Here is a 54,878-nt window from a genome sequence, read left to right on the forward strand (position 1 = left end):
TTAGCGACGCAGACCCAGACGCTCGATCAGGCTGGTGTAACGTGCTACATCTTTACGCTTCAGGTAGTCCAGCAGCTTACGACGCTGAGAAACCATACGCAGCAGACCACGACGGCTGTGGTGATCTTTTTTGTGCTCGGAGAAGTGGCCTTGCAGATGGTTGATCTGCGCAGTCAGCAGGGCAACCTGAACTTCGGTAGAACCGCTGTCGTTAGTACCACGACCGAAATCAGCTACGATTTGAGCTTTAGCTTCAACACTTAGAGACATTGTAATACTCCAGATTATAGATAATAAAAACAGGCGCCGATCTCTAATTCAGCAACCCAGTGCATAAGCTGCGCCATTCTACTCTTAGCGCAGTGCGATCGCAAGGCGACGCAGTGCCCCGCCGTCAGTCGAAATGCTCGACCACCAGGCGGCGCGGCGCCACGCGACCATCCTCGGCGATGTCGCCAACGCCGATGAATTTTCGCTCTTCACCCTCGGTGATGCGCACCAGACCGGAAGCCGGCGCGCCGGCCACTTGCACCGGTTGCCCCTGCTTGACGTAACCCGCCACCACCGGCAGCAAATTCACTTCCGGATAGTTCTCAACCGGGCTGTCCATCGGCATCAGCAGCGGATCGAGCAGCTCGCCGGGCGCGATCGCTTGTTCCTGCGCCTGCGCCAGCAAAGCATTCAGCTGTTCCAGCGTCACCATGCGCGCGATCGGATAAGTCGCCACCTGCAGGCGGCGCAGATAGATCACGTGCGCTCCGCAGCCCAGCAACTCGCCGAGATCGTCGGTGATGGTGCGGATGTAGGTGCCTTTCGAGCAGTGGATCTCCAGCTCCAGCTCATCCCCTTCCCAGCGGATAAACTGCAGCTCGTACACCGTGATGCTGCGCGCTTCTCGCGGCACTTCAATCCCCTGGCGCGCATACTCGTAGAGTTTCTTGCCCTGGTATTTCAGCGCCGAATACATCGACGGCACCTGCTGGATGTCGCCGCGGAAGGTGTCCAGCGCCGCGTCGAGCTGCGCCTGGGTGAAGCTCACCGGGCGTTCCTGCACGATCTGACCGTCGGCGTCGGAAGTATCGGTACGCTGCCCCAGCTTGGCGATCACCCGATAGCGCTTGTCGGAATCGAGCAGGTATTGCGAAAACTTGGTCGCTTCGCCCAGGCAGATAGGCAGCATGCCGGTCGCCAACGGATCGAGCGCGCCGGTATGGCCCGCTCGGTTGGCGTTGTACAGGCGTTTTACTTTTTGCAGCGCATCGTTGGACGACAACCCTTGCGGCTTGTCCAGCAACAGCACGCCGTGGATATCACGGCCGCGGCGACGAGGGCGACTCATTAATCCTCCTTGTCATCGCCTGAGGCGGAACGGCGCTCGGCGTCGTTCTTCACCACGTTGGTCACCAGGTTGGACATGCGCATGCCTTCCACCAGGGAGTTGTCGTAGGCGAAGGTCAGCTCCGGCACCACGCGCAGGCGCATCGCTTTGCCCAGCAGGGTGCGGATATAGCCGGAAGCGTCCTGCAACGCTTTGATGCCGTTGGTGACCAGATCCGGATCGTGGTTCTCGGTCAGCACGTTCAGGAAGGTGACGTAAACCTTGGCATACGCCAGGTCACGGGAGACTTCCACGCCGGAAACGGTCGCCATGCCGACGCGCGGATCTTTCACTTCACGCTGCAGAATGATCGCAATCTCTTTCTGCATCTCTTGCGCCACGCGTTGACCGCGGCTGAATTCTTTTGCCATTTTGGATTCTCCAGACAAATCGGGGGGCACAAAGGCCCCCCGTAAACAGATATAAGCAGATGTGCAATCGTTAAGCGATGGTGCGTTGGATCTCAATGATTTCGAACACTTCGATCATGTCGCCGACGCGCACGTCGTTATAGTTCTTAACGCCGATACCACATTCCATGCCGTTACGGACTTCGTTAACGTCATCTTTGAAGCGACGCAGGGATTCCAGCTCGCCTTCATAGATAACCACGTTGTCGCGCAGTACGCGGATTGGGTTGTGACGCTTGATGGTCCCTTCGGTAACCATACAGCCGGCGATAGCGCCGAACTTAGGCGATTTGAACACGTCGCGCACTTCGGCCAGGCCGATGATCTGCTGCTTGTATTCCGGCGCCAGCATGCCGCTCATCGCCTGCTTCACTTCGTCGATCAGGTTATAGATCACGGAGTAGTAACGCAGATCCAGGCTTTCCGCTTCGATCACGCGGCGCGCAGAAGCGTCGGCACGCACGTTGAAGCCCAGGATGATGGCGTTGGAAGCCGCTGCCAGCGTCGCGTCGGTTTCGGTGATACCACCTACGCCGGAGCCGACAATCTTCACCTTCACTTCGTCGGTGGAGAGTTTCAGCAGCGAGTCGCTGATCGCTTCGCAAGAACCCTGTACGTCGGATTTCAGTACGATGTTCAGCTCGGACACTTCGCCGTCGGTCATGTTGGCGAACATGTTTTCCAGCTTGGACTTCTGCTGACGCGCCAGTTTGACTTCGCGGAACTTGCCCTGACGATACAGCGCCACTTCACGCGCTTTCTTCTCGTCGCGCACCACGGTGGCTTCGTCACCCGCTGCAGGCACGCTGGACAGACCCAGGATTTCCACAGGGATAGACGGACCGGCGGAGGTCACTTCACGGCCCAGCTCGTCGCGCATCGCACGCACACGGCCGTATTCGAAGCCACACAGGACGATGTCGCCCTTGTTCAGCGTACCTTCCTGAACCAGCACGGTGGCAACCGGGCCACGGCCTTTATCCAGGAAGGACTCGATCACCACGCCGCTCGCCATGCCGCTGCGTACCGCTTTCAGTTCCAGAACTTCGGCCTGCAGCAGGATAGCCTGCAGCAGCTCGTCGATACCGGTACCGGCTTTCGCGGACACGTGGACGAACTGCGCTTCGCCGCCCCACTCTTCCGGCATCACGCCGTACTGAGACAGTTCTTGCTTAACGCGGTCCGGATCGGCTTCCGGCTTGTCGATTTTGTTCACCGCAACCACCAACGGCACCTGCGCCGCTTTCGCGTGCTGGATAGCTTCAATGGTCTGTGGCATCACGCCGTCATCAGCCGCCACCACCAGAACCACGATGTCAGTCGCCTGAGCACCGCGAGCACGCATCGAGGTAAACGCGGCGTGGCCCGGGGTATCCAGGAAGGTGATCATGCCGTTCTCGGTTTCTACGTGGTAGGCACCGATGTGCTGGGTAATGCCGCCGGCTTCGCCCGCCGCCACTTTGGTGGAGCGAATGTAGTCCAGCAGAGAGGTTTTACCGTGGTCAACGTGGCCCATGATGGTCACGACCGGCGCGCGCGGCTCGGCCGCAGCGCCCGTATCACGGTCGCTCATCAGCGCTTCTTCCAGCTCGTTTTCACGACGCAGGATAACTTTGTGGCCCATCTCTTCGGCAACCAGCTGCGCGGTTTCCTGGTCGATAACCTGGTTGATGGTGGCCATGGCGCCCAGCTTCATCATCACTTTGATGACCTGAGAACCTTTTACCGCCATCTTGTTGGCCAACTCGGCCACGGTGATGGTTTCGCCGATCACCACGTCGCGGTTAACCACCTGCGCCGGCTTGTTGAAGCCCTGCTGCAGAGCGCTAGGTTTGCGTTTGCCTTTACCGCCACGGGTAACGGCGCGCGCTTCTTCGCGATCCGCTTTGGATTCGGACAGCTTGTTGCCTTTCTTCTGCTTGGTCGCTTTGCCGCCGCGGGTGCGGCTGCGACGATCGCCTTCAACTTTGGCGTCGTTTTCATCTTCTGCGGCACGGGCGTGCTGAGAGGTGGTCACGTGATAGTCGGCGCTTTCAACCGCGGCGCTTGCCGCGTCTGCCTGGGCCCACTTCTCGCCGTTCTCTTCGGCCATGCGACGGGCTTCTTCCGCCACGCGCTTGGCTTCCTCTTCAACCTTGCGGCGCACTTCCTCTTCCGCTTTGCGTTTCAGTTCAGCGGCTTCGGCTTCACGGCGTGCTTTTTCCGCCTGAGCTGGCTTGGTCATTTCGTCGGTATGTTGATTGGTCACTTTTTCTTTTTCCGCTGAATTACGCTTAGCAATCTCCGCGGCCTCACGTTTGGCTTGCTCTTCGGCTGCGCGCTTCGCTTCCGCTTCGCGTTTTGCGAGCTCTTCCGCTTCGCGCCGTGCCTGCTCTTCCGCTTCACGCTGTGCCTGCTCTGCCGCTTCAGCCAACTGGGCTTCCTGCGTATCGCGATTTACATAAGTGCGTTTCTTGCGGACCTCAATTTGCACCGATTTACTTTTACCGCCGGTGCTCGGGATATTCAAGGTGCTGCGCGTTTTGCGCTGCAAAGTGAGTTTACCCGGCGCGCTGCCGTGTTCACGGTTCAGGTGCGCCAGCAATGTTTCTTTTTCTTGCTGGGTAACAGAGTCCGACTCGGACTTGTTGATCCCTGCATCAGCAAACTGCTGTACCAGGCGATCAACCGGAGTCTGAATCTCTGCTGCCAGCGATTTTACGGTTACATCTGTCGTCATGCTGTTCCTTCCTGCTACAGTTATTACGCGTTGTCGCCAAACCAACAGATATTGCGCGCAGCCATGATCAGCTCGCCGGCTTGCTCGTCGCTAAGCCCTTCAATATCAGCCAGATCGTCAACACCCTGCTCGGCAAGATCTTCCAGCGTACAAACCCCACGCGCGGCCAGTTTAAAGGCCATGCTGCGCTCAAGACCCGGCAGGTTGAGCAAATCGTCGGCCGGTTTGTTGTCGCCCAGGCTTTCTTCTTGTGCCAGGGCCAGCGTGGTCAATGCAGCTTTGGCGCGTTCGCGCAATGCTTCAACCGTATCTTCATCCAGACCGTCGATTTCCAACAGCTCTTTGATCGGCACGTAGGCCAGCTCTTCCAGCGTGGAGAAGCCTTCTTCAACCAGTACGGTGGCGAAATCTTCGTCGATATCAAGATACTTGGTGAAGGTATCAATAGCGGCATGAGCCTCGGCCTGGTGCTTGGCCTGCAGGTCGTCCGCCGTCATCACGTTCAGTTCCCAACGATCGTCGCCGCGGTGTTGTTTCAGCAGCTGGGAAGCCAAACGCACGTTTTGGCCGTTACGGCCGATCGCCTGTGCCAGGTTGCTGGCTTCAACGGCGATATCCATGGTGCAGTTATCTTCATCTACCACGATCGACGCGACGTCGGCCGGCGCCATGGCGTTGATGACGAATTGCGCTGGATTATCATCCCACAGGATGATGTCGATGCGTTCGCCGCCGAGCTCGCTCGACACGGCCTGAACGCGCGCACCGCGCATACCTACGCAGGCGCCGACCGGGTCGATGCGCTTGTCGTTGGTTTTCACTGCAATTTTCGCACGGGAGCCAGGATCGCGGGCTGCCGCTTTGATTTCAATCACTTCTTCGCCGATTTCCGGCACTTCGATGCGGAACAGTTCTTTCAGCATTTCCGGGCTGGAACGGCTGACGAACAGCTGCGCGCCGCGGGCCTCAGGACGCACGGCGTACAGTACGCCACGAATGCGGTCGCCCGGACGGAAGTTTTCGCGCGGCAGCATGTCTTCACGGCCAATCACCGCTTCGGCGTTGTTGCCCAGATCCAGCGCGATGCTGTCACGGTTCACTTTCTTCACCACGCCGGTGACGATCTCACCTTCGTGTTCACGGAAAGCGTCGACCACCATCGCGCGCTCGGCCTCGCGCACTTTCTGCACGATAACCTGCTTGGCGGTTTGGGTGGTGATGCGGTCGAAGGTCACGGATTCGATCTGATCTTCGACGTAGCCGCCGAGCTCGATGCTCGGATCTTCAAACTGAGCGGCTTCCAGCGTGATTTCACGCGTTGGCTGCGTCACTTCGTCTACGGCGACCCAACGGCGGAAGGTATCGAAATCGCCGGTTCTGCGGTCAATGCTGACGCGCACGTCGATTTCCTGCTCGTATTTTTTCTTGGTTGCGGTGGCTAATGCAGTTTCCAGCGCTTCGAAAATCTTCTCGCGCGGAAGGGATTTTTCATTGGAAACTGCTTCAACAACAGCCAGAATCTCTTTGTTCATCCTAGTTGCCTCTTCCAAACTTTAAAAGTGGGGTACCAGGTTCGCTTTCTGGATGTTGCTCAGCGCGAACACTTCATCTTTCCCTTCCACAGTAACCGTGATCATCTCGCCTTCGACAGACTTGATAATACCCTGCCACTTGCGACGGTTCTGTACCGCCATGCGCAGGACCAGGCTGACTTCTTCACCGAGGAAACGCGTATAGTGCTCTGCGGTGAACATCGGGCGATCAAGGCCAGGAGAGGAGACTTCCAAGTTGTAAGCGACCGTGATTGGATCTTCGACGTCCAATACAGCGCTGACCTGGTGGCTGACATCAGCGCAATCATCAACATTGATGCCGTTATCACTATCAATATAGATGCGGAGCGTCGATTGGCGCGCACGAATGAATTCGATGCCTACAAGCTCAAAGCCCAACGCTTCTACCGGTGCCGAAAGCATCTCTGTTAACTGTTGCTCTAATGTGGACAAGCCCACCCCCAAGACATAAAAAAAGGGCTAAATAGCCCAGTGATTCTGTTGCCAAATAACAAAAAACCCCGAAAAATCGGGGCTTTATGCAACTGGACCCTGTTTGCCGCTAGGCGGCCTCGGTACAACTTTCGAGCAAGTGTCATTTTCAAATGATGATCGAGAAAAGCGGATTTCAATCGAAAAGTGTATTTGAAAATAAACACTTAAAGGAAAGTGGTTGCGGGGGCCGGATTTGAACCGACGACCTTCGGGTTATGAGCCCGACGAGCTACCAGGCTGCTCCACCCCGCGTCCGAAAACGTGGCAAATACTACGCCGATAATCGCAAAATTGCAAGTTATCTCTGGGATTTGGTACCGAGGATGGGACTCGAACCCACAAGCCCGTTAGGGCACTACCACCTCAAGGTAGCGTGTCTACCAATTCCACCACCTCGGTACTGATTCTTACTGCTAACGGCCGTTGTTCTTTCGAGTTCACAACCACCGTTTACAAACTTTTACGGCTTACTGCGGGATATCGCTGCTCGGCTTGGCAGGTGCTGCCGGCGCGGTTGTCTGCTCAGTTTTCACCGGCTGACCCAGATTTTCCCACTCGCTGCCTTTCTTGCTTTGGTTGCTGCTGAGGTTGCCCAAAATCAGGCTGATGACGAAGAACAGCGTCGCCAATACAGCAGTCATGCGGGTCATAAAGTTACCGGAACCACTCGAACCGAACAACGTGCCTGATGCACCTGCTCCGAAAGAGGCTCCCATATCAGCGCCTTTACCTTGCTGCAACATAATCAGAGCAACCAGCCCGATTGAAATCAGCAGGAAAATTACCAGAAGAGCTTCGTACATAGTAGTACCCGTATCCTTGCGGCCTCACCGCATGCCAAATGCTTCACACTCATCAAGCAGGCGTGTTTATAAACTGCCTACTGAAGCGGGTGTGAATACTAACCAAAGCCGCCAACCCGCGCAAGGGCAATTTGCAGCCGCCGGCGCGTTTGCGGAAAAAAACGCCAACAATCGTCTATTCGGGCTCAGCGATGCCAAGCCCGGTGGCTAACTGTCTGTTTTAACCTGCGGATTTCACCGCGTCGGCGATGCGATGTGCCAGCGCGGTCACCTGCTGCTCGTCCTCGCCCTCCACCATCACGCGGATCAGCGGCTCGGTGCCCGATTTACGCAGCAGCACCCGGCCGCGGCCGGCCAGCTCGGCTTCCACCTGTTCGGTGACCTTGCGCACCGCTTCAGATTCCAGCGGATTGTGATCGCCGGCGAAACGCACGTTGACCAGGATCTGCGGCAACAGCTTCATGCCGCTGCACAGGTCATGCAGGCTCATGTGGTTGCGCACCATGGCGGTCAGCACCTGCAACCCGGCCACGATGCCATCGCCGGTGGTGGTTTTGTCCAGCAGGATCACATGGCCGGAGTTTTCCGCACCGATGCGCCAGCCCAACTCCTGCAACTTCTCCAGCACGTAACGGTCGCCCACTTTGGCGCGAGCGAACGGAATGCCCAGCTGTTTCAGCGCCAGTTCCAGCCCCATATTGCTCATCAGGGTGCCGACCGCGCCACCGCGCAGCTGCCCCTGACGCAGGCCTTCGCGGGCGATGATGTACAAGATCTGATCGCCGTCCACCTTGTTGCCCAGGTGATCCACCATCATCACGCGGTCGCCGTCGCCGTCGAACGCCAGGCCAACGTGCGCTTTTTCCTGCAGCACGCGCTCCTGCAGCTGACGTACATCGGTAGCGCCGCATTTCTCGTTGATGTTCATGCCGTCCGGCTCAACGCCGATGGCGATCACCGTGGCGCCCAGCTCGCGCAGCACGCTCGGCGCGATGTGGTAAGTCGCGCCGTTGGCGCAGTCGACCACGATTTTCAGCCCTTTCAGACTCAGCTCGCTCGGGAAGGTGCCTTTGCAGAATTCGATATAGCGACCGGCGGCGTCGATGATGCGGCTGGCTTTACCCAGCTCCGCGGACTCCACGCAGGTCAGCGGTTTTTCCATTTCGGCCTCGATCGCTTCTTCGACATTGTCCGGCAGCTTGGCGCCGTCGATCGAGAAAAACTTGATGCCGTTGTCATAGAACGGGTTATGCGAAGCGGAAATGACAATGCCCGCTTCAGCCCGGAAGGTACGCGTCAAATAAGCCACCGCCGGCGTGGGCATCGGCCCGGTGAAGGACGCGGACAATCCGGCGGCCGCCAGGCCGGCTTCCAGCGCGGACTCCAGCATATAGCCGGAGATGCGCGTATCCTTTCCGATGATGATCTTGCGGGAACCGTGACGCGCCAGCACCTTACCGGCCGCCCAGCCCAGCTTCAGCACGAAGTCCGGCGTGATGGGGCTGTCCCCGACCTTGCCACGGATGCCGTCGGTGCCAAAATATTTGCGCTCGCTCATGTTTCTACTGTCCCTTAGCTGAAAGTGTTGCCTCGACGACACGCATCGCCTCGACGGTTTCTTTAACGTCATGCACTCTGACAATCTGCGCACCCTGCATCGCCGCGATCACCGCGCAGGCCACGCTGCCGATAACCCGTTGATCCGGCGGTACGTTCAACAGTTGTCCAATCATCGATTTGCGCGACATGCCGACCAACAGCGGCAAACCAAAACGATGAAACTCCGACAACCGGGCCAGAAGCTGATAGTTGTGCGCCAAATTTTTACCGAAACCGAAGCCTGGGTCGAGCAGCAATTTCTGATTTGTTATCCCTGCCTCGTTACAGCGCTGGATATGGTGTTCGAAAAACGCCTGAACGTCGGCGATCAGATCGTCGTAGTGCGGTGCCTGTTGCATGGTACGCGGCTGCCCCTGCATGTGCATCAGGCAGACCGGCAGGCCGCTTTCCGCCGCCGCCGCCAGGGCACCCGGCTCCTGCAGCGAACGAATGTCGTTGATCAGATGCGCGCCGGCGTGCGCCGATTCGCGGATCACGCCCGCTTTCGAGGTATCGACCGAGATGAAGACTTCGAAACGCTGCGCCAGCGCTTCCACCACCGGCACGACCCGTTCCAATTCTTCCTCTTCACTCACCTCCGCCGCCCCCGGCCTTGTCGACTCGCCGCCGATATCAATCATCGTAGCGCCGGCCGAAATCAGCGCATGCGCGTGCAGCAACGCCTGATTCAGCGTGTTGTGGCGACCGCCGTCGGAAAACGAATCCGGCGTCACGTTGAGGATGCCCATCACCTGTGGATGAGAGAGGTTGAGCGTCATGTCGCGCACGGTTAACTGCATGTTGTTTCACCTTACTGTTGCCTGGTTCACTGCCCGCCGGGCAAAAAAAACCCCGGCGTACCGGGGTTTGATGTTATTACACAGCCGTTCTTACTTGTCGAGCTGTTCGGACATGGTGTTGCCCGGCGTTGGGGTGCGCGGCTCATCTACCGGCGTCGGGGCTTTCGGGGTGCCGCCGTTGTCGGAGCTGTTGCCTTTGTTCGCATCGTCCCAGCCCGCCGGCGGACGCACGTCTTTGCGGTTCATCAGATCGTCGATCTGCGGCGCATCGATGGTTTCATACTTCATCAGCGCATCCTTCATCGAGTGCAGGATGTCCATGTTTTCCATCAGCAGCGAGCGAGCACGCGTGTAGTTACGTTCGATCAGCGACTTCACTTCCTGGTCGATGATACGCGCGGTTTCATCCGACATGTGCTTCGCCTTGGCCACGGAGCGGCCCAGGAACACTTCACCCTCTTCTTCCGCATACAGCAGTGGCCCCAGCTTCTCGGAGAAGCCCCATTGGGTCACCATGTTGCGGGCGATGGAGGTCGCCACTTTGATGTCGTTCGACGCACCGGTAGAGACTTTTTCCGGCCCGTAGATGATCTCTTCCGCCAGACGGCCGCCGTACAGGGTGGAGATTTGGCTCTCCAGCTTCTGACGGCTGGCGCTGATCGCATCCCCTTCCGGCAGGAAGAAGGTCACGCCAAGCGCACGGCCACGAGGAATGATGGTCACTTTGTGTACCGGATCGTGTTCAGGAACCAGGCGGCCGATGATGGCGTGGCCCGCTTCGTGATACGCGGTCGACTCTTTCTGCGCTTCGGTCATCACCATGGAGCGACGTTCCGCACCCATCATGATCTTGTCTTTGGCTTTCTCGAACTCCACCATCGACACCACGCGCTTGTTGCCGCGGGCGGCGAACAGCGCCGCTTCGTTGACCAGGTTGGCCAGGTCGGCACCGGAGAAGCCCGGCGTACCGCGCGCAATGACGGAGGCGTCGATGTCGGCAGCCAACGGCACGCGGCGCATGTGCACCTTCAGGATCTGCTCACGGCCACGCACATCCGGCAGCCCGACCACGACCTGACGGTCGAAACGGCCCGGGCGCAGCAGCGCGGGGTCAAGCACGTCCGGACGGTTGGTCGCCGCGATGACGATGATGCCCTCGTTGCCTTCGAAACCGTCCATCTCAACCAGCATCTGGTTCAGGGTCTGCTCGCGCTCATCGTGACCGCCACCCAGGCCGGCGCCACGCTGGCGGCCGACGGCGTCGATTTCATCGATGAAGATGATGCACGGCGCGGCTTTCTTCGCTTGTTCGAACATGTCACGCACGCGGGATGCGCCCACGCCGACGAACATTTCGACGAAGTCGGAACCGGAAATGGTGAAGAACGGCACCTTCGCTTCGCCGGCGATCGCTTTCGCCAACAGCGTTTTACCGGTCCCCGGCGGGCCAACCATCAGCACGCCTTTCGGGATCTTGCCGCCCAGCTTCTGGAAACGGCTCGGTTCGCGCAGGTATTCCACCAGTTCGCTCACCTCTTCTTTCGCTTCGTCACACCCGGCGACATCGGCGAAAGTGGTCTTGATCTGGTCTTCCGTCAGCATGCGGGCCTTGCTCTTGCCGAAGGACATCGCGCCCTTGCCGCCGCCGCCCTGCATTTGCCGCATAAAGAAGATCCAGACCCCGATCAGCAACAGCATCGGGAACCAGGAGATAAAGATAGAAGCCAGCAGGCTCGGCTCTTCAGGCGGCTCGCCGACCACTTTCACATTCTTCGTTAACAACGTATCCAGCAACTTAGGATCGTTGACAGGGATGTAGGTCGTGTATTTGTTACTGTCTTTCTTGGTAACGTTAATTTCACGTCCGTTGATTCGCGCTTCGCGAACCTGGTCCTGGGTCAGTTCGGACATGAAGGTAGAGTAATCCACCCTACGGCCATTCGACTCGCTGGGCCCAAAGCTCTGGAATACAGACATCAACACTACCGCGATGACTAACCAGAGAATTAGGTTTTTCGCCATGTCACTCAAGGGATTAACCTCATCTTACAACTGTGTTAACAAACAGCGTTAGGGTACTACAGTTTGCGCCCTGTCGCTACAATGTACACTTCGCGCGAACGGGCGCGGGAAGCGTCTGGCTTACGAATCTTAACCTTCGTAAACAGGGAGCGAATTTCCCGTAGGTACTCGTCAAAGCCATCTCCCTGGAACACCTTCACCAGGAAACTTCCGCCTGGTGCGAGGACATCACGACACATATCCAGCGCCAACTCCACCAGATACATCGACCTTGGAATATCGACCGCCGGGGTGCCACTCATATTCGGGGCCATATCGGACATGACCACCTGAACCTTACTCTCGCCTACTCGTTCCAACAGTGCCTTCAGCACCAGTTCATCACGGAAATCGCCCTGAAGGAAATCGACGCCAACGATAGGATCCATTGGCAAAATATCACAGGCGATGATGCGCCCGGTACCGCCGATTTGGGTGACCACATACTGCGACCAGCCGCCCGGTGCGGCGCCCAGGTCAACCACGGTCATGCCCGGTTTGAACAGTTTGTCGCTCTGCTGTATTTCATCAAGTTTAAACCAGGCACGGGAACGCAGTCCCTTTTTCTGCGCCTGCTGTACATATTTATCGCTAAAGTGTTCTTGTAACCAGCGACTGGAGCTAGCCGAACGCTTTTTATTAGCCATCTCGTTTTCCAACTATCATAAAAAGAGTCTTATGTCAGGGTCGCTGCTCACGTAGACTCACACCGGTGAAGACCGATTTGGTGATATACATGAGATGGCGGTAGAATGTACCGTTTTCAATCCCAACTTAAGCAAAAAAGACAATGAATCTGAATAATAAACAAAAACAGCACCTGAAAGGCCTGGCGCATCCGTTAAAACCGGTGGTGATGCTGGGCAATAACGGTCTTACCGAAGGGGTGCTGGCTGAAATTGAACAGGCTCTGGAGCATCATGAGCTGATCAAGGTAAAAATCGCCGCTGAAGATCGCGAAACCAAGACCCTGATCGCCGACGCTATCGTGCGTGAAACGGGCGCCTGCAATGTGCAAGTTATCGGCAGTACACTTATTCTTTACCGCCCGTCGAAAGAGCGCAAGATCAGTCTACCGCGTTAATAACCATCAGGTTAACGAAAAGGTGCCATGCGCCTGACCAAGATAAAAGGCCGCTTGCGGCCTTTTTCCTATCTTTACAAAACGCTGGCGCATTAATGACCAACGGTCCCGATCAGAGATACTCGACCTTCAGGATCTCGTATTCCACGTCGCCGCCAGGGGTTTTGATCACCACCACATCGTCTTGCTCTTTGCCGATCAGGCCGCGCGCCATCGGCGAGTTTACCGAAATCAGATTTTTCTTGAAATCGGCCTCATCGTCGCCAACGATGCGGTAAGTCACTTCTTCTTCGCTGTCCAGATTCATCACCGATACGGTGGCACCGAAGATCACCCGACCGGTGTTCGGCATCTTGGTGATATCGATCACCTGCGCATTGGACAGCTTGGCTTCGATCTCCTGAATGCGGCCTTCGCAGAAACCCTGCTGTTCGCGGGCGGCATGGTACTCGGCATTTTCTTTCAAGTCGCCGTGTTCACGCGCTTCAGCGATATCCGCAATGATTTTCGGGCGGCGCACGCTTTTCAGATATTCGAGCTCTTCGCGCAGTTTTTCAGCGCCAAACAAGGTCATCGGAATTTGGTTCATCGTATAAATACCTCTAAATCTTTCCTGTTCAAATAACCGTCATCCTGACGTATTCGTATGAAAACACGGTTGGCATTCCGCCCCCCGCCTCCAGGCGACAAACAAAAGAAACCTGACTCGGAACGGGGCCCAAGCCAAGATCGGTTTTGCATTTTGATACGCATTTTAGCCTAGAGTTCCTTGAGGGTCATCGTTTACTTTTTCCCTGATTGCACCGTAGTATGACGGCACGTTATCCAGCTGTTATCCCGAGATTATGCGTTTTTCACGAATTGTCAGTGCATTGGCTTGCGCATTTGTTCTGAATGCGAATGCGGCCCCGGTTGAAGAGTACACACAATATCTGCCTGATGGGGCCAACCTTGCCCTGGTCGTTCAGAAGATCGGTGCCGGTGCGCCGACGATCGATTATCACTCTCAGCAGATGGCGCTGCCGGCCAGTACCCAAAAAGTGCTGACGGCGCTGGCGGCATTGCTGCAACTCGGGCCCGATTACCGTTTCACCACCACGCTGGAGAGCCAGGGCGATATCCGCGACGGCGTGCTGCGCGGCAACCTGATCGCCCGCTTCAGCGGCGATCCGACCTTCAAACGTCAGAGCCTGCGCAATATGGTGGCCGTCCTGAAGAAGCAGGGCGTGCGCCAAATCAGCGGCGACGTGCTGGTCGATACCTCGGTCTTCGCCAGCCATGACAAGGCGCCTGGTTGGCCGTGGAACGATCTGACGCAGTGCTTCAGCGCGCCGCCGGCCGCCGCCATCGTCGATCGCAACTGTTTCTCGGTCTCGCTGTACAGCGCGCCGAACCCGGGCGACATGGCGTTTATCCGCGTCGCCTCCTATTATCCGGTCAATATGTTTAGCCAGGTGCGCACCCTGGCGCGCGGATCCGCAGACGCGCAATACTGCGAACTGGACGTGGTGCCGGGCGAGCTGAACCGCTTTACCCTGACCGGCTGCCTGACGCAGCGCAGCGAACCGCTGCCGTTGGCCTTCGCCATCCAGGACGGTGCCAGCTATGCGGGCGCCATCCTGAAAGACGAGCTGAAGCAGGCCGACATCCAGATCGACGGGCATTTGAAACGCCAGACGCGCCCCGGCATCACCGGCACGGTGATCGCACAAACCCAGTCGGCGCCGCTGCACGATCTGTTGAAAATCATGCTGAAGAAATCGGACAACATGATCGCCGATACCGTCTTCCGCACCATCGGCCACGAACGCTTCGGCGTGCCGGGCACCTGGCGAGCCGGTTCCGATGCGGTACGGCAGGTGCTGCGCCAGAAGGCCGGCATCGATCTGGGCAACACCATCATCGCCGACGGTTCCGGCCTGTCGCGCCACAACCTGCTGGCCCCGGCGACCATGATGCAGGCGCTGCAGTACATCGCGCAGCACGACAACGAGCTGAACTTTATCTCGATGCTGCCGCTGTCCGGCTATGACGGCACCCTGCGCTACCGCGGCGGCCTGCATGAGGCCGGCGTAGACGGCAAGGTGTCGGCCAAGACCGGCGCGCTGCAGGGCGTCTACAACCTGGCGGGTTTCATCACTACCGCCAGCGGCCAGCGCATGGCCTTCGTGCAGTATCTCTCCGGCTACGCCGTGCCACCGGAAGATCAGAAACAGCGCCGTGCGCCGCTGGTGCGTTTCGAAAGCCGCCTGTATCGGGATATTTACCAAAACAACTGAGGATCGCCATGAAGCTGCTGGTCGTTGAAGATGATGAACTGCTGCAACAAGGGCTGGCGCTGGCGCTGACCGGTGAAGGCTACGTGTGCGACTGCGCCGCCACAGCGGCGGAGGCCAGCAGCCTGCTCATCACCAGCCAATACAGCATGGTGATCCTGGATCTCGGCCTGCCGGACATGGACGGCGCAGCGCTGCTGCGGCAGTGGCGCCGCCAGCAGATCGATCTGCCGGTGCTGATCCTGACCGCCCGCGACGCCCTGGAAGACCGCGTCGATGGGCTGGACGCCGGCGCCGACGACTACCTGGTCAAACCCTTCGCGCTGGTTGAGCTACAGGCGCGCGTGCGCGCTCTCCTGCGGCGCTACCAGGGCCACAGCGACAATCTGATGCAGGTGGATGACCTGCAGTTGAATCTCTCCAGCCAGCAGGTCTATCTGCAACAGCAGCCGGTGGAGGTCACGCCGAAAGAGTTCGCCATTCTGGCGCGCCTGATCATGCGTGCCGGGCAGACGGTCAACCGCGAACTCCTGCAGCAGGATCTCTACACCTGGCAAGATGATTTAGGTTCCAACACCCTGGAAGTGCATATCCACAACCTGCGCCGCAAACTGGGCAAGGATCGCATCCGCACCGTGCGCGGCATCGGCTACCGCCTGGAACCCTCGTCATGATCAGCATGCGCCGCCGCCTGCTGCTGATGCTGGCGCTGATCCTGCTGGTCACGCAACTCATCAGCGCCTTCTGGCTGTGGCACGAAAGCCAGGAGCAGATCAGCTTCCTGGTGGACGAAACCCTGTCCGCCAAAGTGCGTACCGAACGCGTCGATACCGAGATCGCCGAGGCCATCGCGTCGCTGTTGGCGCCTTCGCTGATCATGATGATCGTCACGCTGTTGGCGTCGTTTTGGGCCATCAGTTGGATCATCCGCCCACTCAACCAACTGCAGCAACGGCTGGAAAAACGCTCTGCCGATAACCTGACGCCGCTGCCAATCACCAGCGACAGTCAGGAAATGGTGGCGGTCACCAATGCACTCAATCAGCTGTTTTCACGGCTGGATAACACCATTCAACAGGAACGCCTGTTCACTGCCGACGCCGCCCACGAGCTGCGCACGCCGCTGGCCGGCATCCGCCTGCACCTGGAACTGATGGAAAAGCAGGGCGTCAAGGGCAGCCAGGCGCTGATCGCCCGCATCGATCAGCTGATGCACACCGTCGAGCAGTTGCTGATGCTGTCGCGCGCCGGGCAAGACTTCGCCAGCGGCCATTATCAGCATTTCGATTGGGTGGCTGATGTGATCCAGCCGCTGCGTGAAGAGCTCGACGAAATGACCGCCCAACGCGAGCAGACGCTGGGCTGGCAATTGCCGGCTGCTGCCACCGTGAACGGCGATCCGGTGCTGCTGCGGCTGCTGCTGCGCAACCTGGTCGAAAACGCCCACCGTTACGGCCCGGAAGGCGGCGCGATACAGGTGCGGTTAACGCCGCAAGACAACGGCTATCTGCTGCAGGTCATCGACGATGGCCCGGGAATCAAGGAAGAGATGGTCGGGGAACTGACGCAGGCGTTTCGCCGCATGGATCAACGCTACGGCGGCAGCGGACTGGGCCTGAATATCGTAATCCGCATCGCGCAACTGCACCAGGGGCGTTTGACGCTGGAAAACCGCCGCGATGCGCGCGGCCTGAATGCCCAGTGCTGGCTGCCGGAAAAGGCGCTCAAATAATAAGGGCCCAGCGTTGCTGAGCCCTTTATCACCGAATTACTTCTGGTAAATGATTTCGACGCCTTCGTCGTCGTCTTCGTCCCAGTCGTCATCCCAGTCATCTTCCGCTTCGGCTTCCACTTCCGCGATTTGCTCGCGGTGGTAGTCATCCCACATGAATTCGACTTTTTCCGGTGCGCTTTCTTCGATCGCCATCGCTTTCGGCTGGGTGTTGATGAAGTTCATCACGTCCCAGCACAGCGCATTGACGCCTTCGCGGTTGGCGGCGGAGATCATGTAGTACTTCCCTTCCCAGCCCATGCCTTCCACAATCGCCTTGGCGCGTTCGGCGGCTTCTTCCTCACCAATCACATCAATTTTGTTGAACACCAGCCAGCGCGGCTTCTGCGCCAGATTTTCGCTGTATTGGTTCAACTCGTTGATAATGACTTTGGCGTTTTCCACCGGATCGGATTCGTCGATCGGCGCGATGTCCACCAGGTGCAGCAGCACGCGGCAACGCTCCAGGTGTTTCAGGAAACGAATACCCAGACCGGCGCCTTCCGAAGCGCCCTCGATCAGCCCCGGAATGTCGGCGACCACAAAGCTCTGCTCGTGGTCCATGCGCACCACGCCCAGGCTCGGCACCAGCGTGGTGAACGGATAATCGGCCACCTTCGGCTTGGCGGCGGACACCGCGCGGATGAAGGTCGATTTGCCGGCGTTCGGCAGCCCCAGCATGCCCACATCGGCCAGCAGCAACAGCTCCAGCAACAGGTCACGCGCTTCGCCGGCGGTACCCAGCGTCTTCTGACGCGGCGCGCGGTTGACCGAAGATTTGAAACGGGTGTTGCCCAGACCGTGCCAGCCGCCTTTGGCGACCATCAGCTTCTGCTCGTGGCGGGTCATGTCGCCGAGGATCTCGCCGGTGCCCTGATCCTTCACGCGCGTGCCGACCGGCACCTTGATGATGACGTCTTTACCGCGTTTGCCGGTACAATCGCGGCTCTGGCCATTCTGGCCGCGCTCGGCGCGGAAAGACTTCTCAAAGCGGTAGTCGATCAGGGTGTTAAGGTTCTCGTCCGCCAGCAGGTAGACGTCGCCGCCGTCGCCGCCGTCACCGCCGTCAGGCCCACCGTTCGGGATATATTTTTCGCGGCGGAAGCTGACGCACCCGTTGCCGCCGTCGCCTGCAACGACCAGAATCGCTGCTTCATCTACAAACTTCATTTACCGTCTCCGTAAATCATTCACCGGGCTGCTTCAAAGGAGCAACCAGGGGGGGGTCTGCCCGTCGCGGCCACCACCGGTGACCAATTGCGGAAAACATGGCGCCCGCCACAACCACAAACGCACCGACATAGCCGACGATGTTCAGCGTCGGCATGGCGAATGCCTGGGGCCAAGCCAGCGCCAATAAATCTGAAAACAGCAGGGTAAACAGCGGGGTCAGCGTAACCAACGCGCTCACCTGCGCCGCCTGCCAGCGCGCCATCGCTTCTGCCAGCGCGCCATAGCCGATCAGCGTGTTGGCGCCGCAAAACAGCAGGCACGCCAATTGCCAGCCGCTAAGCTGGAAAATCACCTCGGGTTTGGCCAGAGGGAACAATGCAATCGCACATAAAGTGTACAACATAACCAGGATCTGCGGCGAAGCCAGCCGGCGCAGCAACACCTTCTGCGCCACGCCATAGCTCACCCAGACCATCGCCGCACACACGCCCAGCATGACGCCCAGCGTGTAGTCCGTCAGCCGGGTGAAGATCTCTATCAGACTGACGTTGAAAAACAGCATCAGCCCGCAAATCAGCATCAGGGCACCAATGACCTGGGTGATGCGCATGCGTTCTTTTAAAATCAGCACGCTGGCGAACATCATACCGACTGGCGACAGCTGGCCAATCACCTGCGAAGCCGTCGGGCTCAGGTATTGCAGCGAGGAGCTGAAGAACACAAAGTTGCCCAGCAGCCCCGCCGTCGCGATCGCCAACAGCAGCAGCCAACGCGGCTGGCGGAACATCGTCAGCGGCGGCAGCTTGCCGCGCACCGCAAGGATCACGCCCAAACCGATGGCGGCCATGGTAAAGCGATACCAGACAACGGTAAACGGCTCCATCACCACCAACACTTCTTTCATCGCGATCGGCAACGCGCCCCAGCAAACCGCCGTGGTTAACGCCAGAGAAATGCCAACGCCGACCTGCTGCTTCGTATCCATATCACCTTCGCCAACGCTGACGGGCCTGCCCTCAGGCAACCCATAAATGTAAAAAGCCCCGCAACGAATTGCGGGGCTTACATCTATTTCGTAAGGCTCGAAAAATTATTCAGCTTCGATGCTGATGAATTTACGATTGCTCGGGCCTTTAACTTCGAATTTGACTTTACCGTCTTTCAAAGCAAACAGAGTGTGGTCTTTGCCGCAACCCACGTTGGTACCAGCGTGGAATTTGGTGCCGCGCTGACGAACGATGATGCTGCCTGCCAGTACTGCTTCGCCGCCAAAGCGTTTTACGCCCAGACGTTTAGCTTCTGAATCGCGACCGTTACGAGTCGAGCCGCCAGCCTTTTTGTGTGCCATTAATCCGCTCTCCTAACTTAAGCGCTGATGCCGGTGATTTTAACGTCAGTGAACCACTGACGGTGGCCCTGCTGCTTACGGTGGTGTTTACGACGACGAAACTTAACGATTTTAATTTTCTCGCCACGACCGTGAGCAACGACTTCAGCTTTGATCTTGCCGCCATCGACGAAAGGAACGCCGATTTTGATATCTTCGCCATTAGCGATCATCAGAATCTGGTCAAACTCAACCGCTTCACCAGTTGCGATGTCCAGCTTTTCCAAGCGAACGGTCTGACCTTCGCTTACTCGGTGTTGTTTACCACCACTTTGGAAAACCGCGTACATATAAAACTCCGCTTTCCGCGTGCCCGACTGTGTTAGTTCAGAGCGCGCTATAAATATTCACAATAGGGCGCGAATTCTACGCAAAAAAGCGGCGCATGACAAGAGCAGAATAAGACCAGAAGGAGAAAAAAGAAGAAAAAAAGCGCAGTTTCTTTCGTGGCGTTTATCTGAACCGTTTTTCAAGTACAATCATAGGGACAGTTACCGCCATGTACCGATGTGAGCAGCGATCTCAACGCGGTGAAGAGAAACACAGCTGAAAAAAAACACAATGAACCTAGAGCAAATTACCGAGTTAACCGCGCAAGATATGGCGGCCGTGAACGCAACAATTCTCGAACAGCTGAATTCCGATGTCACGCTCATCAATCAGCTTGGCTATTACATTATCAGCGGTGGCGGTAAGCGCATCCGGCCGATGATCGCCGTCCTGGCGGCGCGGGCGTTGGGCTACGAAGGCAACAAGCACGTCACCGTCGCCGCCCTGATCGAATTCATTCATACCGCCACGCTGCTGCATGACGACGTCGTCGACGAATCGGACATGCGCCGCGGCAAAGCCACCGCCAACGCGGCGTTCGGCAACGCCGCCAGCGTGCTGGTCGGCGACTTTATCTATACCCGCGCCTTCCAGATGATGACCAGCCTGGAATCCCTGCGCGTGCTGGCGCTGATGTCGGAGGCGGTCAACGTCATCGCCGAAGGTGAAGTGCTGCAGTTGATGAACGTGCACGATCCCGACATCAGCGAAGAAAGTTATATGCGGGTGATCTACAGCAAAACCGCCCGTCTGTTTGAAGCGGCGGCGCAATCGTCGGCGATCCTGTCCGGCGCCAGCGCTGAGCAAGAACAGGCGCTGCAAGATTATGGCCGCTACCTCGGCACCGCTTTCCAGCTGATCGACGATCTGCTCGACTACAGCGCCGACGGCAGCACCCTGGGCAAAAACACCGGCGACGATCTGAACGAAGGGAAACCGACCCTGCCGCTGCTGCACGCGATGCACAACGGCGACGACGCCCAGCGTGACATGATCCGCGGCGCGATTGAGCAAGGCAACGGCCGTCACCTGTTGGAGCCGGTGCTGCAGGCGATGCAGCAATGCGGTTCGCTGGAATACACCCGCAAACGCGCCGAGGAAGAAGCCGACAAGGCGATCGCCGCGCTGCAGGTATTGCCGGCATCAGAGCACCGAACAGCGCTGGAGGGCCTGGCCCATTTGGCGGTACAACGCGACTTTTAAGAAATCGTGATTTCTAAATGCATTCATCAGGCCCGCCCACGCGGGCCTGCTTAGGTATTGCTCTCTTCGTCGATACGCGCCAGCAGGCCGCCGATCCCTTCCCGCATCAGGAAAGCCACCATTCTCTCGCGCTCGCTCTCCGTCAAATGGTAGTAATACTCGATCCAGACCGCCAAGGGATCCTGGCGCTCTACGTCATATGCCGCCCCGTCTTCCTTCAGCGCCAGCAGGTTACGCACGCCTGGAGGCAGGCTGTCGATATGGTACTCCAACGCTTTTCCCTGCACGCCTTTACGCCTGCGGCTGATCCAGCCTTCGCGTCGGGCCATCAGATTGATTCCCTGTGGTGAGGAGGGTAATCCTGCGATGCCTGTCAGTTCCTTGGCGGCAAACCACTCGTTTTTCATAGCCATCATCTCTGGGCAATAGTAGGCAATGTCGTTTTTTGGAAATTACCTGGGTATTTTTTAGGAAATTTAATGGTATTCTTATTTCCGAATAAGCGTTTCACGTTGTTCAAACGCTTAACCATGACCCGTTAGTTATACCACTAACGCAACTTTGGCTAATCAGAAAAGGAATGTAAACATGAATTCAAGGAACCCAGATTGGCATCCGGCAGATATCATCGCGGCGCTACGCAAGCAGGGCACCACGCTGGCGGCAGTGTCGCGCAAGGCCGGATTAAGCTCATCGACGCTGGCCAATGCGCTGTCGCGCCCGTGGCCGAAGGGGGAATGGCTGATCGCCGAAGCGATAGGCATCCACCCTTCGGAGATCTGGCCAAGCCGCTATTACGATCCGCACAACGATTGCCTGCTGGATCGCAAAGCACGTATCAAATCGTGAACGCGGAGCAAAAAAAACCGCCGGAACAGCGTCCGGCGGCGTTTATCGGCTGACTATCGGTGTCGATCAGTTATTGATGAACTTCTCGCCCAGTTCGATATCTTTATGCAGCACGTCCAGCATCTCGTTCAGCGCTTTCTGCTCGAAGGCGCTCAGGGTGCCGATATCTTTGCGTTCTTCAACGCCGTTTTTGCCCAGCACCAGCGGCTGCGCGAAGAAGCGAGCGTATTTGCCGTCGCCTTCAACGTAAGCGCATTCCACAACGCCTTTCTCGCCCTGCAGCGCACGCACCAGAGACAGACCGAAACGGGCGGCCGCCTGACCCATGGACAGCGTTGCAGATCCGCCGCCGGCTTTGGCTTCCACCACTTCGGTACCGGCATTCTGAATGCGTTTGGTCAGATCCGCCACTTCCTGCTCGGTGAAGCTCACGCCAGGGATCTGCGACAGCAGAGGCAGGATGGTCACGCCAGAGTGGCCGCCGATCACCGGTACGTTCAACTCTTCCGGCTGCTTGCCTTTCAGCTCGGCCACGAAGGTGTTGGAACGGATGATATCCAGCGAAGTCACGCCGAACAGTTTGTTCTTGTCGTAAACGCCGGCTTTTTTCAGCACTTCCGCCGCGATGGCAACCGTGGTGTTAACCGGGTTGGTGATGATGCCGATGCAGGCTTTCGGGCAAGTTTTCGCCACTTGCTCAATCAGATTACGCACGATGCCGGCGTTAACGTTGAACAGGTCAGAGCGATCCATGCCAGGCTTACGGGCCACGCCGGCGGAAATCAGCACCACGTCCGCGCCGTGCAGAGCCGGAGTCGCGTCTTCGCCGCTGAAGCCTTTGATTTTAACTGCGGTTGGGATGTGGCTTAAGTCGACGGCAACGCCTGGGGTAACGGGGGCAATGTCGTAGAGAGAGAGTTCAGAACCTGAAGGAAGCTGGGTTTTGAGTAGAAGGGCGAGGGCCTGGCCGATACCGCCAGCAGCACCGAGAACTGCAACTTTCATCCTATACTCCTTTATTATCTTAAATATATAAAGCGCCGTGAATGTGTTGGTTACGGACCTTAAGTTATTACACCTTTCAAAACAATAAATTAGCCAATTCTTGCCTGCAGGTGTAATAAAACGGCCGCTGTCGCGCCCATTTTAGATTAAATCGCTTACGCATGAAGGGCATAGCGCACACTAATCAAAAATAGTGCGAGGTTATTCACGAGCAAGTTAACCGGCCGTTACATTACACCCTTACGCAACATCAGAACAACATCATTTTAATAACATTTTATTTACCACCGCAGGCCGATTTTCCGTCGTCAAAAGGGCATATTCATCGCGGCCGGATTTTGTTAAAATGCCGCCCTTTCCTCGCCGTCCGGTCATTTTTATTTTCTTTGGGGCGGCCTTTGTTGCATAAAAATTCATCTATATGCATAATCATGACTTCCACTATCAACATTCCACGGTGCAAAATGCGTAATCCCGCAAAACAGGAAGATCTGATCAAGACGTTCAAAGCGTTATTGAAAGAAGAAAAATTCAGTTCTCAAGGCGAGATCGTTTTGGCGCTGCAAGAAGAAGGCTTCGAAAACATTAACCAATCCAAAGTATCGCGCATGCTGACCAAGTTCGGCGCGGTACGTACGCGCAATGCCAAAATGGAAATGGTGTATTGCCTTCCTGCCGAACTCGGCGTGCCGACCACCACCAGCCCGTTGAAGAATCTGGTGCTCGACGTCGACCATAACGATGCCGTCGTGGTGATCCACACCAGCCCGGGCGCCGCGCAGCTGATCGCCCGCCTGCTCGACTCACTGGGTAAATCCCAGGGTATCCTCGGCACAATTGCCGGCGACGACACGATTTTCGTCACCCCGTCCAACGGCTTTACCGCTCAGAAGCTGCATGAAGCGATCTTGAGCGTGTTCGAACAAGAGCTGTGAAACCTGGCGCTAACAAAGTGCGGCTGTAAACCGCATTTTGTTAGCGCTTCTTTAACCCTCGCGTTACCTTTCCAGCCTTCAACCGCGTTTAACACTGCTTTTTTATCCCGCAACAACACATTTCCATGACATCTCCATGTAACCAGCAGTACCCACTGTGAGCTTCCGCACTTTTGGTCAAAATCACTTACCTTATTGAAATTACATAAATTTAACATCAAAAGATCGTTTTATGAGCGTTTTTTATTCCTTACGGTTATAAAAAATAAGGATCATGAGGTTAAAGTTTCACTAGCAACTGTTAGCGAACTATTAATTTTTCGCGTTACTAGCTGTATACTCATTTTCGTGAACTGAATCACAGTTCGTTGGAACTGATAAAAGAATACGATGAGGTGAGATGATGAAAATTAAAGCTACCGTTGCAACCCTGAGCGTTCTGTCCATGCTTTCCTTTGGTGCATTCGCAGCACAATCTGTTGATGCAACCCAGGCCGCAAAACTGCAGCCCGCCGGTGTGATCACCGTGAGCGGCGTCGCCGCGGCGCCTTCCGACATTCGCCAGGCGCTGTCCGACAAAGCTGACGCCAAAGGGGCGACCGCTTACCGCGTAATCGAAGCGCGCAACGACGGCAACTTCCACGCGACCGCTGAAATCTACAAATAAGTAACGGCATTACCCGGCAACGGGCAATACCTCTCTGGAATCAAACGCTGTCATAACGGCCTTCAAGAATAAAAATCGCTGCCAAGCCCTTCCAGGCTGTTATGAACAAGGATCGCTATCATGAACATGAAAACTACTCTTGCTGCACTCGGTTTGCTGTCCGTCATCTCCTTCGGCGCATCTGCCGCCCAGTTGGTGACTAACGATCAGACCGCCAATCTGCAATCTATCGGCACCATTACCGTCAGCGGTATCGACGGCGCACCGACCGACATTCGCCAGGCGTTGTCGGAGAAAGCCGACGCGAAAGGCGCGACCGCCTACCGCGTGATCGAAGCCCGTAACGAAGGCAACTACCACGCCACCGCCGAGATTTACAAATAACAACTCTGGGAACGGCTTTGCAGAGCTGATTACCCTCGTCACTGCCACTGCCGAGTTCTGACGCAAACGCCGATTTCCCAGAGACCCTCTCGTCGTCCTATCCGACGAACCCCGTTGCCCTCGCTCGCGAGGGCTTTTTTATGGGCGTAAAAAAGGCCGCGAATGCGGCCCTTAGGTTGGCTTATGCGGCTAAGCGATCAGTAGGTCACCTTCGGTTCCTGCTTTTTCGCCAGCGCGTCCAGCAAGCGATCGTGAATACCGCCGAAACCGCCGTTGCTCATCACCAGAATGTGGTCGCCCGGCTGCGCAGTTTTCACCACCATCTCCACCAGCGTATCGAGATCCGCGCTCCAATGCGCCGGCTGCACGCAGGCATCCGCCACTTCCGCGACCTGCCACGGAATGTGGTGCGGCTGGAACAGGAACACTTCGTCGGCGCGGCCGAGCGAAGGCGCCAGATCGTTTTTGCTGATGCCCATTTTCATGGTGTTGGATCGCGGCTCCAGCACCGCCAGAATGCGCGCCGTGCCGCCGACCTTGCCGCGCAGCGCGGCCAGAGTGGCCAGGATCGCCGTCGGGTGGTGCGCGAAATCGTCGTAAACCGTGACGCCGTTGGCTTCGCCACGCAGCTCCAGGCGGCGGCGGGCGTTGATGAAATCGCCCAACGCGCGGCAGGCGTCCGCCGGCTGCACGCCGACGTGACGGGTCGCGGCGATGGCCATCAGGCCGTTATGCATGTTGTGCTCGCCCACCAGCGCCCAGTTCACTTCGCCGACCTGCTCGCCGTCGAGGAACACCGCGTAATGGCTGGCGTCCGGCGTCAGCTTCTGCGCGCGCCAGGCGCCCTCTTCGCCCACCAGCTCCTGTTCGCTCCAGCAGCCCATCGCCATCACCTGCTTCAGGTGGCTGTCGTTGTCCGGCAGGATGATCTTGCCTTTGCCCGGCACCAGGCGCACCAGGTGGTGGAACTGTTTCTGGATGGCTTTCAGATCGTCGAAGATATCGGCGTGGTCGAACTCCAGGTTGTTCATGATCAGCGTGCGCGGGCTGTAGTGCACGAACTTGGAGCGTTTGTCGAAGAACGCGCAGTCATACTCGTCGGCCTCGATCACGAAGAACGGGCTGCCGCCGAGGCGGGCCGAGACGTCGAAGTTGCCCGGCACGCCGCCGATGACGAAGCCGGGCTGGTAGCCGCAGGCTTCGAGGATCCAGGTCGCCATGCCGGCGGTGGTGGTTTTGCCGTGGGTGCCGGCGACCGCCAGTACCCAGCGATCGCGCAACACGGCATCGTGCAGCCACTGCGGGCCGGAAACGTAAGGGATACCGCGCTCCAGCACCGCCTCCACGCACGGGTTACCGCGCGTCATGGCGTTGCCGATGATCACCAGATCCGGCGCCGGATCCAGCTGGGCGGGATCATAACCCTGAATCAGATCGATCCCCTGGTTCTCCAGCAGCGTGCTCATCGGCGGATAGACGTTGGCGTCCGAACCGGTGACGTCATGCCCCAGTGAGCGCGCCAGCATCGCCAGCCCGCCCATAAAGGTGCCACAGATCCCAAGAATGTGAATGCGCATAGGTTTCTCATGTGAGTGCATCGAATGTCGGCATATTCTAACGCTCAGAATCGTCCAGAAGAAATGGATTTGCCTATGAATGGCGCGCATCTTTGGGCTACACTGCTCGCGAAAACGTTGGCGGTTTGTTAACAGGCCGCTATCCATCCGTAGATTCAGGGATTGTGTCATGAAAACGTTAGGCGAATTTATCGTCGAGAAACAGCACGACTTCTCGCACGCCACCGGCGAGCTGACTGCGTTACTTTCTGCCATTAAACTGGGCGCCAAAATCATCCACCGCGACATCAACAAGGCCGGCCTGGTTGATATTCTGGGGACCAGCGGGGTGTCCAACGTACAGGGCGAAGTTCAGATGAAACTGGACCTGTACGCGAACGAAAAACTGAAAGCGGCGTTGAAAGCGCGTGGTGAAGTTGCGGGTATCGCTTCCGAAGAAGAAGATGAAATCGTGATATTCGACGGCGAGCGAGCTGAAAATGCCAAGTATGTCGTATTGATGGATCCGTTGGACGGTTCGTCCAACATCGATGTCAACGTCTCGGTCGGTACGATTTTCTCTATCTATCGTCGCATCACGCCGGTCGGCACGCCTGTGACCGAAGAAGACTTCCTGCAGCCGGGCAGCGCCCAGGTCGCAGCGGGTTACGTGGTTTACGGCTCGTCCACCATGCTGGTGTACACCACCGGTTACGGCGTCCACGCCTTCACGTACGATCCGTCTCTGGGCGTGTTCTGTCTCTCTCACGAGAAAGTGCGCTTCCCGGCGAGCGGCAACATGTATTCCATCAACGAAGGCAACTACATCAAGTTCCCTCTCGGCGTGAAGAAATACATCAAATACTGCCAGGAGCAGGATGAAGCGACGCAGCGCCCTTACACCTCGCGCTACATCGGTTCTCTGGTGGCGGACTTCCACCGCAACCTGCTGAAAGGCGGCATCTACATCTACCCAAGCACCGCCAGCCACCCGCAAGGCAAGCTGCGCCTGCTGTACGAATGCAACCCGATGGCGTTCCTGGCCGAACAGGCCGGCGGCAAGGCCAGCGACGGCAAAAATCGCATTCTGGACATCACGCCGGTGAAACTGCACCAGCGCGCGCCATTCTTCGTCGGCACCAAGTCGATGGTAGAAGACGCAGAACGCTTCATCGCCGAAAACCCGGACGAGTAACGCGTTTCTGGCAAGGGTTCGGCGCCACGCCGAACCCTTATCGCCTTACAGCTTGAACGCCGCCATGCTCTGCGCCAGCAGCTGAGCCTGATCTTCCAGCGAGCGCGTCGCCGCCGCAGACTCCTCCACCAGCGCCGCATTCTGTTGCGCCACCTGATCCATCTGCGCCACCGCCAGGTTCACCTGTTCGATACCGCTGCTTTGTTCGCGCGTCGCCGCCGAGATCTCACGCATCAACGCCGTCACCCGGCCCACTTCACCGGTGATGCCGCTCATGGTCTGCGCCGCCGACTCCACCATCTGCTCGCCTTCCTGCACCCGGTTCTGCGACGCTTCGATCAACCCTTTGATCTCTTTCGCCGACTGGGCGCTGCGCTGCGCCAGATTGCGCACTTCGCCGGCCACCACCGCGAAACCGCGGCCCTGTTCACCGGCGCGCGCCGCTTCCACCGCTGCGTTCAACGCCAGGATATTGGTCTGGAAGGCGATGCCGTCCATCACGCTGATGATGTCGGCGATGCGGCGCGAGCTGTCGGTGATCGCCTGCATCTTGCTCATGACCTGACTGACCACGTCGCTGCCCTGGTTGGCGATATCGGACACGCTCAGCGCCAGCTGATTGGCCTGCTCGCAGTTCTCGGCGTTCATTTTCACCGTCGAAGTCAGCTGTTCCATGCTGGCGGCGGTCTCTTCCAGCGACGCGGCCGACTCTTCGGTACGCTGCGCCAGATGCAGGTTGCCGGCCGCCAGTTCGCGCGAGCCGGTGTCGATCTGGCTGCTGGCGTCACGCACTTTACTGACCGAACTGGCCAACGCCTGCTGCATGCGCTGCATCGCCCGCACCAGGCGGCCCATCTCGGTATCGCCCTCACCACGGATCTCATGGGTCAGATCGCCGCCGGCGATGTGTTCCAACTGCGCGATGGACTCGTCCAACGGGCGCAAAATGATCACGCGCAGCGCGAACCAGGCCAGCACCGCCAGCAGCACGCTGAGCAGGCCCGCCACCACGATCAGCGAGATCTTGGTGCTGGCGTTGTTTTCCGCGTCATACACCTGCTTTTCGCCGAGCTTCATGGCGAAGCTGCGGAAATCGCTGAGATCCTTTTCAAACGCGATGCTCAACGCAGAGATGCGGGTCTCCTGAATATGGTAATACTCATCGATTTTACCGGCCTTGATGGCGGCGGCCATCGGCTTCACGCCCTGCTCGAGGTAGGCGCGATAGCTGTTTTGCAGACGATTGGAGAGTTCACGGCCGCGCTCGGTCACGGTGCCGACGCCGACAAAGCGCGCCATTTCCTTGTTCGACTGCTCGAGGTAGCCGTAAATGCGGCCCACGGTGGCGTCAGCGACATCGATCTGGCCGATCTCCCGTTGGCGCACCGCCAGCGAGGCGGCGGTGCGAGCGCGCAGCGTCAGGTTGGAGCTGTTGGCCAGCGAGCCCAGCTCTTCGCCGAGGATCTGGTTTAAGGTATGGATCGAGCGCGATCCTTCGTTAATCGCGTTGACGCCAATAACGCTGACCATGATCAGCAGCATGGTCATCAGGCTCAGCAGGGCGATCAGCCCAGCCTTCACCGTAATCTTTTTTAGCATGAGTTCTTCCCGGCTTCAGAATAGTGAGATCAGACGTAGTAGGGGTGGCAAAACGCGGAGCCAGCTTTGCTGGCTCATTATTGTTTGTTGAAGTTATCGGCAGGCGGAGACAAAACTTCATGCCGTGGCGGGATTTATCTGGAAATTATCCCTGCGCCGGCACGCGGGGTTTTCGACGATGAAAAGGGCAGGAAATCGCAAAAGAGTCCGCTATAATAGCCGCCACTCCATTTCTGGTTTGATGATTAAAGGAAACCGACATGAGCTTGAATCTGGTCCCTGCTGGCAAAGACCTGCCGGAAGACATCTACGTAGTAATCGAAATCCCGGCCAACGCCGATCCAATCAAATACGAAATCGACAAAGAAACCGGCGCGCTGTTCGTTGACCGTTTCATGTCCACCGCGATGTTCTACCCGTGCAACTACGGCTACATCAACCACACTCTGTCTCTGGATGGTGATCCGGTTGACGTGCTGGTCCCAACCCCATATCCGCTGCAGCCGGGCTCCGTGATCCGCTGCCGTCCGGTTGGCGTGCTGAAGATGACCGACGAAGCCGGTGAAGACGCCAAGCTGGTTGCGGTACCGCACAGCAAGCTGACCAAAGAGTACGATCACGTGAAAGACGTGAACGACCTGCCGGAACTGCTGAAAGCCCAGATCGCTCACTTCTTCGAGCACTACAAAGATCTGGAAAAAGGCAAATGGGTGAAAGTGGAAGGCTGGGCAGACGCTGCTGCGGCTAAAGCGGAAATCATCGCCTCCTTCGAACGCGCTGCCAAGAAGTAATTTTCGCCGCCGTCCGATGAAAAAACACCGCTCATTGAGCGGTGTTTTTTTCTTACTGTTCTTCGAGACGCTTCAGCCAGTCACCGCTGGTAATTCGCGGGTAACCGTCCACGCTGTGTTTATACAGGTAGATCCACGCACTCCCATAAGGCGTCTGAATCAGCTCGCGCTTATAGTCCTTGGTGTTGCTTTTCAGTTCGTCCAGCTCTGCCAGAATCGATGAGTTAATACGATACACTTCGCAATGTATCGTGCCCTCTCCAGGGATCGCCGCCGGGTAATGGCCCAGATTATAAATCTGATAGCCTTCGAGCTCGTGCTCGCCGAGCCATTGGGCGTTGGTCATCCAATGGCTGTTTCCCTGTTTGCGCCGTAAACTGCCGTAGACAATTATTCGCATCGCTAAAACTCAAACTGATAGAGCAAATCTAATGCCTGGTCGAGACCAGACACCGCTTCAAGATACAACTTAGGCATCAGGCGATAACGCAACGTCAGCGTGGCCAGCGAGTCGAAAATGCCCACCCCATATTTTACTTGTAAGCCTGGGAGGACATAGCCGCTCACGACAACCTGGGAATTGTCGCCAACCCCTTGGGTGTCCAGAGCCAAATTACTCACGCCGAATGCCTCGCCGATTTTACCCACAAGTTGACCACTTTGTGCAACCCCCATGCCGATTAACATCGACGTCATGGCGTTGCCGTCGGCGCCGGAACTGCTTAAGCCCTGACCGCGCAGCAGATAAGACAGGGCTTCCTGTTGCGATTTGGCCGGATCGGAGAACACTTCCAGCTTCGGCGCATCCGCCAGGCCGGTCACGCGCACGCCGGCGGTCACGTCGTCCTCGGTGGATTCCGGGTTGCGGATCGCCTCGATATTGAGCAGCGGCTGATCCGGCGGACCAGAGAACATCAGCTGCCCTTTACGCACGATCAAATCCTGACCATAAGCATGGAAGCGACCGGAAGGGATGTCAATCTGGCCATTGAGGCCCAGCCCTTTCTTGTCCTGCACCACTTTCAAATCACCCTTCAGGCGGGCTTTCAGGCCGAAGGCGTCCAGCCGCACGTCGTTGCCGACGTGGATCATCAGGTTACTGTTGATCGGGATCGAGGCGGTCTTCGGTTGAATCGGCTTCAGCTGATCGTCCAGCATGACTTCGTCGGAAGAGACGCCCACCGCGCTTTCCGGCAGCTCCTGCACCGTGATGCGCGCCCAGGGAATGTCGACCTTGCCGTTGAGCGAGAACAGCTGCGGCGTGGCTTCGAACACCAGATCCGGCGAGACGTCGATGCGGATCATCGGCGGCACCGTCACCCGCAGCTTGTCACCCTTGGCGGCAATGCGCGCGCGCCAGGCGTTGATGTCACGCCAGTCGGCATCGCCCGCCAGATTCAGCTGGCCGCGCGTGGTGCTGAGCAGCCCTTCCAGCGTCGAGGTCATGCCGTTGAAATTCACCGCCAGCCGCGCGTCGGTCATATCGAACGGCATCCAGTGCCCCTGCACCTTCGCCCGATCCAACGCCAGACGCCCGAACACCAGCGGCTTCTGCGCGCTGCCGCCCAGACGCAGGTTGGCGTTCAGCATGCCCGCCGCGCTTTCACCCTTCATCAGCGCCGGGTTGATCAGCGCCAGCGAGATGTTGGTGATATTGACGTTGCCGCTGATGGTGCGCCGCACCTGCGGATCCGCCACCTGGATATTGCCGTCGAACTGGCCGTTGTTGGTCAGTTTGATCCGCCAGTCGGCCTGCGCGCGGCCGTTGTTCAGGCCGGCGTTGAGGGTCAGCGCATCGAAGGCGATCGGCAACGCGTTGCCCTGCACCTGCTGCACCACCTTGACGCCGTTGCCGGCGAGCGTGACTTTCGCCTCCGGCAGCGCGCCGCCCGGCTTCCAGCTGACGTCGGCCCGGCCGGTGAACACGCCGCTCAGGGCGGTTTCCGGGCCAAGGAACGGCTTGATCATCGCCAGATCGAACCGGTTGAGCACCACGCTGGCCTGGCCGCTCTGGCCGGCTTCAATGGTCTTTGGCACGCACAGCTCGGCGTTCGGGTTCTGCCAACAGTGCGGCCCGACGCTGATTTTCTGCTCGGCGTTCAGGTAGTCCAGCGCGATGGCGCGCGTCAGGCGCCACTCCCCTACCGGCGTATCGAAGCGGGTATTGTTCAAATTGCCGCGCCAGCGCTGCTGCTGACGATCGAAGCTGCCCTGCAGCGCCAGCTGGCCGGAGACCGGTTTGCCGTCGATCTTCAACTGCAGTTGGTGCTGCTTCTCGCTGCCCTTGGCGTCGAGGGTCAGCAGGCTGACCTCCAGCGCGTCCTGCTTCAGCTGCTCGACACGTACCGCCAACTGCCCCTGAATCTGATCCGTCGAGCGCACGTCGCCGTCGATCTTCACGCGGTTGATGCGCAGCGCCTGCCACTGCAAGCCGGAAGCGGTCAAATCCGCCAGCAGCTGCGGCGCCTGCAGATTGCCGCGCAGCTTCAGCAGCCCTTTGGCGGTGCCGCCCAGGCCCGGCAGCGCGCCGTCCAGACGCGGCGCGTCGATGTTGGCGTCCAGGTTCCAGCTCTTCTCGTCCAGCTGCCCTTTGACGTTCAGCTGGTTGCGCCCCAGCGTCAGATCGATGCCGGGGATTTTCCACTGCCCGGCGGCGTTGCCGCTCAGCGTGCCGCGCGCCGTGACCTTGTTCTGCTTCACGTTGCCGTCCAGCTGCAGCACCGGCACCTGCAGTTGCCAGCTGCCGCCGTGCAGGCTGCCGCGCGTGGTGATCTTGCCGTCGAGTTTCGCCGGCCATTCCGGCCACTGCTTGGCGGTATTGATGCCGCTCAGCGTCAATTGCGAGTTCCAGCTGATGGCCTTGCTCCAGTCCACCAGCGCGGTGAGATCGGTATTGCCCTGCAGCGCCGCCAGGCGCAGGCGCTCCAGCTTGAACTGCTCGACGTTGCCTTTGCCGTCCAGCGTCAGCACCGCCGGCGGCAGATCCTGGCCTTTCAGATTGGCGCGCGTCGACAGCGCATAGTCGGTCGCCTTGCCGTTAAAGCGCAGGCGGAAATCGTTAACCTGGTACTGCGCCTCGCCGCTCAGCGGCCATTTCAGCTGTTTGCTCTGCAGCGTCAGCGCCAACGGCAGGCCAGCTTCGGCCAGCCGGGTTTGCACATCGAGCTGGGCGCCGACCGGGCCGGACAGGTTCAGCGCCACCTTCAGCTCATCGCGCAGCCCACCGCCGATGTTCAGCTTCACCTTCTCGCCCTTCAGCGGCTCGATGTTCAACGCGCTGTTGGCGGTCAGCGCCACCGGCCAGTCGCCGGTCAGGGTCGCCTGCCCCTGCACCGACAGCGTGCCCTGCGGCGACTTCACGTCGAAGTTGTCCAACTGGATATGCTGATCCTGCGTGCTGGCCTGCAGCAACAGACTCGTGATCAGCATGTCGGTATCGCCGGTCAAGCGCAGCTGTTCGCCGCTGATCTCTTTCACGGTGATATCCAGCGGCAGGCGGATGTCCGGCAGATCCGGCAACAGCGGTTTGGCGAACAGTTCCTTCAGCGTTTCGCCGAGCGGCTTCTCCTCCGGCTGCGGCGCCGGTTTCGCCGCGTCGGTAACCTGCTCACCGACCTTTTTCGCCACCTCGACCGCCGGTTGCACCGCTTCCGGCAACGGATTTTGCGGCGTTTTCGGCAAGGCGATCAGCAACGAGCCGATCTTGGTCGGCATCAGCGTCAGCGCGCGCTCTTGCCACTGCGCGCCGGTGCGGAACTCGGCCAGAGAAATGGCGGTGTCGTCGACGGTGACCTTGACGTTGTTCAGCGCCAGCAGGCGCAGGGTGATCGGATAAGGCGTACTGAGATTGGTGGTCGGCTCACTGCTCTCCTCCACCGGCGCGGAGGGCGCCATCTCTTTGGTGTTCACCGCCACGTCCACGTCCTGAGCGGTCAAGGCGTTAACGCACAGCGAGCTGCGTTTAAAGCAGGAGAGATCGAGAGAGAGATGGAACTGCCCGGCGTTGACCGTCACGCCCGGCATCTGATACTTCACGCCCTTCAGCGTCAGATCGCGCCAGCCGCCGCTGACGCCGGCGATCTCCAGCCCCGGCACCCAGCGCGCCGCGCCGTTGATGACCATATGCAAACCGGTGGTGGTCCCCACCAGGAAGGCCAGGCCGCCGATCAGCAACAGCAGGACGACCAGAAATCCAAGGCAAATCTTTTTAATCAGGCTCATAGTTCAGGCCCCAAACCGATGTAGAACTGCATCCCGTGGGTGTCCTTGTCCCCCACGGGCGCGGCGATATCCAGCTTCACCGGCCCCACCGGCGACTGCCAGCGCACGCCTACGCCGGCGCCGGTCTTGAAGTTGCTCTGCTTGATATCGTTCACCGCTTCACCGGAATCGACGAACATCGCCCCCCACCATTTGCCGGTCACGTTGTATTGGTACTCCAGCGAGCCGGTCAGCATCTTGGAGGCGCCGGTCAGCTTGCCGTCGTCGCCGCGCGGCGAAATGTCTTTGTACTTGTAGCCGCGAATGCTGCGGTCACCGCCGGCGAAGAAACGCAGATCCGGCGGCACCTTGTCGAAGTCGTTGGTTTCGATCCAGCCCACCTGCCCGCGCGCCACAAAACGGTGCTTGTCGGCCAGAGTGCGGATCCAGACGTTCTGCGCCTGCATCAGCGCGAAGTCCACGCCGGAGCCCCAGGAGGTGTCGGACACGTCGATGGAATAGCGCTGGCTGTCGCCCCAGGTCGGCATCAGCCCGCCGCGCGAACGGGTGCGGTTGAAGCTGACGCCGGGGTACAGCAGCATAGTGGTATTGCTGACGTTGCCCTGGGTAAAGTTATCCCAGCGCCAGGTCAGGTTGATCGCCCGCTGCCAGCCGCTGGAGAGATCCCAGTTGCGCGAGGCCACCACTTTGGAGGTCACGGATTTGGTGTCGTTAAGATCGACGTTCTTGAGCCCGCCCTGCAGCAGGTAATACTGCTCCAGCGGATTCTTCAGCAACGGGATCTTATAGGTCAGATCCAGCTGCTGCTCCGGCGCCGACACGCTGGCGCTGGTTTCCAGGCTATGCCCGCGATCGTTGAGCCAGGGCTTTTTCCAGGTGCCTTTCACCCGCGGGCCGACGTCGGTGGAATAACCGATACCGGTTTCGACGGTGTTGCGTGTGCGCGGCGTCACCAGCGCGTCCAACGGCAAAATCTTGTTCTCTTTGGCATCGTTGAAATCAGGGGACACCACCACCGAGTTAAACCAGTTGGTGGCGGACAAACGGCGATTCAGCTCGGCCAAATCCTCCGAACTGTAGTAATCCCCCTGATGAAAGGGCACCAGATTTTGCAGATAGTCTTCGCGAATTTGCGAACCGGTGAATTTCACCTTGCCGAAGCGGTAACGTTCGCCGCTGTTGAAATCGATATCCCAAAACGCCTTGTGCAGATCTTCGGCCACGCCGAGCTGGCTTTTGGTCATATCGGCGTCGAAGTAGCCTTTGCGCAGCGCCAGGCCGGTCAGCGAGCCTTTGAAACTGTCATACTTGCCGTGGTTGAGGATCTCGCCGATGGTCGGCCGCCCCTTCTTTACCAGCGTCAGGTAGTCCTCATCGGTCTTTGCGCCGCCCTCCAGCACGATGTTGGCGCCGGCGATGCGCACCGGCTCGCCCGGATTGACCTTGGCGTGCAGCACCGGGCGCGACATCCCCGGCCGATCGTCCAGCGTAAACTCGATGGTCGGCTGGTAATAGCCGAGCGCGCGCAGCCCCTGGCGCACCGCCTCATCCACCCGCGCGCGGAAGCGGCCGTCGGTGCCAACCTCTTCAGGCGTGATCGACGACAGCCGCACCCGGACGTTTTTTTCCAACTCTCCGCTTAACCCCTCCACCTGCAGCCGCACGTTGGCCGCATAGGCTGCAGGTGCCGCAAGCAACACAGATATCAAGCACATGACCGGGTACTTTGGCACGTGTTCTCCTTATTGATTTTACTGTCCTGTTATGGTGTTCGCTCCGGGGCCAGGGCAGACTCCGCGCTATCATGACGGCAGCCCTCTTCAACCTTATTCCGGACGCCGCCCGCCGCGCTTTGCCACCGCCGCGCAACAGGCGAATTCTTCACTTTTGGCGCTCAAAATACTGCGTTAAGCTTATACAAAATCCAACTTGCCGCTTATTGTGGGCAAAGACGCGGTGAGATACAACCGAACCACCGCCATGTAGGGTCAATTCTTACTGTGACAACAGGAGTCAACCGTGGTGCCATTTTTTGATAAATCACAAACCGTCGATAAGGCAAGCGCGCTGCCTGGCCGCACCACGCCAATGCCTGTCGCAACGCTCAACGTGGTCACCGAGCACTCGATGACCCAGGTGCCGGCAGGCATGGACGTGGCGATCTTCGCCATGGGCTGTTTCTGGGGCGTTGAGCGTCTGTTCTGGCAACAGCCGGGCGTCTACAGCACCGCCGCCGGCTACAGCGGCGGCTATACGCCGAACCCGACCTACCGCGAAGTGTGCAGCGGCCAGACCGGCCACGCCGAAGTGGTGCGCGTGGTGTTCGATCCGCAGATCGTCAGCTACAAACAGCTGCTGCAGCTGTTCTGGGAAAATCACGATCCGGCGCAGGGCATGCGCCAGGGCGGCGACGTCGGCACGCAGTACCGCTCGGCGATTTATACGCTGAGCCCTGAGCAGCAGGCCGAGGCGGAAAGCAGCCTGCAACGCTTCCAGCAGGCGATGGACGCGGCGGGCGACAAGCGCGTCATCACCACCGAGATCGCGCCGGCGCTGCCGTTCTATTACGCGGAAGACGATCACCAACAGTACCTGTACAAGAACCCGGAAGGCTACTGCGGGCTGGGCGGCATCGGCGTTTGCCTGCCGCCGCAGGGCTGATTTGATGCCGGCCGGCGGCACTTTTTTAACCGCTGGCGGCCCCTGTGGGGCAACTGCTATACTATGCGGGCCGCTTCTGCGGCCCGATAGCTTCCCTTCTGGTTGTTATCGCTGCTTTTTTTACTATGTACTACCCTTCCTCAAGAGCGCCGTCATCCCGTCGGCACGTATGGATAGATTATGTTAAACAGTATTTTACTGATTCTTTTTCTGATCGCGGTGAGTGCGTTCTTCTCACTGTCGGAAATCTCTCTGGCCGCCTCGCGCAAGATCAAACTGAAGCTGATGGCTGACGAAGGTAACGTCAACGCCGCCAGAGTGCTCAAGCTGCAAGAAACCCCTGGCATCTTCTTCACCGTGGTGCAGATCGGCCTGAACGCCGTGGCCATCCTCGGCGGTATCGTGGGCGACGCGGCTTTCTCTCCCACCTTCAAGGTGTTGTTCGATCGTTTCCTGTCGCCCGAATTGGCGGAACAGGTCAGCTTCATCTGCTCTTTCGTGCTGGTGACCAGCCTGTTTATCCTGTTCGCCGATTTGACCCCGAAGCGCATCGGTATGATTGCACCAGAGACGGTCGCCGTCCGGATCATCAACCCGATGCGTTTCTCCATCATGATCTTCCGCCCGCTGGTGTGGTTCTTCAACGGCATGGCCAACCTGATCTTCCGCATGTTCAAGCTGCCGATGGTGCGTAAGGACGACATCACCTCCGATGACATCTACGCGGTGGTGGAAGCCGGCGCCCTGGCGGGCGTGCTGCGCAAGCAGGAGCACGAGCTGATTGAAAACGTGTTCGAACTGGAATCGCGCACCGTGCCGTCTTCGATGACCTCGCGCGAAAGCGTGGTGTACTTCGATCTGCGCGAAAGCGAAGAGAGCATCAAGGAGAAGGTCTCGACCCATCCGCACTCCAAGTTCCTGGTGTGCGACGGCCATATCGATCAGGTGGTGGGTTACGTCGATTCCAAAGACCTGCTGAACCGCGTGCTGGGCAACCAGAGCCTGGTGCTGAGCAGCGGCGTGCAGATCCGCTCGGCGCTGATCGTGCCGGATACGCTGACGCTGTCCGAAGCGCTGGAAAGCTTCAAAACCGCCGGCGAAGACTTCGCGGTGATCCTCAATGAATATGCGTTGGTGGTGGGCATCATCACGCTTAACGACGTGATGACCACGCTGATGGGCGATCTGGTCGGCCAGGGCCAGGAAGAGCAGATCGTGGCGCGCGACGAAAGCTCATGGCTGATTGAAGGCGGCACGCCGATCGACGACGTGATGCGCGTGCTGGACATCGATGAGTTCCCTCAGGCGGGCAACTACGAAACCATCGGCGGCTTTATGATGTATATGCTGCGCAAGATCCCGAAACGCACCGACTTCGTCAAATACGCCGGCTACAAGTTCGAAGTGGTGGATATCGACAGCTACAAGATAGACCAGCTGCTGGTCACCCGGCTGAGCGACAAACCGGCGGCGGTGCTGCCGAAAGCGCCGGACGACGCGCCTGCGGCCTGACGGCGGTAAGACAAAAACATCAGCGGCCCCATCGGGGCCGCATTTTTTTACCGCTGTCAGCGAGGTGTTCACCCCATCTCGGTCTGCAACAGCAGCACCTGACGGTTCACTTCAGACATCACGCTGAAATGGCGCTTGTCGCGAATCTTCGGCGGCAGGATTTTCCCCTCGTCGAATTCAAATGCGCCCACGTCCTTGATATACAGCCTTCCGCGAAACAGGGTCTTAACGTACTTTGCCACTTTCAAAGGGTTATAACGCTGGAAGATTCTCATTCTTTTACGCTCCTCCCGTTGATCCATGCGCTCAGCGAGCCGCCAAAGGTGGCAGCCTCGAAATTCAGAACGCAACTTGATTGCATGTAGTAGACCCAGTAAAGACCAGAACGTTCACTTCCGCCCGGATTTCTACGCTGGATTTACACTTTTTGACAGAATTGTATATGATAATTTATAACGTTTTCAGGATATCCCTTCAAAATCTGATGATTAGCGAACCAAGGGAAAATCTGCGATCCGGTTAACAGGACAGACCTCTTATCACATCCTATGCTTTAGGCTGTCGAAGTGCTGTCGCACAAATTCCCCCCATTACAAGGAGAAAGCATGAAAACAAGTCGCATGCTGATGGTATCCCTGCTGCTCGCCCCGCTTTTCGCTTCCGCGCACAACTTCCAGCTCCAGCAGCGCGTGGCGCCGGTCGGCGTCAGCGACAAAGGAGAGCTCAATTACGCTGACGGTAATTTTAGCTACCAAAACTGGAACAGCGCGCAGCTCAGTGGAAAAGTGCGAGTGATACAACATATTGCCGGCCGCAGCTCCGCCAAAGACATGAACGACCCACTGATTGAAGCGATCAAGAAAGCGAAGCTACCACACGATCGTTACCAAACGACGACAATCGTCAACACCGACGATGCCCTGATGGGCACGGCGATGTTCGTGCGCAGCAGCATTGAAGACAGCAAGAAGGAGTTCCCATGGTCGCAGTTTATCGTCGACAGCGACGGTAACGTGCGCAAAGCCTGGGATCTGCAGCCGAAAGGCTCCGCCATCGTGGTGCTGGATAAGCAAGGGCGCATCCAGTTCGCCAAAGACGGCGCGCTGACGCCGGAAGAGGTGCAGCAGGTGATGTCCAAACTGCACCAGTTGTTGGCGAACTAACTCAGAACAGCGACACCCGGAAGCCGGGGTTGAGGAAAGATTCACGCGGGGTATAGAGCAATGGCTTACCCTGCCAATCGTGAATTTGCGCCCCGGCGGCCACCGCCACCGCATGCCCTGCGGCGGTATCCCAAATGTTGGTCGGCCCGAAGCGCGGATAGAGCTGCGCCTTGCCTTCCGCCACCAGACAGAACTTCAGCGAGGAACCGACTGACACGGTCTGGTGCTCGCCCAGCTGCTGCAAATAATCTTTCAGTTCGTCGTCGATATGCGAGCGGCTCACCACCACCAGCGGCGGATGCGCGTTGCTGACGCCGATCGCCTGCCGCACGCCCTTCTCTTCTTTCCAGGCCTTGCCGCGCTCCGCCAGATACAACACGTCGATCGCCGGGGCGTACACCACCCCCATCACCGCCTGCCCGTCTTCAATCAGGGCGATATTGACCGTGAACTCGCCGTTGCGGTGCAAAAACTCTTTGGTGCCGTCCAGCGGATCGACCAGCCAGTAACGCGTCCAGCTGCGACGCTCTTCCCACGCCGGCGGATCCTCTTCCGACAGCAGCGGCACCTCGGGCGTCAGCGCCGCCAGGCCGCGCTTGATGATGTGATGCGCCGCCAGATCGGCCGCCGTCACCGGTGAATCATCTTTTTTCTGTGCGACATCAAGCGGTTGTTCACCGTCGTACACCGCCATGATCGCCGCCCCCGCCTCGCGGGACAGTTGGCAAATTCGCTCTAACATCATGCACCTCAACTCCGCATCTCCGTGGGAAATTTCCCCCTGTCTCTGCTAGCAGACTAGTTTTTTTTACGCCGAATATCCATCTCAACCGCCTAAGCCCCGGGAATTCCTCAGTTCTTGTTGGGCACAACTGTGAACTTCCCCGCGTTACCCGCCGCCGTTTTCTGCCACACTTCACAGTTTGCTGTGGCAAGCAATGTTAATTACATTTCCCTCTGCGATAACACTCGAATAATGGAATGGAGAGAACCCCAAATGATGAAGCATCCACTGACGCTGTCCGCGCTTGCGCTGCTGGTGTGCGCCTCCGCGCAAGCGGCCACCGTCGATCTGCGCGTGCTGGAAACCACCGATCTGCACAGCAATATGATGGACTTCGATTACTACAAGGACACGCCGACCGACAAGTTCGGCCTGGTGCGCACCGCCAGCCTGATCCAACAGGCGCGCCAGCAGGCCGCCAACGCGGTGTTGGTGGACAACGGCGACATCATTCAGGGCAGCCCGCTCGGCGACTACATGGCGGCCAAGGGGCTGAAACCGGGCGACGTGCACCCGGTCTATAAGGCGATGAACACGCTGGACTACGTCGTCGGCAACATCGGCAACCATGAGTTCAACTATGGGCTGGACTACCTGAAGAACGCCATCGCCGGCGCCAAATTCCCGTATATCAACGCCAACGTCATCGACGCCAAAACGCAAAAACCGCTGTTCACGCCGTACATCATCGTCGATACGCCGGTGAAAGACCGCGACGGCAAGGCGCATACGCTGCGCATCGGCTACATCGGCTTCGTGCCGCCGCAGATCCTGGTGTGGGACAAGGCCAACCTGCAGGGCAAAGTGACGGTGGACGACATCACCGCCACCGCCAAGCGCTACGTGCCGCAGATGCGTAAAGAGGGCGCCGATCTGGTGGTGGCGATCCCGCATTCCGGGCTGTCCAGCGAGCCTTACAAGGCGATGGCGGAAAACTCGGTCTATTACCTCAGCCAGGTGCCGGGCATCGACGCCATCATGTTCGGCCACGCTCATGCGGTGTTCCCGAGCAAGGACTTTGCCAACATAAAAGGCGCGGATATCGACAAAGGTCTGCTGAACGGTGTGCCGGCGGTGATGCCGGGACAATGGGGCGATCATCTCGGCGTGGTCGACCTGCAGCTCAACAACGATGGCGGCAGCTGGAAAGTGACCGCCGCCAACGCGGAAGCGCGGCCGATCTACGACAAAGAAAACAAGAAATCGCTGGCGGCGGAAGATGCCGCGCTGGTGAAGGTATTGGCGGACGATCACAAAGGCACGCGCGAGTTCGTCAGCCAGCCGATCGGTAAATCCGACGGCAACATGTACAGCTACCTGGCGCTGGTGCAGGACGATCCGACGGTGCAAATCGTCAACAATGCGCAGAAAGCCTACGTCGAACATTACATCCAGGGCGATCCGGATCTGGCCGATCTGCCGGTGCTGTCGGCGGCGGCGCCGTTCAAGGTCGGCGGCCGCAAGAACGATCCCGCCAGCTTCGTCGAAGTGGAAAAAGGCCAGCTCACCTTCCGCAACGCCGCCGATCTCTATCTCTACCCCAATACGTTGGTGGTGGTGAAGGCGAGCGGCAAAGAGGTGAAAGAGTGGCTGGAGTGCTCCGCCGGCCAGTTCAACCAGATCGACGTCAACAGCGCCAAGCCGCAGGGCTTGATCAACTGGGACGGCTTCCGCACCTATAACTTCGACGTGATCGACGGCGTCAACTACCAGATCGACGTCAGTCAACCGGCGCGCTACGACGGCGAATGCCAACTGATCAACGACAAGGCGGAGCGTATCAAGCAGCTGACCTTCAACGGCAAGCCGATCGATCCGAACGCCACCTTCCTGGTCGCCACCAACAACTACCGCGCCTACGGCGGCAAGTTTGCCGGCACCGGCGACAAACATATCGCCTTCGCTTCGCCGGATGAAAACCGCTCGGTGCTGGCGGCCTACATCAGCGCCGAAACTCAGCGGCATGGCGCGGTGCGCCCGCAGGCGGACAACAACTGGCGTTTGGCGAACTTCAGCAGCCAGCAACCGCTGGATATCCGCTTCGAGACCTCGCCTTCGGACAAAGCGACAAGGTTTGTCAAAGCGCACGCCCAATATCCGATGAGCGCCGCAGGCAGCGACAGCATCGGCTTCGCGGTTTATCGCATCGATTTAAGCGGTAAGTGACGCGGTTTATGGCCGGCGCGCCCGGCCATTCATCGCTCGCCTGCGCGGCGCATAAAATAAGGGCGCCACGAAGGCGCCCAGAACAATCCTCGGTGGGATTACAGGATTTCCAGCAGCTCGACGTCGAACACCAGCGCGCTGAACGGCGGAATGGACGCGCCTGCGCCACGCTCGCCGTAGGCCAGGTTGTGCGGGATATACAGCTGCCATTTGGAACCGACCGGCATCAGGGTCAGCGCTTCGATCCAGCCTGGGATCACGCCGCTGACCGGGAATTCCGCCGGCTGGCCGCGCTCAACCGAGCTGTCGAACACGTCGCCGTTGATCAAGCGACCGGTGTAGTGCACCCGCACGCGGTCCTGACGGGACGGAATTGGGCCGTTGCCCTGCTCCAGCACGGAGAACTGCAGGCCAGACTCGGTCAGCGTCACGTCGTCGCGCTTGGCGTTGTCGTCCAGGAATTTCTGGCCTTCAACCGCCATCGCCTGCTGGCGCTCGCGGCGCACCGCGTCAGCACGCTCGTGAATTTCACGCAGCGCACGGTGCACCACATCTACCGGAACCGCCGGGGCATTCCCTTCCAGCGCGTCACGCAAACCCGCCAGCAAAGCTTCCGGTTGCAAACCTTCCAGCCCGGACTCTTGCAGCTGCTGGCCTACCTGTAAACCAATCCCGTAACTTGCTTGCGCTTCAACGCTGTCAAAAGAAGGGGTTGTCATGGGGTTTTCCTTAAGTCTGTAAAAAGTCGAAAGCGCAGCATAACAGCGCGTCAATGCCGGGTAAAATCTTGTGTGGAGAATGATGACTTTTGTCGTAGAAAAAGAAACAATAACCTTCTGTTAACGCCCGCAGCCGCAAACCCCGGCTCTGCCGCTCAGCCGCCTTTCACTTCAATCAGTTAGCGGACTATACTGAAGGCAGGATATCGGGCAGGCGACGCGTTTAACGCGCCGCACTGATTATTACGCCGTCGAAGAGAGGTCACCATGGGCAGAATCGCGCCCAGGAGAAGGAAAACCACCCGCATCTACCAGCCGCTGCTGCGCACCTGGCTGAACATCAGCCAGCGCCTGAAACCGGGCGCCGCACCCACGGCTGAAGGCGCGGAACCGCCATCGGAGCCGCCGTCGGCCAACGACAAAATGCAGCGGGTCAAAGCGCTGCTGATTAAAGTCTGGCATCTGCCGGACGGTTTCCATTGGATGGAACCGCTGCCCTACTTTCACCGCCGCTGGGTGCTGATCTTCGGCATCATCCTGCTGCTGGCGTTGCTGTGGCCCTACTCGCCCGAAAGACAGCCGTTCCCGGTCTCTCAGCAGGAAACCAGCGTGCCGCTGCAGGCCGAGCTGCAAAACGGCGGAAGCGCCGCCACGCCCGCCAATGAGCCGACGCCGGCGGGCAACTGGCAGCGTTATCAGATCCAGCCCGGCCAGACCCTGGCCCAACTGTTTCGCGACAACAATCTGCCGGTGAATGAAGTGTTCGCCATGGCGCAGGTGGAAGGCGGCGACAAGCCGCTGAGCAACATGAAAGCCGGCCAGGAAGTGCGCATTGAACGCGATGCCAACGGCGTGATTAGCGCGCTGTCGGTCACCACGGCAGACAATAGCCAGGCGCTGTTCCGCCGCCAGGCCGACGGCAGCTACCGCCGGGAACGCTAATCTCTACAGCTGCGCCAGCAGAAACTCGCGCAGCACCACGCCCTGGTTGTGCTCGGTATCTTTACTGCCATACAGCAGCGTCAGCGCTTGCCCCTGCCGTAACAGCGCCACCAGCGGCTGCCAGGCGTCGTTGGCCGCCAGCTGTTGGCGGTATCGCGTCTCAAAGGCTTCCCACTGGTCGGTATGCTGATGGAACCACTTGCGCAGCTCGTCATCCGGCGCCACCTGTTTCAACCACTGCACGCCCGTCAACCGCTCTTTGCTGATGCCGCGCGGCCATAGCCGGTCTATCAGATAACAATGTTCCGGCGCCGGCGCGCTGAAATCGTAAACCCGCTGTAGCGTAATCGTTGCCATCGCACGCTCTCCTTTTCATCCCGTCTTCAAGCGTAGCGCGTTTTGCCAGGCGCAGAAAAGCAAAACGCCAGCGCGAGGCTGGCGTTTTAACCGGGTTAACAGCAGCGTAAATTACGCTTCTGCAACCACAACTACATTCAGCTGTGCGAACACGTCGCTGTGTACCTGGAAGTGCACTTCGTGCTCGCCAGTGGTACGCAGAACGCCGTTCGGCAGACGAACTTCGCTCTTGGCAACTTCAACGCCTGCCGCAGTCACTGCGTCAGCGATGTCGCGGGTGCCGATAGAGCCGAACAGTTTACCTTCGTCGCCAGATTTGGAAGCGATGGTGACTGAACCCAGTTCGTTGATCTTGGTTGCGCGAGCTTCAGCAGCAGCCAGAACGTCAGCCAGTTTGGCTTCCAGTTCAGCACGGCGTGCTTCGAAGAACTCAACGTTTTTCTTGGTAGCAGGAACAGCTTTGCCCTGTGGTACCAGGAAGTTACGAGCGTAGCCCGCTTTAACGTTAACTTGATCACCCAGGCTGCCCAGGTTTGCTACTTTATCAAGCAGAATAACTTGCATTACCTTATCCTCTCAAAGTCGTTAATGGACAGTGGCCGATTACTGATGACGATCAGTGTACGGCAACAAAGACAGGTAGCGCGCGCGCTTGATAGCACGGGCCAGCTGGCGCTGATATTTTGCACGAGTACCGGTGATACGGCTCGGTACAATTTTACCACTTTCGGTGATGTAGTTTTTCAGCGTAGCGATGTCTTTATAGTCAATCTCTTGAACGCCTTCCGCGGTGAAACGGCAGAACTTGCGACGACGGAAATAACGTGCCATTTGGCTAGTCTCCAGAATCTATCAATTCAATCTGCTCGGCATGCAGAACCAATTTGCTCAGCCCGTTGCGCCCTTGATGGCAGCTTACAAAGCCTTGCACGGTAATCTGACTGCCGACCGTTAATCTTTGAGTTAGTGCTTGTGACTGTTGTCCGCTGACAACCACGGGCATTCGGCACCATGCTTGTCTGCTGAATCCGGCTTCCATCTGCTGCGAACGGTGCTCTAGCACAAATTGGCAGTGCGGTATCCCGGAAGGACTCACTTTTCGAACCGGCGCCTTGCACACAGTGCCCGACAAAACCAGACGATTAGCCGTCACGGCGGCAATTACTCTTCAGAATCCCCAGCATCTGCATCATCTGCGGTTTCGTTAGCGAAGTCTTCGCGGCGATCGCCACGACGTTCGTCTTTCGCTTTAACCATCGGAGATGCTTCAGTTACCGCGTGCTTAACGCGCATAACCATGCTGCGGATAACGGCGTCGTTGAAGCGGAAGTTAGTTTCCAGCTCATCGATCGCTTCCTGCGGCGCTTCAACGTTCAGCAGAACGTAGTGAGCTTTGTGCAGTTTGTTGATCGGATAAGCCAGCTGACGGCGGCCCCAGTCTTCCAGACGGTGAATCTGACCTTGCGCGTTAGTGATGGTAGCACTGTAACGCTCGATCATGCCCGGAACCTGTTCGCTTTGGTCAGGATGGACCATAAAAACGATTTCGTAATGACGCATCGAATTGCTCCTTACGGATTATTCAGCCTCCTGTCAGGGTCAACCGCGGCCCATGGAAGCAAGGAACGTGTTTAGTGTGCGGCTGAAAAATGACGCGTAATCATACTGACGCAGGGCGGGAAACTCAAGGACTGCGTGGGTTTTATTCGCGTTAATGCGAGGCGCTATGGGAAATAGCACGATTTGCTCGTGAGTGAACCTATGTACGCCGATCCATCAGTTTCAAAAATCTTTCAATGAAATCAGCGCTGAGTCACAAATCTATTTCATTTTTTTTGAAAGATGCCTTCAAAACACCCCGCTTTTTAATCGCCGGCAACGGACTAAAATTAACCATATCCGCCGCAGACAGCGCGACGAAAAAGATCCCAGGTTATTCAATGCAGATAAATGACTTTTTGCCGCAGCGACACTCGCTGTCAGGCCGTAACGGCAAAAAGTAAGAGAGGCACTATGAAACGCATTATTCTCGCGACGGCGCTGGCCGCCCTGTTCTCCGCCAACGTGATGGCCGCGACGGAGATCACCTCGCACCAGGCCGACCAACGCCAAAGCGTCGGCTTCGTCACCCTGAACCAGAATGTGGTTTCGCCGGACGACGCCAGCAGCCAGGTCAGTAAAATCGCCGATCAACGCGGCGCAAGCTCTTATCGCATCATCGCCCTGCACGAACCGGGCGACAACAGCACGATGCACGTCAGCGCCGAGCTGTACCGCTAAAGAGACGCGCCACGCCAGGGAAATCCCAGGGGTTCATCAGAAAGCCCGTTCAGTCCGCACCGGAGCGCCGCCCGTTGGGCGCTCCGCTTCCCCCGCCAATCAGAGCTTGAGCAACGCCGGCGCGGTGAGCGCCTGGCCCGGATTGTGCAACTGCAACGCCATCCGCAGATAGTGGGTGCGCATTTGCAGCAGATCGGCACTTTCCACCAGGGTCGCCCACTGTTCGAACGAGAGCGCTCCCGGCGCCGCAGTATGAGTGGCCGCCGCTTTCGGCGCGAAAGAGAACAGTGCCGTCATGTTTTGCACCGTATGCGCGGTAATGCGCGACAGCGGATGCACCTTGCCGTCGGCTGCCTCCAGCATCTCGCTGAAGGCCGCTGAGTTAAGCTCGGCGCGCGCTTTCATCGTTCCCATTAAGCCGGCCGCACTGCCGATGCTTTTTATCATGCCCTCTGCTCCTTGCTGCCCTGAAAGAATTCACGCTGATACTTCCCTGCTACCACTACCCCAGTCTAACCTCTCCAGGCATAGTAAAGACGCCCCCACGAGTTCTTTTCGCTTTCAAGCAGAACATAATCCCGAATGACAATAACTTCAATAAATGTCACAATCTAAGAACAATGAACTTGATGTGAAAATCGTGGAACAAACAATGCAAACCGAAGATAAAAACAAAGAAAACCAGTATGTAATACATAAAAACCAAAAACTAACAAAAGAAAAAATAATTAGCGCTATAAAAAATCTTGTTGGCGACAATGGCTATGTAAAAACATATACAGACAGTGAATTCATTCAAGAAATTTATTTTGGTGAAGAGGATGGGTATAGATACAAACTGCTAGTAGATGGTGTTGAGGACAAATACATTAGTTTAACCCTTAGCTTTGGCAGCATGGCTGGTTTTATTAATGAAAAGGGAATGGAATTCCTTAAAAACTCCGTGCCGGAATCAAACAATCGCTATAGATGTGTAAAGGGAGTATTAAAGAAAGAGAGCAAGGATCAAGAAAGTATCTGGATGGATTTTGAAGTCAGATATGAATCACACTCTTTCCCTGGGTTAACAACATCGCAGCTAATGCAACATATAAAACTAGCAATATCAAGCATAGATGAATACATCAGCGATACATTAGATGTTGCAAGAGATATGGGGTAACACGCATGAATAAGTACACAATCCAACGAAACATACTTCTCACTCAAATATTGGCAAGTACGTTAATACTAGGGTTGATAGTATATTTCATTTATCCCTTTATAGAAAAGAACACCTCATTACTCGGTACTTATTATGCTGCAACAACCGCGATTTCATTTGCAATTGGTATATTTGTAGAATATATAATGTACAAAATCTTCAACAAAAGAAAATCGAAAGCAGAAGAGGAAGCAATAAAATCAAATCCAACAGAGGAACACGAGAACTATAAACAACAATTGGAAAATGCCAACCGAAACAAAAAAATAGAAAATTATCGTAAAAACTACGACACAACACTATAATAATAGAAAATATATGATGATTTAGCTTAGTGGTCCATCCACATGAAAAACACTAAGATAAACTGTAAATTTTGAAATGGTCGCTAACAAGCGGCCTTTATTTTGAACAAATGGAAAAACTCTATTACTTTTCAATTTCAAAAATTATTTCATCTCAGACATTTTCAGAGAAAATTTATAAATACGCATACTTCAAACGCCCACCAAAAAAATTTAATTAAGATGTAATGCGAACCCTGTAAAATCAAGAGGAATGCATAAAGGCAAGTGGTTTGAATAGTAAAATGAAGAGTCTGTTCACTCAGATTCCTCTAGATTATCTTATCAAATCAAAATTGCTTAGCCATCCAATAGTCAATATACATCTAAAAATATCACTACTTTATGAGAAATTATATGAAGAATCAAATTTGTTATAAAATATTTTTGCTTTGTATTTTCTAATCAATCTTAATTGAATGAAAGCGGCACTAAAACATGTCAAGAGAAAATTCTCTCCAACTTGAATAGGGGGATTCTATATATCTTCACCTTAAAAACTGATAGCGTCATCTCATCGACAAGATTACAACGGCACTAATTAATTGTATCCGAATAGGAATCAGCATAATTATCGATGTTACCGCTTCGACTTACTGGTGTAAGAACACTATTATGGCAAGAACTATTTCATATTGAACCAAGGGTTATATTCTTTATAAGAAAGCTTATGTCAAATTTAGGAAAATAACGAAGAGCAGCACGATTCCATGCATCGCTCCCAGACGCGCATCACAGCTCGCGGCGGAAAAAGTCGGCCGTGGCGGACAGCGCCAGCGGCGTGATGCGGTGCTTCACCCCCGATTCGATGAGCGATGTCAAACGACCGTCCGCGCCTTGCCGCCGCAGTTCAGCCGCCAAACGCTGGCTGTCAGCCGACGGCACCACGTCGTCCGCCTCGCCGTGCCACAGCAGCAGCGGCCGCCCGGCAATCGTCTCCAAACGCCCCTCCAGCTCATATTCCGCCAACACGGCGGTGCGCGCCGCAAACGCCGCCGGCGAGAGTGCCTCGCCCTCTTCGTCCAACGGCGGATACAGCGTTTGCGCCAGCGAACGGTAATAACCTGAGCCCATCAGGCTGGCGGCCGCCCGGATCCACGGGAAGCGCGCGAAGGCGCCGAGCGCGGTCATGCCGCCCATTGAGGCGCCGGCGACGCCGATGCGTCCGTCGGCTATCAGGCCAAGCCGCTCAAAATGCGCCTTGATCTGCGGCAGTTCGTCGATATTGCTGCGCAGGATCTCCCAGAACGACGCCAGGCGCCGCGTCTCATCGCCGTCGAACCGCTCGCCGTGCCGATCGGCATCCGGCAGCACCGCCCGAAAACCGGCGCGCGCCAGCGCATAGGCGAAGTAGGCGTACACCTCTTTCGATGAGGTATAACCATGGCAGAAGAACACCGTCGGCAGCGGCCGATGATACTGCCCCGCCGGCACCGCATGGATCACCGCAATATCGCCCACCCGCTCGTCATGAATTTCAATCATCCGCTCATCCTCAACTCACCTGTTGGCATTCATCATGACAAACTTGCGCCAGCCAGCGTTAGCTCAATCTGTTCCAGCTTATATTGCGTTACACTGAAGCCATCGCACCGGCTCTTTCGAGGTTCCCATGACATTTGTCCGCACACTCATCGCCCTGACGCTGGCCGCACAGCTTTCCGCCTGCGGCATCATGACCACCACGCCGAAACCGCCGCCGCCGCCCACCGCACAGGCGCAGGAGATCGTCCGCGCGCAGACCGCCAAACTGGTGAAAATCGGCACCGTCACCGCCGTAGTGCGCGGCAGCCCGATGGACGTGGAAGCGGAGATCCAGCGCAAGGCCACCGCCGCCGGCGCCCGTTATTACGTGATCATCATGAACAGCGAAACCGTCGTGCCGGGCCAATGGTATTCCCAGGCGCTCCTGTATCGTTAAGGCGGGGATTGTTTAAGCAGATTTACACTGGCTTTGCACTGGCTGAAGAAGGGTGTTGCACACTGAGGGACAGCATGCCGCATGTTGCGGGTGTCGATTCAGGATCTGACGAAGGGGAACGCCATGAAACGCTCCACCGCACTCACCTCCCTCCTGCTTTCCATGGGATTGCTCAGCACCGGCGCACAGTCCGCCGAGCTGGCGCCCGCCGATCGCGTGACGCCGCTCAGTGAAATCGCCGAGATCACCTTCAGCGATCTGCCCGGCTCGCCGCAGGAAGCAGAACTGGCCATCGCCCGCACCGCCGGCCAACACGGCGCCAGCTATTACCGCATCCTGCGGATGGAAGAGCAGGCGCACCCGCTTGGCTGGCGCGCCTCCGCCATCTTATACCTTTAGTAGCTCATGCAAGCCGCATTCAACACGCCGCCGCTAACGGAGACGCCCCCCAGGAAAATCCCGGCGGCCAGGTGATTCGCTTCGATCTTTTCGCTGATGCGCGGCATGTAGATCTTCACGGCAGCGAACAGCAGCAGTTGCACCACCAGCGCCACTACGCCCCACAGCAGGTAATCCAGCAGGCTGATCGAGTTGATCGCCGCGCTGGCCAGCGGGATCACATACCCCAGGCAGGCGCCGATAAAAGCAAAGGCGGCGGATTGATTATCGGCCTTGATCAACGCCCATTCGTCGTGCGGGGTGATGCGAGTATAGACGAACAGAAACACCAAAATCATGGCGAAACCGCTGAAGAAGTAAGAGGCGAACGCCGCCAACGCGCTGAGAATATCCATGTGCATTTTCCTGTCAGAGTGAGGCTGAATTAAAAAGGTTTTCGCCGCCGCGCGCCACCCTTTTCCCTAACCGCCGATGGCGCGGTTCAGCAGCAGTTCGCACACCTCGGCCGACAGCAGGCTCTCGCCGCGATGATCCAGCGTCAGATGACACCAGGCATCGGCGATCTGCGGGCTGGCGTGCTGCAGCAGCTGTGCGGCGCAGCACAGGTCGAACAGCTGTTGAGTGAGCAGCCGCCCCATCTCCTCACTCGGTTGCCGGGCGCGCTGCTGCCAGTGCCGCCAGGCGCGATCGAACAACCGATTCTGGCCGCGCACCGGCTGCAGCTCGAACTGCAGCATTTCAAGCGCGCCCGGCAATTTGTGCAGGCTGCGCAACACGTCCAGGCACATGATGTTGCCGGAACCTTCCCAGATGCTGTTCACCGGCATCTCGCGATACAGGCGCGGCAGTTCGCTCTCCTCACAGTAACCGATGCCGCCCAGCACCTCCATCGCCTCGGCGATGAACGGCATGCCCTGGCGGCAGATGCTGTATTTGGCCGCCGGGGTCAGCAGGCGGCTGTAGATCAGCTCGCCCTCATTGCTGCGGCTTTCCCAGGCGCGAGCCAGCCGGAACAGCAACGCGGTATGCCCTTCCAGCCGCAGCGCCATGCGCGCCAGAACCTGACGCATCAGCGGTTGTTCGATCAACAGCTTACCGAATGCCTGCCGCTGCAGCGCATGATACAGCGCCACCGACAGCCCGCGGCGCATCAGGCCGTGGCTGCCCAGCGAGCAGTCGAAACGGGTCAGGCCGCCCATTTTCAGGATATGCCGCACGCCGTCGCCCTCATCGCCCAGCAGCCAGGCCGCGGCGTCCTGAAACTCCACCTCGCTGCTGGCGTTGGAGCGGTTGCCCAGTTTGTCTTTCAGCCGCTCCAGGCGAATGGCGTTGCGGCTGCCGTCCGGCAAAATGCGCGGCAGGAAGAAGCAGGACAGCCCGCCTTCGGCCTGCGCCAGTACCAGGTGCGCATCGCTCTGCGGCACCGAGAAGAACCACTTGTGCCCCACCAGCCGGTAGGCTTCGCCCGGCCCACGCGCGCCGAGCGGCGCGGCGGTGGTGGTATTGCTCAAGACATCGGAGCCGCCCTGCTTCTCTGTCATACCCATGCCGATCAGCAGACCGCGCTTTTGCCCGCCAGGCAGCAGGTGAGCGTCATAACGATCCGACAGCAACGGGGTCAGCCAGGAACGGAATTCCGCCGGTAACGCCTGCAGCAACAGCGGCGTGGCGCCGAAGGTCATGGTCACCGGGCACAGCGTGCCGGCCTCGACCTGCGCATGCAGCATAAAGCGCGCGGCGCGCGCCACGAAGGAACCGATGCGCGCATCCTCCTGCCAGGGCAGGTTGTGCACCCGATTGGCGATCAGCCCCTGCATCAGAATATGCCAGGCAGGGTGAAAGCGAACGTCGTCCAACCGCTGGCCGGTGGCGTCATAGCGCAGCAGCTCCGGCGGGTTGGCGTTGGCCAGGCGCCCCAGCTCCAGCGACTCTTGCGTGCCGAGCTGCTGGCCCAGCGAAGCCAATACCTCGGCGTCCCAACCGCCTTGCTCGCGCTGCAACGCTTCGCGCAGCGGCGTATCGGAGAGAAACAGGTTGCTGTTGCCCAGCGGCTTGGGTTGGTTAAAAACGGTGTGCGTAGTCCAGACCATGAGAGTGCTCCCTGAAAAAAGCGTCAGGGATAAGTATGGTCGGCGCAGAGATTTCTGCCGCAGGCGGGATCACAAGAGAGGGAATTAACGGGGGCAGAGCGCCCCCGTCAGGAGAATCAGCCGCGCTGACGCACCGCTTCGAACAGGCAGATGCCGGTGGCGACCGACACGTTCAGCGAAGAGACGGTGCCAGCCATCGGGATGCTGATCAGCTCGTCGCAGTGTTCGCGGGTCAGGCGACGCATGCCTTCGCCTTCCGCGCCCATCACCAGCGCCATCGGGCCGGTCATTTTGCTTTGATACAGCGTATGATCGGCTTCGCCGGCGGTGCCCACCACCCAGACGTTCATCTCTTGCAGCAGACGCAGCGTGCGCGCCAGGTTGGTCACGCGGATCAACGGCACGTTTTCGGCGGCGCCGCAGGCCACTTTCTTGGCGGTGGCGTTCAACTGGGCGGAACGGTCACGGGGCACGATCACCGCGTGCACGCCGGCCGCGTCGGCGCTGCGCAGGCAGGCGCCGAGGTTGTGCGGGTCGGTCACGCCGTCCAGCACCAGCAGGAACGGCGTCTCCACGCTTTCCAGCAGGCCCGGCAGATCGTTCTCCTGATACTGGCGCCCTTCGCGCACCCGGGCGATGATCCCCTGGTGCACCGCGCCTTCAACCTTGTCATCCAGCCATTGACGGTTCGCCACCTGGATCACGATGCCGGTCGCTTCCAGCTCGGCGATCAGCGGTTGCAGACGGCGATCTTCGCGGCCTTTCAGAATAAACACTTCCAGGAAGCGTTGCGGGTCGCGCTCTAACAGGGCTTTGACGGCATGGATGCCGTAAATAATTTCGCTCATGATGCTCTTTTAAATTCGTGCGGCCGGCGATAACCGGCCGATGATAACGATGTGCGGCAGGTTAGGCCTGCTCGGCACCTTTCTTCTTGGCTGCGCGCTTGGCTTTGGTCGCCGCCGCGATTTTCCGCGTTTTGTCGGACGCTTTCTTGGCTTTCTTCTTCGCCTTCTTCACGTTGTCCGCGGGCTTGGCGTCATCCTGCTTGCGGAAGGCGCTGTCCGGCTCGAAGTTGGCCGGCGGTTTGCCGCCGCGGCGCTTGCCGCGCCCCGCGCTACCGTTGTCGCGCAGCGTGCGCTGGCCGCCCTTCTTGGCGCGATCGCGTTCGGTTTTGCCTTCACCGCGCGCTTTGCGGGTGCTGGATACCAGTGCGAAATCGATCTTGCGCTCGTCCATGTGTACCGCGTCCACGCGGATCTCCACCGTATCCCCCAGGCGATAGACCGTGCCGGAAGATTCTCCGATCAGGCGCTGGCCGATATTATCGTAGCGATAGTAATCATTATCCAGCGTTGATACGTGCACCAGCCCGTCGATGAACAGATCGTTCAGGCGCACGAAGAAGCCGAAGCCGGTCACGCTGGAGATGATGCCGCTGAACACTTCACCGACGTGATCCTGCATGAAGTCGCACTTCAGCCAGTCGGCGACGTTGCGCGTCGCTTCGTCCGCGCGGCGCTCGGTCATCGAGCAGTGTTCGCCCAGCTGCAGCATCTCTTCGAATTCGCTGTGCCAGCCGCCGGTCGGCGTCCAGCGCTCTTTCTGCTCGCCGTGTTCTTTGGCCAACTGATATTTGATCGCGCGGTGCAGCGCCAGATCCGGATAACGGCGGATCGGCGAGGTGAAGTGGCCATAAGACGCCAGCGCCAGGCCGAAGTGGCCGCGGTTTTCCGGATCGTAAATCGCCTGTTTCATCGAACGCAGCAACATGGTTTGCAGCATTTCGTGGTCAGGGCGCTCGGACACTTCATCCATCAGCACCGCATAGTCCTTCGGCTGCGGCTTGTTGCCGCCGCCCAACGTCAGCCCCAGCTCGCTCAGCACGCTGCGCAGCGCGGAGATGTGGTCGTCGCTCGGACGATCGTGCACGCGGTAAAGCGCCGGCTCGTTGCGTTTCTCGACGAAGCGCGCGGCCGCCACGTTGGCCATGATCATGCACTCTTCGATCAGCTTGTGGGCGTCATTGCGCACCGTCGGCTCCACGCGCTCGATGCGACGCTCGGCGTTGAAGATGAATTTGGCTTCTTCG

General features: G+C 58.0%; 59 protein-coding genes and 2 tRNA genes (1 of these 61 running past the window's edge). 22 read left to right on the forward strand and 39 right to left on the reverse strand.

Annotated elements, in window-relative coordinates; all coding sequences use genetic code 11:
- The 13 genes from rpsO to rlmE all read right to left on the reverse strand — a co-directional run bounded on the left by rpsO (position 1) and on the right by rlmE (position 12,465).
- Positions 1-270 carry a 30S ribosomal protein S15 gene (gene rpsO, locus ACMGGK_RS21305; protein WP_004933502.1) on the reverse strand — a complete coding sequence of 90 codons (270 nt, stop codon included), beginning with the start codon at positions 268-270 and terminating at the stop codon, positions 1-3.
- Positions 271-394: 124 nt separating this feature from the next.
- Entirely contained in the window at positions 395-1,339 is a 945-nt protein-coding gene (truB, locus tag ACMGGK_RS21310; RefSeq protein WP_097102910.1) for a tRNA pseudouridine(55) synthase TruB, read from the reverse strand.
- Positions 1,339-1,749, reverse strand: a complete 411-nt coding sequence (gene rbfA / locus ACMGGK_RS21315) for a 30S ribosome-binding factor RbfA (RefSeq protein ID WP_004933508.1) — start codon at positions 1,747-1,749, stop codon at positions 1,339-1,341. Before rbfA ends, truB begins: the two co-directional genes overlap by 1 nt.
- 70 nt (positions 1,750-1,819) lie before the next feature.
- Positions 1,820-4,507, reverse strand: a complete 2,688-nt coding sequence (gene infB, locus ACMGGK_RS21320) for a translation initiation factor IF-2 (RefSeq protein ID WP_004933511.1) — start codon at positions 4,505-4,507, stop codon at positions 1,820-1,822.
- A gap of 23 nt (positions 4,508-4,530) precedes the next feature.
- Positions 4,531-6,039 (reverse strand): transcription termination factor NusA, encoded by a 1,509-nt coding sequence (gene nusA / locus ACMGGK_RS21325; RefSeq protein WP_004933514.1) that lies wholly within the window; start codon positions 6,037-6,039, stop codon positions 4,531-4,533.
- Between the two features lie 21 nt (positions 6,040-6,060).
- Positions 6,061-6,513, reverse strand: coding sequence for a ribosome maturation factor RimP (gene rimP / locus ACMGGK_RS21330; protein ID WP_028127574.1), 453 nt, complete (start codon positions 6,511-6,513; stop codon positions 6,061-6,063).
- Between the two features lie 217 nt (positions 6,514-6,730).
- Positions 6,731-6,807, reverse strand: a tRNA-Met gene (locus ACMGGK_RS21335).
- A 60-nt stretch (positions 6,808-6,867) separates the two neighbouring features.
- Positions 6,868-6,954, reverse strand: a tRNA-Leu gene (locus tag ACMGGK_RS21340).
- Positions 6,955-7,022: 68 nt separating this feature from the next.
- A complete protein-coding gene (gene secG / locus ACMGGK_RS21345) occupies positions 7,023-7,358 on the reverse strand; it encodes a preprotein translocase subunit SecG (RefSeq protein WP_004933519.1) in 336 nt (111 codons plus the stop codon).
- 220 nt (positions 7,359-7,578) lie between these two features.
- On the reverse strand, positions 7,579-8,916 hold the full coding sequence (glmM, locus tag ACMGGK_RS21350; protein ID WP_021504256.1) for a phosphoglucosamine mutase: 1,338 nt from the start codon (positions 8,914-8,916) through the stop codon (positions 7,579-7,581).
- 4 nt (positions 8,917-8,920) lie between these two features.
- Positions 8,921-9,757 (reverse strand): dihydropteroate synthase, encoded by an 837-nt coding sequence (gene folP, locus ACMGGK_RS21355; RefSeq protein WP_016929326.1) that lies wholly within the window; start codon positions 9,755-9,757, stop codon positions 8,921-8,923.
- Between the two features lie 90 nt (positions 9,758-9,847).
- Complete coding sequence (gene ftsH, locus ACMGGK_RS21360; protein WP_004933529.1) at positions 9,848-11,779, reverse strand: ATP-dependent zinc metalloprotease FtsH; 1,932 nt, start codon at positions 11,777-11,779, stop codon at positions 9,848-9,850.
- A gap of 56 nt (positions 11,780-11,835) precedes the next feature.
- Positions 11,836-12,465, reverse strand: a complete 630-nt coding sequence (rlmE, locus tag ACMGGK_RS21365) for a 23S rRNA (uridine(2552)-2'-O)-methyltransferase RlmE (protein ID WP_004933533.1) — start codon at positions 12,463-12,465, stop codon at positions 11,836-11,838.
- A gap of 143 nt (positions 12,466-12,608) precedes the next feature.
- Here rlmE and yhbY point away from each other — a divergent pair, with 143 nt between their 5' ends.
- On the forward strand, positions 12,609-12,902 hold the full coding sequence (gene yhbY, locus ACMGGK_RS21370; RefSeq protein WP_004933536.1) for a ribosome assembly RNA-binding protein YhbY: 294 nt from the start codon (positions 12,609-12,611) through the stop codon (positions 12,900-12,902).
- Positions 12,903-13,014: 112 nt separating this feature from the next.
- On the opposite strand, the gene greA is transcribed toward yhbY, so the two are convergent.
- Positions 13,015-13,491, reverse strand: coding sequence for a transcription elongation factor GreA (greA, locus tag ACMGGK_RS21375; RefSeq protein WP_004933539.1), 477 nt, complete (start codon positions 13,489-13,491; stop codon positions 13,015-13,017).
- 256 nt (positions 13,492-13,747) lie between these two features.
- Here greA and dacB point away from each other — a divergent pair, with 256 nt between their 5' ends.
- The 3 genes from dacB to pmrB are packed head-to-tail and all read left to right on the forward strand — an operon-like array spanning position 13,748 to position 16,910.
- The gene (dacB, locus tag ACMGGK_RS21380; protein ID WP_015376410.1) at positions 13,748-15,181 is read left to right on the forward strand and encodes a serine-type D-Ala-D-Ala carboxypeptidase; all 1,434 of its coding nucleotides are present in this window, start codon (positions 13,748-13,750) and stop codon (positions 15,179-15,181) included.
- Positions 15,182-15,189: 8 nt separating this feature from the next.
- Complete coding sequence (pmrA, locus tag ACMGGK_RS21385; RefSeq protein ID WP_004933545.1) at positions 15,190-15,852, forward strand: two-component system response regulator PmrA; 663 nt, start codon at positions 15,190-15,192, stop codon at positions 15,850-15,852.
- On the forward strand, positions 15,849-16,910 hold the full coding sequence (gene pmrB / locus ACMGGK_RS21390; protein ID WP_420277187.1) for a two-component system sensor histidine kinase PmrB: 1,062 nt from the start codon (positions 15,849-15,851) through the stop codon (positions 16,908-16,910). Before pmrA ends, pmrB begins: the two co-directional genes overlap by 4 nt.
- Positions 16,911-16,946: 36 nt before the next feature.
- Here pmrB and cgtA read toward each other — a convergent pair whose 3' ends face one another.
- The 4 genes from cgtA to rplU all read right to left on the reverse strand — a co-directional run bounded on the left by cgtA (position 16,947) and on the right by rplU (position 19,799).
- Positions 16,947-18,119, reverse strand: coding sequence for an Obg family GTPase CgtA (cgtA, locus tag ACMGGK_RS21395; RefSeq protein ID WP_004933553.1), 1,173 nt, complete (start codon positions 18,117-18,119; stop codon positions 16,947-16,949).
- 16 nt (positions 18,120-18,135) lie between these two features.
- Positions 18,136-19,107: a DMT family transporter gene (locus tag ACMGGK_RS21400; RefSeq protein WP_021504260.1), complete on the reverse strand. Its 972-nt coding sequence runs from the start codon at positions 19,105-19,107 to the stop codon at positions 18,136-18,138.
- Between the two features lie 105 nt (positions 19,108-19,212).
- Complete coding sequence (gene rpmA / locus ACMGGK_RS21405) at positions 19,213-19,470, reverse strand: 50S ribosomal protein L27 (protein WP_004933559.1); 258 nt, start codon at positions 19,468-19,470, stop codon at positions 19,213-19,215.
- A 17-nt stretch (positions 19,471-19,487) separates the two neighbouring features.
- Positions 19,488-19,799 carry a 50S ribosomal protein L21 gene (rplU, locus tag ACMGGK_RS21410; protein ID WP_004933561.1) on the reverse strand — a complete coding sequence of 104 codons (312 nt, stop codon included), beginning with the start codon at positions 19,797-19,799 and terminating at the stop codon, positions 19,488-19,490.
- Positions 19,800-20,070: 271 nt separating this feature from the next.
- Between rplU and ispB the strand changes: the two genes are divergently transcribed.
- Positions 20,071-21,042: an octaprenyl diphosphate synthase gene (gene ispB, locus ACMGGK_RS21415; RefSeq protein WP_016929331.1), complete on the forward strand. Its 972-nt coding sequence runs from the start codon at positions 20,071-20,073 to the stop codon at positions 21,040-21,042.
- A gap of 50 nt (positions 21,043-21,092) precedes the next feature.
- Here the strand turns inward: ispB and ACMGGK_RS21420 are convergent, their stop codons facing one another.
- Positions 21,093-21,449 carry a DNA-binding protein gene (locus tag ACMGGK_RS21420; RefSeq protein ID WP_028127572.1) on the reverse strand — a complete coding sequence of 119 codons (357 nt, stop codon included), beginning with the start codon at positions 21,447-21,449 and terminating at the stop codon, positions 21,093-21,095.
- A 181-nt stretch (positions 21,450-21,630) separates the two neighbouring features.
- Here ACMGGK_RS21420 and ACMGGK_RS21425 point away from each other — a divergent pair, with 181 nt between their 5' ends.
- Positions 21,631-21,891: a helix-turn-helix domain-containing protein gene (locus ACMGGK_RS21425; RefSeq protein WP_016929333.1), complete on the forward strand. Its 261-nt coding sequence runs from the start codon at positions 21,631-21,633 to the stop codon at positions 21,889-21,891.
- Between the two features lie 66 nt (positions 21,892-21,957).
- Here ACMGGK_RS21425 and mdh read toward each other — a convergent pair whose 3' ends face one another.
- Complete coding sequence (gene mdh, locus ACMGGK_RS21430; RefSeq protein WP_028127571.1) at positions 21,958-22,896, reverse strand: malate dehydrogenase; 939 nt, start codon at positions 22,894-22,896, stop codon at positions 21,958-21,960.
- A 464-nt stretch (positions 22,897-23,360) separates the two neighbouring features.
- Between mdh and argR the strand changes: the two genes are divergently transcribed.
- The 3 genes from argR to yhcN (ACMGGK_RS21445) all read left to right on the forward strand — a co-directional run bounded on the left by argR (position 23,361) and on the right by yhcN (ACMGGK_RS21445) (position 24,882).
- Complete coding sequence (gene argR / locus ACMGGK_RS21435; RefSeq protein ID WP_048796299.1) at positions 23,361-23,831, forward strand: transcriptional regulator ArgR; 471 nt, start codon at positions 23,361-23,363, stop codon at positions 23,829-23,831.
- Positions 23,832-24,234: 403 nt separating this feature from the next.
- Positions 24,235-24,498, forward strand: coding sequence for a peroxide/acid stress response protein YhcN (gene yhcN / locus ACMGGK_RS21440; protein ID WP_004933574.1), 264 nt, complete (start codon positions 24,235-24,237; stop codon positions 24,496-24,498).
- A gap of 120 nt (positions 24,499-24,618) precedes the next feature.
- Positions 24,619-24,882, forward strand: coding sequence for a peroxide/acid stress response protein YhcN (gene yhcN, locus ACMGGK_RS21445; protein ID WP_025305042.1), 264 nt, complete (start codon positions 24,619-24,621; stop codon positions 24,880-24,882).
- A 197-nt stretch (positions 24,883-25,079) separates the two neighbouring features.
- Here yhcN (ACMGGK_RS21445) and mpl read toward each other — a convergent pair whose 3' ends face one another.
- Positions 25,080-26,459 (reverse strand): UDP-N-acetylmuramate:L-alanyl-gamma-D-glutamyl-meso-diaminopimelate ligase, encoded by a 1,380-nt coding sequence (gene mpl / locus ACMGGK_RS21450; RefSeq protein WP_016929338.1) that lies wholly within the window; start codon positions 26,457-26,459, stop codon positions 25,080-25,082.
- A gap of 169 nt (positions 26,460-26,628) precedes the next feature.
- On the opposite strand from mpl, the gene fbp reads away from it, so the two are divergent.
- Positions 26,629-27,633, forward strand: a complete 1,005-nt coding sequence (gene fbp / locus ACMGGK_RS21455) for a class 1 fructose-bisphosphatase (protein WP_004933587.1) — start codon at positions 26,629-26,631, stop codon at positions 27,631-27,633.
- 45 nt (positions 27,634-27,678) lie between these two features.
- On the opposite strand, the gene ACMGGK_RS21460 is transcribed toward fbp, so the two are convergent.
- On the reverse strand, positions 27,679-29,232 hold the full coding sequence (locus ACMGGK_RS21460; protein ID WP_016929339.1) for a methyl-accepting chemotaxis protein: 1,554 nt from the start codon (positions 29,230-29,232) through the stop codon (positions 27,679-27,681).
- Positions 29,233-29,492: 260 nt separating this feature from the next.
- Here ACMGGK_RS21460 and ppa point away from each other — a divergent pair, with 260 nt between their 5' ends.
- Positions 29,493-30,023, forward strand: coding sequence for an inorganic diphosphatase (gene ppa, locus ACMGGK_RS21465; protein WP_004933594.1), 531 nt, complete (start codon positions 29,493-29,495; stop codon positions 30,021-30,023).
- Between the two features lie 52 nt (positions 30,024-30,075).
- On the opposite strand, the gene ACMGGK_RS21470 is transcribed toward ppa, so the two are convergent.
- Genes ACMGGK_RS21470 through tamA form a run of 3 tightly spaced genes read right to left on the reverse strand, consistent with a single transcriptional unit; the run spans position 30,076 to position 35,959 of the window.
- A complete protein-coding gene (locus ACMGGK_RS21470) occupies positions 30,076-30,423 on the reverse strand; it encodes a gamma-glutamylcyclotransferase family protein (RefSeq protein WP_025159589.1) in 348 nt (115 codons plus the stop codon).
- A 2-nt stretch (positions 30,424-30,425) separates the two neighbouring features.
- The gene (tamB, locus tag ACMGGK_RS21475; protein WP_420277188.1) at positions 30,426-34,244 is read right to left on the reverse strand and encodes an autotransporter assembly complex protein TamB; all 3,819 of its coding nucleotides are present in this window, start codon (positions 34,242-34,244) and stop codon (positions 30,426-30,428) included.
- Positions 34,241-35,959 carry an autotransporter assembly complex protein TamA gene (gene tamA, locus ACMGGK_RS21480; protein ID WP_249339672.1) on the reverse strand — a complete coding sequence of 573 codons (1,719 nt, stop codon included), beginning with the start codon at positions 35,957-35,959 and terminating at the stop codon, positions 34,241-34,243. Before tamA ends, tamB begins: the two co-directional genes overlap by 4 nt.
- 307 nt (positions 35,960-36,266) lie before the next feature.
- Here tamA and msrA point away from each other — a divergent pair, with 307 nt between their 5' ends.
- Positions 36,267-36,905: a peptide-methionine (S)-S-oxide reductase MsrA gene (gene msrA / locus ACMGGK_RS21485; protein WP_086013601.1), complete on the forward strand. Its 639-nt coding sequence runs from the start codon at positions 36,267-36,269 to the stop codon at positions 36,903-36,905.
- Between the two features lie 180 nt (positions 36,906-37,085).
- Complete coding sequence (locus tag ACMGGK_RS21490) at positions 37,086-38,417, forward strand: hemolysin family protein (protein ID WP_016929344.1); 1,332 nt, start codon at positions 37,086-37,088, stop codon at positions 38,415-38,417.
- A gap of 68 nt (positions 38,418-38,485) precedes the next feature.
- On the opposite strand, the gene ACMGGK_RS21495 is transcribed toward ACMGGK_RS21490, so the two are convergent.
- Positions 38,486-38,692: a DUF1107 domain-containing protein gene (locus tag ACMGGK_RS21495; protein WP_004933604.1), complete on the reverse strand. Its 207-nt coding sequence runs from the start codon at positions 38,690-38,692 to the stop codon at positions 38,486-38,488.
- Positions 38,693-39,022: 330 nt separating this feature from the next.
- Between ACMGGK_RS21495 and ACMGGK_RS21500 the strand changes: the two genes are divergently transcribed.
- Positions 39,023-39,580, forward strand: coding sequence for a YtfJ family protein (locus ACMGGK_RS21500; protein ID WP_025159587.1), 558 nt, complete (start codon positions 39,023-39,025; stop codon positions 39,578-39,580).
- A 1-nt stretch (position 39,581) separates the two neighbouring features.
- Here the strand turns inward: ACMGGK_RS21500 and cysQ are convergent, their stop codons facing one another.
- Positions 39,582-40,322: a 3'(2'),5'-bisphosphate nucleotidase CysQ gene (cysQ, locus tag ACMGGK_RS21505; protein ID WP_004933611.1), complete on the reverse strand. Its 741-nt coding sequence runs from the start codon at positions 40,320-40,322 to the stop codon at positions 39,582-39,584.
- A 255-nt stretch (positions 40,323-40,577) separates the two neighbouring features.
- On the opposite strand from cysQ, the gene ACMGGK_RS21510 reads away from it, so the two are divergent.
- On the forward strand, positions 40,578-42,530 hold the full coding sequence (locus ACMGGK_RS21510; RefSeq protein WP_049300851.1) for a bifunctional 2',3'-cyclic-nucleotide 2'-phosphodiesterase/3'-nucleotidase: 1,953 nt from the start codon (positions 40,578-40,580) through the stop codon (positions 42,528-42,530).
- Positions 42,531-42,628: 98 nt separating this feature from the next.
- On the opposite strand, the gene fklB is transcribed toward ACMGGK_RS21510, so the two are convergent.
- Positions 42,629-43,249, reverse strand: coding sequence for an FKBP-type peptidyl-prolyl cis-trans isomerase (gene fklB / locus ACMGGK_RS21515; RefSeq protein ID WP_004933618.1), 621 nt, complete (start codon positions 43,247-43,249; stop codon positions 42,629-42,631).
- A gap of 267 nt (positions 43,250-43,516) precedes the next feature.
- Between fklB and ACMGGK_RS21520 the strand changes: the two genes are divergently transcribed.
- Entirely contained in the window at positions 43,517-44,191 is a 675-nt protein-coding gene (locus ACMGGK_RS21520; protein ID WP_016929348.1) for an OapA family protein, read from the forward strand.
- 3 nt (positions 44,192-44,194) lie between these two features.
- On the opposite strand, the gene ACMGGK_RS21525 is transcribed toward ACMGGK_RS21520, so the two are convergent.
- From ACMGGK_RS21525 to rpsF, 5 genes are all read right to left on the reverse strand, one after another.
- Positions 44,195-44,548 (reverse strand): DUF488 domain-containing protein, encoded by a 354-nt coding sequence (locus tag ACMGGK_RS21525; protein ID WP_016929349.1) that lies wholly within the window; start codon positions 44,546-44,548, stop codon positions 44,195-44,197.
- 111 nt (positions 44,549-44,659) lie between these two features.
- Positions 44,660-45,112, reverse strand: a complete 453-nt coding sequence (rplI, locus tag ACMGGK_RS21530; protein ID WP_004933629.1) for a 50S ribosomal protein L9 — start codon at positions 45,110-45,112, stop codon at positions 44,660-44,662.
- 39 nt (positions 45,113-45,151) lie between these two features.
- Positions 45,152-45,379 carry a 30S ribosomal protein S18 gene (gene rpsR / locus ACMGGK_RS21535; RefSeq protein WP_000135199.1) on the reverse strand — a complete coding sequence of 76 codons (228 nt, stop codon included), beginning with the start codon at positions 45,377-45,379 and terminating at the stop codon, positions 45,152-45,154.
- 4 nt (positions 45,380-45,383) lie between these two features.
- Positions 45,384-45,701 (reverse strand): primosomal replication protein N, encoded by a 318-nt coding sequence (gene priB / locus ACMGGK_RS21540; RefSeq protein WP_049233092.1) that lies wholly within the window; start codon positions 45,699-45,701, stop codon positions 45,384-45,386.
- Positions 45,702-45,709: 8 nt separating this feature from the next.
- Positions 45,710-46,108, reverse strand: a complete 399-nt coding sequence (gene rpsF, locus ACMGGK_RS21545; protein WP_004933634.1) for a 30S ribosomal protein S6 — start codon at positions 46,106-46,108, stop codon at positions 45,710-45,712.
- Between the two features lie 236 nt (positions 46,109-46,344).
- Between rpsF and ACMGGK_RS21550 the strand changes: the two genes are divergently transcribed.
- Both ACMGGK_RS21550 and ACMGGK_RS21555 read left to right on the forward strand, forming a co-directional pair.
- Complete coding sequence (locus tag ACMGGK_RS21550) at positions 46,345-46,551, forward strand: hypothetical protein (RefSeq protein ID WP_126186680.1); 207 nt, start codon at positions 46,345-46,347, stop codon at positions 46,549-46,551.
- A gap of 10 nt (positions 46,552-46,561) precedes the next feature.
- The gene (locus ACMGGK_RS21555) at positions 46,562-46,828 is read left to right on the forward strand and encodes a DUF1471 domain-containing protein (RefSeq protein ID WP_004933636.1); all 267 of its coding nucleotides are present in this window, start codon (positions 46,562-46,564) and stop codon (positions 46,826-46,828) included.
- 99 nt (positions 46,829-46,927) lie between these two features.
- On the opposite strand, the gene ACMGGK_RS21560 is transcribed toward ACMGGK_RS21555, so the two are convergent.
- Positions 46,928-47,275 (reverse strand): hypothetical protein, encoded by a 348-nt coding sequence (locus ACMGGK_RS21560; RefSeq protein WP_420277189.1) that lies wholly within the window; start codon positions 47,273-47,275, stop codon positions 46,928-46,930.
- 205 nt (positions 47,276-47,480) lie between these two features.
- On the opposite strand from ACMGGK_RS21560, the gene ACMGGK_RS21565 reads away from it, so the two are divergent.
- Together ACMGGK_RS21565 and ACMGGK_RS21570 are read left to right on the forward strand one after the other, a co-directional pair.
- Positions 47,481-47,990: a hypothetical protein gene (locus tag ACMGGK_RS21565; protein WP_420277190.1), complete on the forward strand. Its 510-nt coding sequence runs from the start codon at positions 47,481-47,483 to the stop codon at positions 47,988-47,990.
- A 5-nt stretch (positions 47,991-47,995) separates the two neighbouring features.
- Positions 47,996-48,337 (forward strand): DUF2663 family protein, encoded by a 342-nt coding sequence (locus ACMGGK_RS21570; protein ID WP_420277191.1) that lies wholly within the window; start codon positions 47,996-47,998, stop codon positions 48,335-48,337.
- 771 nt (positions 48,338-49,108) lie between these two features.
- Here the strand turns inward: ACMGGK_RS21570 and yjfP are convergent.
- On the reverse strand, positions 49,109-49,861 hold the full coding sequence (gene yjfP / locus ACMGGK_RS21575; protein WP_420277192.1) for an esterase: 753 nt from the start codon (positions 49,859-49,861) through the stop codon (positions 49,109-49,111).
- Positions 49,862-49,988: 127 nt separating this feature from the next.
- Between yjfP and bsmA the strand changes: the two genes are divergently transcribed.
- Complete coding sequence (gene bsmA / locus ACMGGK_RS21580) at positions 49,989-50,297, forward strand: biofilm peroxide resistance protein BsmA (protein ID WP_016929352.1); 309 nt, start codon at positions 49,989-49,991, stop codon at positions 50,295-50,297.
- 123 nt (positions 50,298-50,420) lie between these two features.
- Positions 50,421-50,696 carry a DUF1471 domain-containing protein gene (locus ACMGGK_RS21585; RefSeq protein WP_033633541.1) on the forward strand — a complete coding sequence of 92 codons (276 nt, stop codon included), beginning with the start codon at positions 50,421-50,423 and terminating at the stop codon, positions 50,694-50,696.
- Here ACMGGK_RS21585 and ACMGGK_RS21590 read toward each other — a convergent pair.
- The 4 genes from ACMGGK_RS21590 to rnr form a co-directional block, all read right to left on the reverse strand.
- Complete coding sequence (locus tag ACMGGK_RS21590; protein ID WP_016929354.1) at positions 50,693-51,091, reverse strand: DUF350 domain-containing protein; 399 nt, start codon at positions 51,089-51,091, stop codon at positions 50,693-50,695. The genes ACMGGK_RS21585 and ACMGGK_RS21590 overlap by 4 nt on opposite strands.
- Positions 51,092-51,157: 66 nt before the next feature.
- The gene (locus ACMGGK_RS21595) at positions 51,158-52,786 is read right to left on the reverse strand and encodes an isovaleryl-CoA dehydrogenase (RefSeq protein ID WP_420277193.1); all 1,629 of its coding nucleotides are present in this window, start codon (positions 52,784-52,786) and stop codon (positions 51,158-51,160) included.
- Positions 52,787-52,902: 116 nt separating this feature from the next.
- The gene (rlmB, locus tag ACMGGK_RS21600; protein WP_004933653.1) at positions 52,903-53,634 is read right to left on the reverse strand and encodes a 23S rRNA (guanosine(2251)-2'-O)-methyltransferase RlmB; all 732 of its coding nucleotides are present in this window, start codon (positions 53,632-53,634) and stop codon (positions 52,903-52,905) included.
- A gap of 61 nt (positions 53,635-53,695) precedes the next feature.
- Positions 53,696-54,878, reverse strand: the end of a protein-coding gene (gene rnr / locus ACMGGK_RS21605) for a ribonuclease R (protein WP_033638918.1). Its footprint extends 1,292 nt past the window's final position; the window shows 1,183 of its 2,475 coding nt (coding positions 1,293-2,475); its start codon lies off the right edge, out of view; the stop codon is at positions 53,696-53,698.

Origin of the sequence: Serratia sp. BNK-33-b (assembly GCF_048684565.1) — a bacterium.
GTDB classification, from domain to species: Bacteria; Pseudomonadota; Gammaproteobacteria; order Enterobacterales; family Enterobacteriaceae; genus Serratia; species Serratia marcescens.

Excerpts from the sequence above, each read along its gene's own strand:
- rpsO (WP_004933502.1), bottom strand. The coding sequence starts at position 270 with ATGTCTCTAAGTGTTGAAGCTAAAGCTCAAATCGTAGCTGATTTCGGT.
- truB (WP_097102910.1), bottom strand. The coding sequence starts at position 1,339 with ATGAGTCGCCCTCGTCGCCGCGGCCGTGATATCCACGGCGTGCTGTTG.
- rbfA (WP_004933508.1), bottom strand. The coding sequence starts at position 1,749 with ATGGCAAAAGAATTCAGCCGCGGTCAACGCGTGGCGCAAGAGATGCAG.
- infB (WP_004933511.1), bottom strand. The coding sequence starts at position 4,507 with ATGACGACAGATGTAACCGTAAAATCGCTGGCAGCAGAGATTCAGACT.
- nusA (WP_004933514.1), bottom strand. The coding sequence starts at position 6,039 with ATGAACAAAGAGATTCTGGCTGTTGTTGAAGCAGTTTCCAATGAAAAA.
- secG (WP_004933519.1), bottom strand. The coding sequence starts at position 7,358 with ATGTACGAAGCTCTTCTGGTAATTTTCCTGCTGATTTCAATCGGGCTG.
- glmM (WP_021504256.1), bottom strand. The coding sequence starts at position 8,916 with ATGAGCGAGCGCAAATATTTTGGCACCGACGGCATCCGTGGCAAGGTC.
- folP (WP_016929326.1), bottom strand. The coding sequence starts at position 9,757 with ATGCAGTTAACCGTGCGCGACATGACGCTCAACCTCTCTCATCCACAG.
- ftsH (WP_004933529.1), bottom strand. The coding sequence starts at position 11,779 with ATGGCGAAAAACCTAATTCTCTGGTTAGTCATCGCGGTAGTGTTGATG.
- rlmE (WP_004933533.1), bottom strand. The coding sequence starts at position 12,465 with ATGGCTAATAAAAAGCGTTCGGCTAGCTCCAGTCGCTGGTTACAAGAA.
- yhbY (WP_004933536.1), top strand. The coding sequence starts at position 12,609 with ATGAATCTGAATAATAAACAAAAACAGCACCTGAAAGGCCTGGCGCAT.
- greA (WP_004933539.1), bottom strand. The coding sequence starts at position 13,491 with ATGAACCAAATTCCGATGACCTTGTTTGGCGCTGAAAAACTGCGCGAA.
- dacB (WP_015376410.1), top strand. The coding sequence starts at position 13,748 with ATGCGTTTTTCACGAATTGTCAGTGCATTGGCTTGCGCATTTGTTCTG.
- pmrA (WP_004933545.1), top strand. The coding sequence starts at position 15,190 with ATGAAGCTGCTGGTCGTTGAAGATGATGAACTGCTGCAACAAGGGCTG.
- pmrB (WP_420277187.1), top strand. The coding sequence starts at position 15,849 with ATGATCAGCATGCGCCGCCGCCTGCTGCTGATGCTGGCGCTGATCCTG.
- cgtA (WP_004933553.1), bottom strand. The coding sequence starts at position 18,119 with ATGAAGTTTGTAGATGAAGCAGCGATTCTGGTCGTTGCAGGCGACGGC.
- ACMGGK_RS21400 (WP_021504260.1), bottom strand. The coding sequence starts at position 19,107 with ATGGATACGAAGCAGCAGGTCGGCGTTGGCATTTCTCTGGCGTTAACC.
- rpmA (WP_004933559.1), bottom strand. The coding sequence starts at position 19,470 with ATGGCACACAAAAAGGCTGGCGGCTCGACTCGTAACGGTCGCGATTCA.
- rplU (WP_004933561.1), bottom strand. The coding sequence starts at position 19,799 with ATGTACGCGGTTTTCCAAAGTGGTGGTAAACAACACCGAGTAAGCGAA.
- ispB (WP_016929331.1), top strand. The coding sequence starts at position 20,071 with ATGAACCTAGAGCAAATTACCGAGTTAACCGCGCAAGATATGGCGGCC.
- ACMGGK_RS21420 (WP_028127572.1), bottom strand. The coding sequence starts at position 21,449 with ATGAAAAACGAGTGGTTTGCCGCCAAGGAACTGACAGGCATCGCAGGA.
- ACMGGK_RS21425 (WP_016929333.1), top strand. The coding sequence starts at position 21,631 with ATGAATTCAAGGAACCCAGATTGGCATCCGGCAGATATCATCGCGGCG.
- mdh (WP_028127571.1), bottom strand. The coding sequence starts at position 22,896 with ATGAAAGTTGCAGTTCTCGGTGCTGCTGGCGGTATCGGCCAGGCCCTC.
- argR (WP_048796299.1), top strand. The coding sequence starts at position 23,361 with ATGCGTAATCCCGCAAAACAGGAAGATCTGATCAAGACGTTCAAAGCG.
- yhcN (WP_004933574.1), top strand. The coding sequence starts at position 24,235 with ATGAAAATTAAAGCTACCGTTGCAACCCTGAGCGTTCTGTCCATGCTT.
- yhcN (WP_025305042.1), top strand. The coding sequence starts at position 24,619 with ATGAACATGAAAACTACTCTTGCTGCACTCGGTTTGCTGTCCGTCATC.
- mpl (WP_016929338.1), bottom strand. The coding sequence starts at position 26,459 with ATGCGCATTCACATTCTTGGGATCTGTGGCACCTTTATGGGCGGGCTG.
- fbp (WP_004933587.1), top strand. The coding sequence starts at position 26,629 with ATGAAAACGTTAGGCGAATTTATCGTCGAGAAACAGCACGACTTCTCG.
- ACMGGK_RS21460 (WP_016929339.1), bottom strand. The coding sequence starts at position 29,232 with ATGCTAAAAAAGATTACGGTGAAGGCTGGGCTGATCGCCCTGCTGAGC.
- ppa (WP_004933594.1), top strand. The coding sequence starts at position 29,493 with ATGAGCTTGAATCTGGTCCCTGCTGGCAAAGACCTGCCGGAAGACATC.
- ACMGGK_RS21470 (WP_025159589.1), bottom strand. The coding sequence starts at position 30,423 with ATGCGAATAATTGTCTACGGCAGTTTACGGCGCAAACAGGGAAACAGC.
- tamB (WP_420277188.1), bottom strand. The coding sequence starts at position 34,244 with ATGAGCCTGATTAAAAAGATTTGCCTTGGATTTCTGGTCGTCCTGCTG.
- tamA (WP_249339672.1), bottom strand. The coding sequence starts at position 35,959 with ATGTGCTTGATATCTGTGTTGCTTGCGGCACCTGCAGCCTATGCGGCC.
- ACMGGK_RS21490 (WP_016929344.1), top strand. The coding sequence starts at position 37,086 with ATGTTAAACAGTATTTTACTGATTCTTTTTCTGATCGCGGTGAGTGCG.
- ACMGGK_RS21495 (WP_004933604.1), bottom strand. The coding sequence starts at position 38,692 with ATGAGAATCTTCCAGCGTTATAACCCTTTGAAAGTGGCAAAGTACGTT.
- ACMGGK_RS21500 (WP_025159587.1), top strand. The coding sequence starts at position 39,023 with ATGAAAACAAGTCGCATGCTGATGGTATCCCTGCTGCTCGCCCCGCTT.
- cysQ (WP_004933611.1), bottom strand. The coding sequence starts at position 40,322 with ATGTTAGAGCGAATTTGCCAACTGTCCCGCGAGGCGGGGGCGGCGATC.
- ACMGGK_RS21510 (WP_049300851.1), top strand. The coding sequence starts at position 40,578 with ATGATGAAGCATCCACTGACGCTGTCCGCGCTTGCGCTGCTGGTGTGC.
- fklB (WP_004933618.1), bottom strand. The coding sequence starts at position 43,249 with ATGACAACCCCTTCTTTTGACAGCGTTGAAGCGCAAGCAAGTTACGGG.
- ACMGGK_RS21520 (WP_016929348.1), top strand. The coding sequence starts at position 43,517 with ATGGGCAGAATCGCGCCCAGGAGAAGGAAAACCACCCGCATCTACCAG.
- ACMGGK_RS21525 (WP_016929349.1), bottom strand. The coding sequence starts at position 44,548 with ATGGCAACGATTACGCTACAGCGGGTTTACGATTTCAGCGCGCCGGCG.
- rplI (WP_004933629.1), bottom strand. The coding sequence starts at position 45,112 with ATGCAAGTTATTCTGCTTGATAAAGTAGCAAACCTGGGCAGCCTGGGT.
- rpsR (WP_000135199.1), bottom strand. The coding sequence starts at position 45,379 with ATGGCACGTTATTTCCGTCGTCGCAAGTTCTGCCGTTTCACCGCGGAA.
- rpsF (WP_004933634.1), bottom strand. The coding sequence starts at position 46,108 with ATGCGTCATTACGAAATCGTTTTTATGGTCCATCCTGACCAAAGCGAA.
- ACMGGK_RS21550 (WP_126186680.1), top strand. The coding sequence starts at position 46,345 with ATGAAATCAGCGCTGAGTCACAAATCTATTTCATTTTTTTTGAAAGAT.
- ACMGGK_RS21555 (WP_004933636.1), top strand. The coding sequence starts at position 46,562 with ATGAAACGCATTATTCTCGCGACGGCGCTGGCCGCCCTGTTCTCCGCC.
- ACMGGK_RS21560 (WP_420277189.1), bottom strand. The coding sequence starts at position 47,275 with ATGATAAAAAGCATCGGCAGTGCGGCCGGCTTAATGGGAACGATGAAA.
- ACMGGK_RS21565 (WP_420277190.1), top strand. The coding sequence starts at position 47,481 with ATGCAAACCGAAGATAAAAACAAAGAAAACCAGTATGTAATACATAAA.
- ACMGGK_RS21570 (WP_420277191.1), top strand. The coding sequence starts at position 47,996 with ATGAATAAGTACACAATCCAACGAAACATACTTCTCACTCAAATATTG.
- yjfP (WP_420277192.1), bottom strand. The coding sequence starts at position 49,861 with ATGATTGAAATTCATGACGAGCGGGTGGGCGATATTGCGGTGATCCAT.
- bsmA (WP_016929352.1), top strand. The coding sequence starts at position 49,989 with ATGACATTTGTCCGCACACTCATCGCCCTGACGCTGGCCGCACAGCTT.
- ACMGGK_RS21585 (WP_033633541.1), top strand. The coding sequence starts at position 50,421 with ATGAAACGCTCCACCGCACTCACCTCCCTCCTGCTTTCCATGGGATTG.
- ACMGGK_RS21590 (WP_016929354.1), bottom strand. The coding sequence starts at position 51,091 with ATGGATATTCTCAGCGCGTTGGCGGCGTTCGCCTCTTACTTCTTCAGC.
- ACMGGK_RS21595 (WP_420277193.1), bottom strand. The coding sequence starts at position 52,786 with ATGGTCTGGACTACGCACACCGTTTTTAACCAACCCAAGCCGCTGGGC.
- rlmB (WP_004933653.1), bottom strand. The coding sequence starts at position 53,634 with ATGAGCGAAATTATTTACGGCATCCATGCCGTCAAAGCCCTGTTAGAG.